This window comes from Agromyces tropicus (assembly GCF_039531345.1).
Lineage (GTDB): Bacteria > Actinomycetota > Actinomycetes > Actinomycetales > Microbacteriaceae > Agromyces > Agromyces tropicus.
The window spans coordinates 1-56416 of the sequence record NZ_BAAAPW010000004.1; the positions used below are offsets into that span (position 1 = coordinate 1).

General features: G+C 73.1%; 55 protein-coding genes and 1 pseudogene (1 of these 56 cut by a window edge). 11 read left to right on the top strand and 45 right to left on the bottom strand.

Features of this window, described 5'->3' with window-relative positions:
• Positions 1-104, top strand: a pseudogene (locus tag ABD230_RS12425) (IS481 family transposase); the annotation flags it as partial.
• Here the strand turns inward: ABD230_RS12425 and pheT are convergent.
• The 10 genes from pheT to infC all read right to left on the bottom strand — a co-directional run bounded on the left by pheT (position 101) and on the right by infC (position 9387).
• The gene (pheT, locus tag ABD230_RS12430) at positions 101-2626 is read right to left on the bottom strand and encodes a phenylalanine--tRNA ligase subunit beta (RefSeq protein ID WP_344374469.1); all 2526 of its coding nucleotides are present in this window, start codon (positions 2624-2626) and stop codon (positions 101-103) included. The pseudogene ABD230_RS12425 and the gene pheT sit on opposite strands and share 4 nt — an antisense overlap.
• Positions 2627-3667: a phenylalanine--tRNA ligase subunit alpha gene (gene pheS, locus ABD230_RS12435; protein ID WP_344374472.1), complete on the bottom strand. Its 1041-nt coding sequence runs from the start codon at positions 3665-3667 to the stop codon at positions 2627-2629.
• 59 nt (positions 3668-3726) lie between these two features.
• Positions 3727-4635 (bottom strand): amino acid ABC transporter permease, encoded by a 909-nt coding sequence (locus ABD230_RS12440; protein WP_344374478.1) that lies wholly within the window; start codon positions 4633-4635, stop codon positions 3727-3729.
• Positions 4632-5279, bottom strand: a complete 648-nt coding sequence (locus ABD230_RS12445; RefSeq protein WP_344374483.1) for an amino acid ABC transporter permease — start codon at positions 5277-5279, stop codon at positions 4632-4634. Before ABD230_RS12445 ends, ABD230_RS12440 begins: the two co-directional genes overlap by 4 nt.
• An 81-nt stretch (positions 5280-5360) precedes the next feature.
• A complete protein-coding gene (locus ABD230_RS12450; RefSeq protein ID WP_344374487.1) occupies positions 5361-6236 on the bottom strand; it encodes a glutamate ABC transporter substrate-binding protein in 876 nt (291 codons plus the stop codon).
• A gap of 55 nt (positions 6237-6291) precedes the next feature.
• A complete protein-coding gene (locus ABD230_RS12455) occupies positions 6292-7077 on the bottom strand; it encodes an amino acid ABC transporter ATP-binding protein (protein WP_344374491.1) in 786 nt (261 codons plus the stop codon).
• Positions 7078-7145: 68 nt separating this feature from the next.
• Complete coding sequence (locus tag ABD230_RS12460) at positions 7146-7946, bottom strand: TrmH family RNA methyltransferase (protein ID WP_344374492.1); 801 nt, start codon at positions 7944-7946, stop codon at positions 7146-7148.
• Positions 7947-8062: 116 nt separating this feature from the next.
• Positions 8063-8449, bottom strand: coding sequence for a 50S ribosomal protein L20 (gene rplT, locus ABD230_RS12465; protein ID WP_344374493.1), 387 nt, complete (start codon positions 8447-8449; stop codon positions 8063-8065).
• Positions 8450-8481: 32 nt separating this feature from the next.
• Positions 8482-8676 (bottom strand): 50S ribosomal protein L35, encoded by a 195-nt coding sequence (gene rpmI / locus ABD230_RS12470; RefSeq protein WP_344374496.1) that lies wholly within the window; start codon positions 8674-8676, stop codon positions 8482-8484.
• A gap of 57 nt (positions 8677-8733) precedes the next feature.
• Positions 8734-9387 carry a translation initiation factor IF-3 gene (infC, locus tag ABD230_RS12475; RefSeq protein WP_344375685.1) on the bottom strand — a complete coding sequence of 218 codons (654 nt, stop codon included), beginning with the start codon at positions 9385-9387 and terminating at the stop codon, positions 8734-8736.
• Between the two features lie 339 nt (positions 9388-9726).
• On the opposite strand from infC, the gene ABD230_RS12480 reads away from it, so the two are divergent.
• Complete coding sequence (locus ABD230_RS12480) at positions 9727-10029, top strand: DUF1844 domain-containing protein (protein ID WP_344375687.1); 303 nt, start codon at positions 9727-9729, stop codon at positions 10027-10029.
• A 10-nt stretch (positions 10030-10039) separates the two neighbouring features.
• On the opposite strand, the gene ABD230_RS12485 is transcribed toward ABD230_RS12480, so the two are convergent.
• The 9 genes from ABD230_RS12485 to ABD230_RS12525 form a co-directional block, all read right to left on the bottom strand.
• Positions 10040-10816, bottom strand: a complete 777-nt coding sequence (locus ABD230_RS12485) for a DNA-formamidopyrimidine glycosylase family protein (RefSeq protein ID WP_344374499.1) — start codon at positions 10814-10816, stop codon at positions 10040-10042.
• A 1-nt stretch (position 10817) separates the two neighbouring features.
• Positions 10818-15488, bottom strand: coding sequence for an Lhr family ATP-dependent helicase (locus tag ABD230_RS12490; RefSeq protein ID WP_344374503.1), 4671 nt, complete (start codon positions 15486-15488; stop codon positions 10818-10820).
• Positions 15489-15528: 40 nt separating this feature from the next.
• Positions 15529-16950: a pyridoxal phosphate-dependent decarboxylase family protein gene (locus ABD230_RS12495; protein ID WP_344374507.1), complete on the bottom strand. Its 1422-nt coding sequence runs from the start codon at positions 16948-16950 to the stop codon at positions 15529-15531.
• Positions 16951-17101: 151 nt separating this feature from the next.
• Complete coding sequence (locus ABD230_RS12500; RefSeq protein ID WP_344374510.1) at positions 17102-17887, bottom strand: SseB family protein; 786 nt, start codon at positions 17885-17887, stop codon at positions 17102-17104.
• Positions 17871-18617, bottom strand: coding sequence for a bifunctional 1-(5-phosphoribosyl)-5-((5-phosphoribosylamino)methylideneamino)imidazole-4-carboxamide isomerase/phosphoribosylanthranilate isomerase PriA (gene priA / locus ABD230_RS12505; protein WP_344374513.1), 747 nt, complete (start codon positions 18615-18617; stop codon positions 17871-17873). Before priA ends, ABD230_RS12500 begins: the two co-directional genes overlap by 17 nt.
• A 112-nt stretch (positions 18618-18729) precedes the next feature.
• On the bottom strand, positions 18730-19368 hold the full coding sequence (gene hisH / locus ABD230_RS12510; protein ID WP_344374516.1) for an imidazole glycerol phosphate synthase subunit HisH: 639 nt from the start codon (positions 19366-19368) through the stop codon (positions 18730-18732).
• The gene (gene hisB, locus ABD230_RS12515; RefSeq protein WP_344374520.1) at positions 19365-19979 is read right to left on the bottom strand and encodes an imidazoleglycerol-phosphate dehydratase HisB; all 615 of its coding nucleotides are present in this window, start codon (positions 19977-19979) and stop codon (positions 19365-19367) included. The genes hisH and hisB overlap by 4 nt, the downstream gene beginning before the upstream one ends.
• Positions 19980-20022: 43 nt before the next feature.
• On the bottom strand, positions 20023-21117 hold the full coding sequence (locus ABD230_RS12520; protein WP_344374523.1) for a histidinol-phosphate transaminase: 1095 nt from the start codon (positions 21115-21117) through the stop codon (positions 20023-20025).
• A gap of 56 nt (positions 21118-21173) precedes the next feature.
• Entirely contained in the window at positions 21174-21536 is a 363-nt protein-coding gene (locus ABD230_RS12525) for a LysM peptidoglycan-binding domain-containing protein (protein ID WP_344375690.1), read from the bottom strand.
• A 285-nt stretch (positions 21537-21821) separates the two neighbouring features.
• Here ABD230_RS12525 and lexA point away from each other — a divergent pair, with 285 nt between their 5' ends.
• Positions 21822-22499, top strand: a complete 678-nt coding sequence (gene lexA, locus ABD230_RS12530) for a transcriptional repressor LexA (RefSeq protein WP_344375692.1) — start codon at positions 21822-21824, stop codon at positions 22497-22499.
• A 73-nt stretch (positions 22500-22572) separates the two neighbouring features.
• Here lexA and metE read toward each other — a convergent pair whose 3' ends face one another.
• From metE to hflX, 3 genes are all read right to left on the bottom strand, one after another.
• Positions 22573-24915, bottom strand: coding sequence for a 5-methyltetrahydropteroyltriglutamate--homocysteine S-methyltransferase (gene metE, locus ABD230_RS12535; protein WP_344374529.1), 2343 nt, complete (start codon positions 24913-24915; stop codon positions 22573-22575).
• On the bottom strand, positions 24912-25949 hold the full coding sequence (locus tag ABD230_RS12540) for a methylenetetrahydrofolate reductase (protein WP_344374534.1): 1038 nt from the start codon (positions 25947-25949) through the stop codon (positions 24912-24914). Before ABD230_RS12540 ends, metE begins: the two co-directional genes overlap by 4 nt.
• 170 nt (positions 25950-26119) lie before the next feature.
• Positions 26120-27646, bottom strand: coding sequence for a GTPase HflX (gene hflX, locus ABD230_RS12545; protein WP_344374538.1), 1527 nt, complete (start codon positions 27644-27646; stop codon positions 26120-26122).
• 42 nt (positions 27647-27688) lie between these two features.
• Between hflX and ABD230_RS12550 the strand changes: the two genes are divergently transcribed.
• Positions 27689-28300: a class I SAM-dependent methyltransferase gene (locus tag ABD230_RS12550; RefSeq protein WP_344374544.1), complete on the top strand. Its 612-nt coding sequence runs from the start codon at positions 27689-27691 to the stop codon at positions 28298-28300.
• 51 nt (positions 28301-28351) lie between these two features.
• Here ABD230_RS12550 and dapF read toward each other — a convergent pair whose 3' ends face one another.
• The 10 genes from dapF to ABD230_RS12600 form a co-directional block, all read right to left on the bottom strand.
• The gene (dapF, locus tag ABD230_RS12555) at positions 28352-29233 is read right to left on the bottom strand and encodes a diaminopimelate epimerase (protein WP_344374553.1); all 882 of its coding nucleotides are present in this window, start codon (positions 29231-29233) and stop codon (positions 28352-28354) included.
• Between the two features lie 9 nt (positions 29234-29242).
• Positions 29243-30181, bottom strand: a complete 939-nt coding sequence (gene miaA / locus ABD230_RS12560; protein WP_344374557.1) for a tRNA (adenosine(37)-N6)-dimethylallyltransferase MiaA — start codon at positions 30179-30181, stop codon at positions 29243-29245.
• 1 nt (position 30182) lies between these two features.
• Entirely contained in the window at positions 30183-31766 is a 1584-nt protein-coding gene (gene miaB, locus ABD230_RS12565) for a tRNA (N6-isopentenyl adenosine(37)-C2)-methylthiotransferase MiaB (RefSeq protein WP_344375695.1), read from the bottom strand.
• Between the two features lie 43 nt (positions 31767-31809).
• Positions 31810-32556, bottom strand: a complete 747-nt coding sequence (locus tag ABD230_RS12570) for a regulatory protein RecX (protein ID WP_344374560.1) — start codon at positions 32554-32556, stop codon at positions 31810-31812.
• A 10-nt stretch (positions 32557-32566) separates the two neighbouring features.
• Positions 32567-33646, bottom strand: coding sequence for a recombinase RecA (gene recA / locus ABD230_RS12575; protein ID WP_344374563.1), 1080 nt, complete (start codon positions 33644-33646; stop codon positions 32567-32569).
• A 264-nt stretch (positions 33647-33910) separates the two neighbouring features.
• Entirely contained in the window at positions 33911-34147 is a 237-nt protein-coding gene (locus ABD230_RS12580; protein WP_344374566.1) for a DUF3046 domain-containing protein, read from the bottom strand.
• A gap of 61 nt (positions 34148-34208) precedes the next feature.
• On the bottom strand, positions 34209-34523 hold the full coding sequence (locus tag ABD230_RS12585; RefSeq protein ID WP_344374569.1) for a helix-turn-helix domain-containing protein: 315 nt from the start codon (positions 34521-34523) through the stop codon (positions 34209-34211).
• 145 nt (positions 34524-34668) lie between these two features.
• Entirely contained in the window at positions 34669-36279 is a 1611-nt protein-coding gene (locus ABD230_RS12590; RefSeq protein WP_344374572.1) for a tripartite tricarboxylate transporter permease, read from the bottom strand.
• Complete coding sequence (locus ABD230_RS12595) at positions 36272-36838, bottom strand: tripartite tricarboxylate transporter TctB family protein (protein WP_344374575.1); 567 nt, start codon at positions 36836-36838, stop codon at positions 36272-36274. Before ABD230_RS12595 ends, ABD230_RS12590 begins: the two co-directional genes overlap by 8 nt.
• Positions 36835-37899: a Bug family tripartite tricarboxylate transporter substrate binding protein gene (locus ABD230_RS12600; protein ID WP_344374578.1), complete on the bottom strand. Its 1065-nt coding sequence runs from the start codon at positions 37897-37899 to the stop codon at positions 36835-36837. The genes ABD230_RS12595 and ABD230_RS12600 overlap by 4 nt, the downstream gene beginning before the upstream one ends.
• A gap of 185 nt (positions 37900-38084) precedes the next feature.
• Between ABD230_RS12600 and ABD230_RS12605 the strand changes: the two genes are divergently transcribed.
• Together ABD230_RS12605 and ABD230_RS12610 are read left to right on the top strand one after the other, a co-directional pair.
• Complete coding sequence (locus ABD230_RS12605; RefSeq protein WP_344374582.1) at positions 38085-39719, top strand: ATP-binding protein; 1635 nt, start codon at positions 38085-38087, stop codon at positions 39717-39719.
• Positions 39716-40396 carry a response regulator gene (locus ABD230_RS12610; protein WP_344374586.1) on the top strand — a complete coding sequence of 227 codons (681 nt, stop codon included), beginning with the start codon at positions 39716-39718 and terminating at the stop codon, positions 40394-40396. The genes ABD230_RS12605 and ABD230_RS12610 overlap by 4 nt, the downstream gene beginning before the upstream one ends.
• Positions 40397-40420: 24 nt before the next feature.
• On the opposite strand, the gene ABD230_RS12615 is transcribed toward ABD230_RS12610, so the two are convergent.
• The 9 genes from ABD230_RS12615 to ABD230_RS12655 all read right to left on the bottom strand — a co-directional run bounded on the left by ABD230_RS12615 (position 40421) and on the right by ABD230_RS12655 (position 50639).
• Positions 40421-40936, bottom strand: a complete 516-nt coding sequence (locus ABD230_RS12615) for a CinA family protein (protein ID WP_344374588.1) — start codon at positions 40934-40936, stop codon at positions 40421-40423.
• The gene (gene pgsA, locus ABD230_RS12620; RefSeq protein WP_344374591.1) at positions 40933-41535 is read right to left on the bottom strand and encodes a CDP-diacylglycerol--glycerol-3-phosphate 3-phosphatidyltransferase; all 603 of its coding nucleotides are present in this window, start codon (positions 41533-41535) and stop codon (positions 40933-40935) included. The genes ABD230_RS12615 and pgsA overlap by 4 nt, the downstream gene beginning before the upstream one ends.
• An 89-nt stretch (positions 41536-41624) precedes the next feature.
• Complete coding sequence (locus ABD230_RS12625) at positions 41625-44540, bottom strand: FtsK/SpoIIIE family DNA translocase (RefSeq protein WP_344374598.1); 2916 nt, start codon at positions 44538-44540, stop codon at positions 41625-41627.
• Positions 44541-44663: 123 nt separating this feature from the next.
• The gene (locus ABD230_RS12630; protein ID WP_344374602.1) at positions 44664-45155 is read right to left on the bottom strand and encodes a GNAT family N-acetyltransferase; all 492 of its coding nucleotides are present in this window, start codon (positions 45153-45155) and stop codon (positions 44664-44666) included.
• 97 nt (positions 45156-45252) lie between these two features.
• Positions 45253-46929: a ribonuclease J gene (locus tag ABD230_RS12635; protein WP_344374604.1), complete on the bottom strand. Its 1677-nt coding sequence runs from the start codon at positions 46927-46929 to the stop codon at positions 45253-45255.
• A 110-nt stretch (positions 46930-47039) separates the two neighbouring features.
• Positions 47040-48014 carry a 4-hydroxy-tetrahydrodipicolinate synthase gene (gene dapA, locus ABD230_RS12640; RefSeq protein ID WP_344374607.1) on the bottom strand — a complete coding sequence of 325 codons (975 nt, stop codon included), beginning with the start codon at positions 48012-48014 and terminating at the stop codon, positions 47040-47042.
• A 190-nt stretch (positions 48015-48204) separates the two neighbouring features.
• Complete coding sequence (locus ABD230_RS12645; protein WP_344374609.1) at positions 48205-49074, bottom strand: DUF559 domain-containing protein; 870 nt, start codon at positions 49072-49074, stop codon at positions 48205-48207.
• A gap of 231 nt (positions 49075-49305) precedes the next feature.
• Positions 49306-49833 (bottom strand): dihydrofolate reductase, encoded by a 528-nt coding sequence (locus ABD230_RS12650; protein WP_344374613.1) that lies wholly within the window; start codon positions 49831-49833, stop codon positions 49306-49308.
• Positions 49830-50639, bottom strand: a complete 810-nt coding sequence (locus tag ABD230_RS12655; protein WP_344374616.1) for a thymidylate synthase — start codon at positions 50637-50639, stop codon at positions 49830-49832. The genes ABD230_RS12650 and ABD230_RS12655 overlap by 4 nt, the downstream gene beginning before the upstream one ends.
• 114 nt (positions 50640-50753) lie before the next feature.
• Here ABD230_RS12655 and ABD230_RS12660 point away from each other — a divergent pair, with 114 nt between their 5' ends.
• The 4 genes from ABD230_RS12660 to ABD230_RS12675 all read left to right on the top strand — a co-directional run bounded on the left by ABD230_RS12660 (position 50754) and on the right by ABD230_RS12675 (position 53148).
• Positions 50754-51233, top strand: coding sequence for a thioredoxin family protein (locus ABD230_RS12660; RefSeq protein ID WP_344374619.1), 480 nt, complete (start codon positions 50754-50756; stop codon positions 51231-51233).
• Complete coding sequence (locus tag ABD230_RS12665; RefSeq protein ID WP_425546230.1) at positions 51214-51726, top strand: DUF4395 domain-containing protein; 513 nt, start codon at positions 51214-51216, stop codon at positions 51724-51726. The genes ABD230_RS12660 and ABD230_RS12665 overlap by 20 nt, the downstream gene beginning before the upstream one ends.
• A gap of 88 nt (positions 51727-51814) precedes the next feature.
• Positions 51815-52240 carry an OsmC family peroxiredoxin gene (locus ABD230_RS12670; protein WP_344374622.1) on the top strand — a complete coding sequence of 142 codons (426 nt, stop codon included), beginning with the start codon at positions 51815-51817 and terminating at the stop codon, positions 52238-52240.
• Positions 52241-52242: 2 nt separating this feature from the next.
• Complete coding sequence (locus tag ABD230_RS12675; RefSeq protein ID WP_344374625.1) at positions 52243-53148, top strand: TIGR01777 family oxidoreductase; 906 nt, start codon at positions 52243-52245, stop codon at positions 53146-53148.
• Here ABD230_RS12675 and ABD230_RS12680 read toward each other — a convergent pair.
• Positions 53120-53563 (bottom strand): hypothetical protein, encoded by a 444-nt coding sequence (locus ABD230_RS12680; RefSeq protein WP_344374627.1) that lies wholly within the window; start codon positions 53561-53563, stop codon positions 53120-53122. The two genes, ABD230_RS12675 and ABD230_RS12680, sit on opposite strands and share 29 nt — an antisense overlap.
• On the bottom strand, positions 53560-54309 hold the full coding sequence (dapB, locus tag ABD230_RS12685) for a 4-hydroxy-tetrahydrodipicolinate reductase (protein WP_344374630.1): 750 nt from the start codon (positions 54307-54309) through the stop codon (positions 53560-53562). The genes ABD230_RS12680 and dapB overlap by 4 nt, the downstream gene beginning before the upstream one ends.
• A 59-nt stretch (positions 54310-54368) precedes the next feature.
• Between dapB and ABD230_RS12690 the strand changes: the two genes are divergently transcribed.
• Positions 54369-54869 (top strand): GNAT family N-acetyltransferase, encoded by a 501-nt coding sequence (locus tag ABD230_RS12690; RefSeq protein WP_344374634.1) that lies wholly within the window; start codon positions 54369-54371, stop codon positions 54867-54869.
• A gap of 32 nt (positions 54870-54901) precedes the next feature.
• Here the strand turns inward: ABD230_RS12690 and ABD230_RS12695 are convergent, their stop codons facing one another.
• Together ABD230_RS12695 and ABD230_RS12700 are read right to left on the bottom strand one after the other, a co-directional pair.
• A complete protein-coding gene (locus ABD230_RS12695) occupies positions 54902-55507 on the bottom strand; it encodes a histidine phosphatase family protein (protein ID WP_344374637.1) in 606 nt (201 codons plus the stop codon).
• Positions 55508-55531: 24 nt separating this feature from the next.
• A protein-coding gene (locus tag ABD230_RS12700; protein WP_344374639.1) for a M16 family metallopeptidase crosses the window boundary here: on the bottom strand, positions 55532-56416 show its 3' portion. The gene runs 501 nt beyond the window's last position; only the last 885 of its 1386 coding nucleotides appear in the window; its start codon lies off the right edge, out of view; its stop codon occupies positions 55532-55534.

The window sequence follows — 56416 nt, forward strand, 5'->3', positions numbered from 1 at the left end:
CCCTGCCCGGCTGGCTGCACTTCTACAATCAGCACAGGCGCCACTCCGCGATCGGAGCCCCGCCCATCAGCAGACTCAACAACCTGCCTGGACAGCACAACTAGTCGCGGATCGCGGCGCCGGTGCGCTCCGCGGCGAGCGACGCGCCGGCGAGCTTCGCCTCGCTGGCCTCGGCCGCGGTGAGCGTGCGGTCGGAGGCCCGGAACCGGAGCGCGAAGGTCAGGCTCTTCGCACCCTCGGGGACGCCCGCACCGCGGTAGTCGTCGACGAGGTGCAGGTGCTCGAGCAGGTCGCCCGCGCCCTCGCGCACCGCGGCCGCGACCGCGGCCGCCGGCACCTCCGCGCCCACGACGAGCGAGAGGTCCTGGGTCGCGGCCGGCAGCGTGCCGATCGGCGTCGCCTCGACCGCCTCGTCGGCGAGCGAGAGGATCGCGTCGAGGTCGACCTCGGCGACCGCGACGACGCGCGGCAGGTCGGCCTCGGTCGTGAGCTCCGGGTGCAGCTCGCCCGCGTAGCCGACGAGCCGACCGCCGACGCGGACCTCCGCGGTGCGGCCGGGGTGCATGGCGCGGTGCGACCCCTGCGCGAACTCGACCTCGGCACCCGCGGCGTGCGCGATGCGGCGGACCGCGTCGAGGGCGTCGGCGATGCCGACCGGCTCCGCGGCCACGCCGGGCTGCTTCCCGATCCGGTCGCCGACGAGCAGCACGCCCACGTGGCGGGGCTGCGCGGGGATCCCCGCGTTGAGCGCGTCGAGGACCTCCTCCGACGGGCGCTCCCAGCCGATCGGCAGCTCGGCGGAGCCGTAGGCGCGGCCGGCCTCGGGCAGGAAGACCAGGCCGAGCTCGAAGACGTCGAGGTCGGTCGATCCGCGCGACAGGTTGCGGCGCGCCACGCCGATGAGCCCGGGCAGGAGCGAGCGACGAAGGTACGGCGTCGAGGCGTCGAGCGCGTTCGCCAGCTTCACGCTCGCGACGGGCGAGCCGTCCGGGGAGCCGTACACCGCGTTGTCGGCCTCCGTCGTGAACGGGAACGCGAGCACCTCGGTGGCACCGGCCGCCGCGAGGGTGTCGGCGACGCCGCGGCGGACGCGCTGCGAGCGGGTGAGGCCACGGCCGGGCGGGGCGACGGGGAGCACCGACGGGATGCGGTCGTAGCCGAGCAGTCGCGCGACCTCCTCCGCGAGGTCCACGTTCGCGGTGAGGTCGGGGCGCCACGACGGCGGCACGACGTCGAAGCCGCCGTCGACGCGGGTCACGGCGCCGCCGATCTCGGCCAGCGCGTCGTGCACCTCGTCGGCGGTGTACTCGACGCCGATGAGCCCGGAGACGAACCCGTCCGGCAGGCGGATCGCCTCCCGCTCGGGCGCCTCGTGGATGAGCGAGCCGGACTCGTCGGCCGTGCCTCCGGCGAGGTCGACCATGAGCTGCGCGACGCGCGAGACCGCGGCGGGCGCGATCGCCGGGTCGACGCCGCGCTCGTAGCGCTTCGCGGCCTCGCTGGGGAGCTTGTGACGGCGTGCCGTGCGGGCGATCGACACCGGGTCCCAGTTCGCCGCCTCGACGAGGACGTTGCGCGTGCCCTCGTGCATCTCGGTCTCGGCGCCGCCCATGACCCCGCCCAGGCCGATCGCACCGCGGTCGTCCGTGACGACGAGGTCCTCCGGGTCGAGCGCGCGGTCCTTGCCGTCGAGCGTGGTCAGTCGCTCGCCCGCCCGGGCCCGCCGCACGAGGATCGGCCCGCGGAGCAGGTCGAGGTCGTAGCCGTGGATGGGCTGCCCGAACTCGAGCATGACGTAGTTGGTGATGTCGACGAGCAGCGAGACCGACCGGATGCCCGCGAGCTTGAGGCGTGCGACCATCCACGGCGGCGTCGGCCGCGCGGCGTCCACGTCGCGCACGACGCGCGCCGCGAAGACGCTCGAGCCCACCCGTCCGCGGATCGGGGCATCGTCGACGATCGAGATCGGGTAGGCGTCGGCGACGGCGGCCGTCGCCTGCACCTGGTCGACCGGGTCGCGGTAGACCGCCCCCGTCGCGTGCGCGTACTCGCGCGCCACCCCCCGGATCGAGAACGCGTACCCGCGGTCCGGCGTCACGTTGATCTCCACGGCGGCGTCGTCGAGGCCGAGCAGCGTGATCGCGTCGGTGCCGACGGGCGCGTCGATGCCGAGCGTCGACAGTCGCAGGATGCCGTCGTGGTCCTCGCCGAGGCCGAGCTCCTTGGCCGATGCGATCATGCCGTCGGACACGTGACCGTACGTCGTGCGTGCGGCGATCGGGAACGGTCCGGGCAGGACGGATCCGGGCAGGGTGACGACGACCTTGTCGCCGACGAAGAAGTTCCGGGCGCCGCACACGATGCCGTGCACGGCCTCGCCGCCGTCGGCCGCGGTCTCGCCGTCGGGCGCGACGCGGACCCGGCACCAGCGGATCGTCTTGCCGTTGGTCTGGGGCTCCTCGACGAACTCGAGCACCTCGCCGACGACGATCGGGCCCTGGAGGTCGAACGTGTGCACGTCCTCCTCCTCGAGCCCGACGCGCACGAGCGCGGCGTGCACGTCCTCGAGGGACGTGCCCGGGGGCACGTCGACGTACTCGGCGAGCCAGCTGAGCGGCACTCGCATTTAGACCACCATTCCGAACTGCTGGGAGAAGCGGATGTCGCCCTCGGCCATGTCGCGCATGTCCTGGACGTCGTTGCGGAGCATGAGCCCGCGCTCGATGCCCATGCCGAAGGCGAAGCCCGTGTGGACCTCGGGGTCGATGCCCGCGGCGCGGAGCACGTTGGGGTGCACCATGCCGCAGCCGCCCCACTCGATCCAGCGCGGCCCGTCCTTGAAGGTCGGGTGCCAGAAGTCGAGCTCTGCCGAGGGCTCCGTGAACGGGAAGAAGCTGGGACGCAGGCGCACCTTGGCCTCGTCGCCGAAGATCGACTTCACGAAGTGGTCGAGCGTGCCGCGGAGGTGCGCCATGGTCAGGCCTCTGTCGACGGCGAGGCCCTCGAACTGCATGAAGACGGGCAGGTGCGTCGCGTCGAATTCGTCGGTGCGGTAGACGCGGCCGGGCGCGAGCACGTAGATCGGCACCTCGCGCTCGAGCATCGAGCGCACCTGGACTGGGCTCGTGTGCGTGCGCAGCACGAGGTGGGCCTCGGGCGGGTCGACGAAGAACGTGTCCTGCATCGCGCGCGCCGGGTGGTCGGCGTCGAAGTTGAGCGCGTCGAAGTTGAACCACTCGCTCTCGACCTCGGGCCCCTCGGCGATCTCCCACCCCATGCCGGTGAAGACGTCGCAGACGCGGTCCTGCAGCAGGGCCAGCGGATGCCGCGCACCGGCCGTGAATCGCGACGGCAGGGCCGTGACGTCGACGGCCTCGGCGGCCAGCTGCGCCTCGGCCTCGGCGGCGACGATCTCGGCCTCGCGGGCCGCGAACGCCTGGTTCACGCGGCCGCGGGCGGAGCCGACGAGCTTGCCGAGGGCGGCCTTCTGGTCGTTGGGGACGGAGCGCAGCGAGGCGTTCAGCCGCGCGAGCGTCGACTTCTCGCCGGTGTGCTCGGCGCGGACGGCCTTCAGCGCGGCGGAGTCGCCCGCTGCGGCGATCGCGGCGAGGGCCGCGTCGACCGCGGCCGCGACGGCCGGTTCGGTGATCTGGAGGGGCTCGGACACGAAGAACGAGTCTAGCGGGCGAGCCCGCAGGCCCGTGGTGCGAGCGCCCCCGCGCGCGGCTAGATCGAACCCTGTCCCATCTGCCGGGACTCCGCGTTCGCCTTCGCGACGCCCATGAGCAGCTCCTCGTTCTCCTCGTCGGGATTCGGCGGCTTCTGCCCCGTGCGGCGCGCGGTGCGCCGCGCGACCCAGCGCGCGAACCACGACAGCGACAGGTTCATCGCGAGGTAGAGCACGAGCGTGACCACGAAGAACGAGAACAGGTAGTAGTTGCCGTAGAAGCTCGCGAGCTGGTTCATGTTGACGCGCAGCAGCTCGACGTAGCCGACGATGTAGCCGAGCGAGGTGTCCTTCAGGAGCACGACGAGCTGGGCGATGATGATCGGCAGCATCTGGCGGAACGCCTGCGGGAACTCGATGAGCATCTTCGACTGCATCGGCCGCATGCCGAGGCTGAGCCCGGCCTCGCGCTGCCCCCTTGGGAGGGCTGCCAGGCCTGCGCGCAGCGCCTCGCCGATGAGGGCGCCGTTGTAGAGCGTGAGGGCCGCGACCACGGCCCAGAACGAGCCGGTGTTCAGCACGAGCAGGATGAACAGCATCATCAGCAGCACCGGCATGCCGCGCACGAACTCGAGCACGATGGCGGTGGGGATGCGGATCCACGCCGTCCGGGCGCTCCGCAGCAGCGAGAACACGATGCCGAGCGCCACCGCGAAGACCGCCGCGGTCAGGGCGGCGCGGAGCGTGCCCCAGACGCCGGCGACGAAGATGTAGCGCCAGACCGTCGGGTCGGCGAAGATGTCCCACCGCGAGGGGTCGAAGTACCCGGGCAGGTCGCCGCGCGGCGCGTTCAGCGTGAAGAAGATCCAGACGAGGCCGCCGAGGATGGCGATCCCGCCCGCGATCGAGGCGATCAGGGAGTTCCGACGGGCCACCGGGCCCGGCGCGTCGAAGAGCACGTTCGTCATCGCTGCACCACCCAACGTCGTTCGAGGCGCGCCGCCAGCAACCCGAGCGGCACGGTGATGAGCAGGTAGAAGGTGGCGACGCCGAGCAGCACGGGGATCACCTGGTCGCCGCGCGCGTTCGCGACCGTGCGGCCGACCGCGAAGAGCTCCACCACGAAGAAGCCGCCGGCGACCGACGTGTTCTTGGTGAGGGCGATGAACACGTTGATCAGCGGCGGGATCGTCATCCGGAAGGCCTGCGGCAGGACAATGAGCCCGACGGTCTGCGCGAAGCCGAAGCCCACGCTGCGCGCCGCCTCGGCCTGGCCGACCGGCACGCCGTTGACGCCGGAGCGGAGCGCCTCGGCGACGAACGGCGACGTGTAGACCGAGAGCCCGATGCTCGCCGCCCAGACGTAGTCCAGGCGCGATCCGAGCTGCGGCAGCACGAACGCGCAGAAGAACAGCACGAGCGTCAGCGGCGTGTTCCGCACGAGCTCGGTGTAGATCGTCGCGAACCACCGGAGCGAGGGCACCGGCGAGATGCGCATGGCCGCGATCAGCGTGCCGATCACGAGCGCCGCGACTCCCGAGACCACCAGGAGCAGCACCGTGGTGCCGAAGCCCTCCAGGTAGAGCGGGAAGTTGTCCAGGACCGCGTCCACGCGCTTCCTTCCTGTGCAGCGGGCCGGTGCGCCGACCCGGGAGGTCCGGGCGCCTCCAGGCGCCCGGACCTCACGTGCGGATCAGTACCGGTCGACGGCCGGCGGCTCGCGGAACTCGAGCACCGTGCCCGCGGTCGCGTCCCATGCCGCCTCGTACGAGCCGTCCTCGTAGGACTGCTCGAGGACGTCGTTGATGAACGACCGGAAGTCGTCGTCGCCCTTCATGACGCCGATGCCGTAGGGCTCCGACGTGAACGGCTCGCCGACGACCTTGAACTCGCCGGGGTTCTGGTCGACCAGGCCCGCGAGGATCACGTTGTCGGTCGACACCGCGACGGCCTGGCCGCTGCGGAGCGGCTCGAGGCAGTTGCTGTAGGTGTCGGTCTCGATGACGTCCGCGCCGAGATCCTTGAGGTTCGCGGCCGGGGTCGAGCCCGTGACCGAGCACACCGGCTGGCCGACGAGGTCGTCCTCGCTCTGGATGTCCTCGTTGTCGGCGAGCACCAGGATCGACTGGCCTGCCTCGAAGTACGGACCGGCGAAGTCGACGACCTGCTTGCGCTCGTCGTTGATCGTGTACGTCGCCACGACGAAGTCGACCTGGCCGTTCTCGATGAACGGCTCGCGGTTGGCCGACACCGTCTCGACCCACTCGATGCTGTCGGGCGAGATGCCGAGCTCACCGGCGATGATCTTCGCGATCTCCACGTCGAAGCCGACGGGGACGCCGTCGGGACCGACCAGGCCGAACAGCGGCTGGTCGAACTTCGTGCCGACGGTCACGGTGCCGGCGTCGGCGAGCCGCGCCATCGTCGTGCCCTCGTCGAACGTGGGCGACTCCTCGACGCTGGGCTCCGTGCCCTCGTCGCCGGGGGTGCCCGCGTCGCCGGCGCAGCCGGCGAACAGGAGCGCGGAAGCGGCCGCCGCGGCGACCAGGGCGATTCTGCTGCGTCTCATGTCGTGCCTCATCTCTCGTCTCGTTCGGGTCTCCGCCGCTCGTGGCCGCGGAGGTCTAGTGCGCGAGGATCTTCGACAGGAAGTCCTTCGCGCGATCGCTCTTGGGGTGGTCGAAGAACTCGCTCGGCGTCGCTTCCTCGACGATCGCGCCGTCGGCCATGAAGAGCACGCGGTCGGCGGCCTTGCGCGCGAAGCCCATCTCGTGGGTCACGACGATCATCGTCATGCCCTGCTCGGCGAGGCCGACCATGACGTCGAGCACCTCGTTGATCATCTCGGGGTCGAGCGCGCTCGTCGGCTCGTCCATGAGGATCAGCTTGGGATTCATCGCGAGGGAGCGCGCGATCGCGACGCGCTGCTGCTGGCCGCCCGAGAGCTGCGCCGGCATCTTCTTCGCCTGGTCCGCGACGCCGACGCGCTCGAGGAGCTCCATGGCCTTGGCCTCGGCGTCCTTGCGCGACATCCGCTTCACCCGGATCGGGGCGATCGTGACGTTCTCGAGCACGGTCTTGTGCGCGAACAGGTTGAACGACTGGAACACCATGCCGACGTCGGCGCGGAGCTTCGCGAGCGCCGCGCCCTCGTCCGGCAGCACGTCGCCGTCGATGGAGATCGTGCCGGAGTCGATGGTCTCGAGCCGGTTGATGGCACGGCACAGGGTCGACTTTCCGGAGCCCGACGGCCCGATCACGACGACGACCTCGCCGCGGTTGACGACGGTGTTGATGTCGTTGAGCACGTGGAGGTCGCCGAAGTACTTGTCGACGTGGTCGACCACGACGAGCGGTTCGCCGCGGCGGACCGAGATGTTCGACGTGGGAGGTGCGGTGTCGGCCGGCATACCCCCAAAACTAGGGCGCGGGAATTCCCGCGGCCACCGCCCGAGCGGGGGGTTATCGTTTCGTGACTTCAGCCGCGGTGCGCGAACGCGCTCTCGTAGAGGCACACGGATGCCGCGGTCGCGAGGTTCATCGACTCCGCGTGCCCGTAGATCGGCACGGTGACGACGCGGTCCGCGAGCGCGAGCTCGTCGTCGGGCAGTCCTCGCGCCTCGTTGCCGAACAGCCACGCGGTCGGGCGCGCGAGGACCCCGTCGCGCCGCGCCTCGAGCAGGTCGTCGCCCTTGACGTCGGCGGCGATCACCGTGAGGCCCGCCTCGCGGGCACGCGCCAGCACGTCCTCGAGCTCGGCGCCGACCGCGACCGGGAGGTGGAAGATCGATCCGGTCGAGGAGCGCACGACCTTCGGGTTGTAGAGGTCGACGGCGCGGCCGGTGAAGACGACGGCGTCGGCGCCCGCGGCATCCGCCGCGCGCACGATGGTGCCGGCGTTGCCCGGGTCGCGCACCTCCTCGAGGATCGCGACGAGCTTCGGCTCGGCGGCGAAGACGTCCTTCACCGCGGTCGGGAACTGGTGGCACACCGCGACGAACCCCTGCGGCGTGACCGTGTCGGCCATCGCGTCGAGGACCTCCTCGGTGACGTACTCGACGTCGACGCCCGCGTCGATCGCCGTGTCGCCGATGTCGGCGTAGCGCTCGAGCGCCGTCGGGGTGGCGTAGAGCTCGACGACCAGCTGCGGCCGGAACGTCAGCGCCTCGGCGACGGCCTGCGGCCCCTCGAGCAGGAACATGCCCGTCTCCTGGCGCGCGGGCTTCTTCGCGAGCTTCGCGACGGAGCGCACTCGCGGCGACCTCGGGTTCTCCAGCACACCGCAAGCCTAGCGACGGATGCCGCAGGTCCGCCGCCGGACGCCCCGTGGTCCTCGCGGACGACGAACGGCCCGGCACCACTCGGGTGCCGGGCCGTTCGGGCTGCGAATCGCGATCAGGCCGCGTTCTTCGGAGCGTTCACGTCCTTCGGGAGCGCCGACTTCGCGCTCTCGACGAGGCCGGCGAACACCGCGGGCTCGTTCACGGCGAGCTCGGCGAGGATGCGACGGTCGACCTCGATGCCCGCGAGGCCGAGGCCCTGGATGAGGCGGTTGTAGGTGATGCCGTTCTGGCGGGCCGCGGCGTTGATCCGCTGGATCCAGAGGCGACGGAAGTCGCCCTTCTTCTTGCGGCGGTCGTTGTACGAGTAGACGAGCGAGTGGGTGACCTGCTCCTTCGCCTTGCGGTAGAGGCGCGACCGCTGCCCGCGGTAGCCCTCGGCGCGCTCGAGGATGACCCGACGCTTCTTGTGCGCGTTGACCGCGCGCTTGACTCTTGCCATGACTCTGTTTCTTCCTTACCGGGTCTCGTCGCTCAGCGACCGAGCAGCTTCTTGATGACCTTGGTGTCGGGCGCCGAGGCGACCTTGTCCTGGTTCAGGCGGCGGGTGCGCACCGAGGACTTGCCCTCGAGGTTGTGGCGCATCCCGGCCTGCTGCTTCTTGATCTTGCCGGTGCCGGTGACCTTGAAGCGCTTCTTGGACCCGGAGTGGGTCTTCTGCTTCGGCATCTCTCGTGTCTCTCCTTGGTTCTGCCGCCACCGGGGTGGCGGACGTGTGGTGCTGGCCTAGGCCTCGTCGGCCGCGGCCGTCTGCGGCGCGTCGCCGGCGTCATCCGCCGAGGGACGCTGCTTCGCCGCAGCACGCTGTGCATTCGCCTCGGCCTTCGCCTCGGACTTGTTCTTGAGGGGAGCGATGACCATGACCATGTTGCGGCCGTCGATCGTCGGGTTGTGCTCGACGGTGCCGAACTCGGCCACGTCCTCCGCGAAGCGCTGCAGCAGGCGGACGCCCATCTCGGGACGCGACTGCTCGCGGCCCCGGAACAGGATCATGGCCTTGACCTTGTCGCCGGACTTCAGGAAGCCGACGGCGCGCTTCATCTTCGTCTCGTAGTCGTGCTTGTCGATCTTGAGGCGGAACCGAACCTCCTTGAGGATCGTGTTCGCCTGGTTGCGCCGGGCTTCCTTCGCCTTCTGCGCAGCCTCGTACTTGTACTTGCCGTAGTCCATGATCTTGACGACCGGCGGACGGGAGTTGGGCGCGACCTCGACGAGATCGAGGTCGGCCTCCTGCGCGAGCCGCAGTGCCACCTCGATCTTCACGACGCCGACCTGCTCTCCGCTCGGGCCCACGAGGCGGACCTCGGGAACGCGGATACGGTCATTGGTACGCGGATCGCTGATGCGTGTCTCCTCTACTCGAACTGGTTTCCAGCTCATCGGGAGACGGATGCCGCCCGACGACGAGAGCGGAAATCCACGCGATGACGCCCCACGGAATCCCACCGTGGGCTCATGCGGCACCCTTGCTCCTCCCCCGCCGGAGCGGGGAAGGGGAGTGCGAACGACCCGGTAACCTTGATGAAGCGGTATGCGCGGGTGGGAGTCTCTCCACTTTCGTACCGGGGACTGGCCCCGGAGCCCGCAGTAGTCTAGCAGAGGAATCCCCCGGTGAGCGACACTTCGCCCGAGTCCACCCGTGCGCCCGAGCACGACCACGCCGAGTCCGGCCCCGGATCGACCGGCGCCGACCAGTCCGTCGCGGACGCGACGCGAGACATCGCCGAGGTCCCCGCGGTGGAGGTCATCACGACCGCGGCGGTGCACCTCATGAGCGCGGCGGCCGTGAAGGTCGGGCTCGCCGACGACCCGGACTCGCAGGTCGACCTCGACGAGGCCCGCAAGCTCATCAACGCGCTCGCGGGGCTCATCACCGCCGGCGCCCCCGAGATCAGCGACATGCACGCCCGGTCGCTCCGCGACGGCCTCCGGTCGCTGCAGCTGGCGTTCCGCGAGGCGTCGCCCATCCCCGACGCGATCGGCCAGGGGCCCGGCGAGAAGTGGACCGGTCCCGTCACCTGACCGGAGTCGCTCACCGCTGGCAGTGCGGGCACCAGTACGTCTCGCGCACCTCCACGGGGTTCCGGCCGAACCGCCCGTGCTCGATGCGCGTGCCGCACCGCCGGCACGGCTCCCCCGCGCGGCCGTAGACCCACAGCCGCCGCCCCGGCCGGGTGTCCCCCGTCGTCGTGCGCTCGATCCGGTCGCGATTGGCGACGATGACCCGGCGCGCCAGGTCGATCGTCGGCGCGAGGTCGACCTCGCCGATCGGACGGTCGGGCCGGATGCCGCGCAGGAAGCACACCTCGTTCACGAGCACGTTGCCGAGCCCAGCCAGGTTCCGCTGGTCGGCGAGTGCGACCACCGCGGGCACCTCCGGTCCGGCCGCGAGCCGCCGCGCCGCCTCCGCGGCGTCCCAGTCCGGGCCGAGCAGGTCGGGTCCGAGGTGGGCCAGCCGGTCGCCCTCCTCCGCCGCGGGGAAGACCTCGACGACCCCGAGGTCGAAGCCGACGGCCGTCAGCCCGTCGACCTCGATGACGGCGCGGGCGCGATGCGCGGGTCGTGGCCAGCGCCGGCCCGCGGGGACGATCCGCCACTCCCCCTCCATCTTGAGGTGGGTGTGCAGCACGCGGTCGCCGATGCGCATGAGCAGGTGCTTGCCGCGGCTGCCGACCGAGTGGATCGGCTCGCCGGCGAAGTCGATCGTCGCGAACGCCGGGACGCGCAGGTCGCTGCGGACGACCGTGCGGCCGGCGAGCACGTCGTCGAGCCGTCGTGCCGCCCGGTGGACGGTGTCGCCCTCGGGCACCTCAGCCCCTCGCCTCAAATCGGAGCCCCTGCGGCGTCTCGCGGAAGCCCGCGGCCCGCAGCGGCACGTCGAGCACCGACCCGTAGACACCGGCGCCGTTGACCGTCTCGACCCGGAAGCGCGCTCCCCTGGCGCGGGCGAGGGCCTCGGTGAGCGCACCGGCGCCACGGGCGAGCACCTCGTCGTCGCCCGTGAACACGAGCGCGGTCCGGCCGCCGCGCTCGAGGTAGAACGCCGCCTCGCCGTCGACGATCGCCACGACCGCACCGGCCTTGCGGGCCGGGCGATGCCCGAGTTCGGCGGTCGGCTCGGGCCATTCCAGCGCCGCGCCGAACGGGTTGGCCGGATCCGTCGCGGCGAGCGCGAACGCACCGCCGGTCGGCGCCTGCCGGAGCCGGTCGACCGCCGCGCTCGTGGCGAACTGCGCACCGCCCTGGCCGTCGACGAAGTACCCGCGACGCACCCGCCCGGTCTCCTCGAAGCCCGCGAGCGTGCGGTACGCGAGCGCGAAGCCGCCGAGGTGGTCCTCCGCGACGACGGACCCGCGGGTGACGACGCCGTACCGCTCGAGCAGCGTCTCGCCGAGCGCGTGCGCCCGCGGCGTCGCGGCGTCCGACGGGACGGGCAGCACCGACCAGCGTCCGGCAGCGCGCGGCGGCGCGGATCGCGGGGCCCTCGCACCGTCTGCGGCCGCGGCGGCCGAGGCGAGCACGCGCCGAGACACCGACCGGCCGCGCACCCGCGCGCGCGGCGTCGCGGCCTTCGTGCGATGCGCGCCGCCGCCCGCGAGCAGCCCGCGCACCGGGGCGAAGGTGTCGTTGGTGACCAGTCCCGACCAGGCGAGCCGCCAGAGCGCGTCGAGGAGCGGGGCGTCCTCGGTCGCGCCGACCGCGTCGGCGAGCTGGCGGAAGAAGAACGCCCCGCCGCCGCCGAGTGCCGCGAGCAGCTCGGTCTCGATCGCATCGAGCGGCTGGTCGACCGCGGCGGGCATCGTGAGCTTCGCGGTGTCGGCCAGGTGCAGGCTCACCCAGCCGTCGTCGCCGGCGAGCGCGCCCTGCCCGGCCCAGAGCACCTCGCCGGAGGCGGTGAGCTCGTCCAGGAACTCCGGGCGGTAGTCCGCGACGCGCGCGGGGAGCACGAGGGACTCCCACGCGGACGCGGGGATGCGTACGCCCTCGAGCTGTTCGACGACCGCCGCGACGCCATCGACGCCGCGCAGCCGGCCGCCCACGTGCTGCCAATCGGGCAGGAACCGGGCGAACTCGCGCGGCGCGACCGGCTCGACTTCCTCGCGGAGCGCGGCGAGCGACCGGCGGCGCAGTCGCCGGAGCACCTCGGGATCGCACCACTCGGAGCCGCTGCCGTGAGGCAGGAACGCGCCCTCGACGAGCCGCCGCTCCCCGGCGAGGCGGGCGAGCGCGGTGTGCGCGACCGCGATGCCGATGCCGAACCGCTCGGCGACGGCGGTCGTCGTGAACGGGCCGTGCGTGCGCGCGTAGCGCCCGACGAGGTCGCCGAGCGGGTCGCGCACGGCCTCGCCGAACACCTCGGGCAGGCCCGGCGGGATCGGCACGCCGAGCGCGTCGCGCAGTCGGCTCAGGTCTTCCACGGCGACGATCCACTCGGTGCCTGCGAACCGCACGCGCGCCGCGCGGCGGGCCGTCACGAGCGCCTCCACGGATGCCGCGGCATCCGTGGCCACGTCGACGCGCTCCGCGACCTCGGCCGACGTGAGCGGCCCGAGCTCGCGGACGAGGTCGGCCACGCCCTCCTCGCCGCGCGCCATCCGGTCAGGGTGTCGGCGCTGCAGCATCCGCTCGGTCTCGTCGACCACCGTGGGGTCGAGCAGTTCGCGGAGCTCGACGGTGCCGAGGAGCTCGGCCAGCAGGCCGGGGTCGAGGGAGAGCGCGGCGGCACGACGCTCGGCGAGCGGCGCGTCGCCCTCGTACATGAACGCGCCGACGTAGCCGAACAGCAGGCTCGCGGCGAACGGGCTCGCGGTCTCGGTCGCCACGTCGACGAAGCGCACGCGGCGGCCGCGGATGCGCTCGGCGAGCGAGCGGAGCGCGGGGAGGTCGTAGACGTCCTGCAGGCACTCGCGCACGGCCTCGAGCACGATCGGGAAGTCGGGGTAGTCGCGAGCGACCTCGAGCAGCTGCGAGGCCTTCTGCCGCTGCTGCCAGAGCGGGGAGCGGCGCCCCGGGTTCTGGCGCGGCAGCAGCAGCGCCCGTGCGGCGCACTCCCGGAAGCGCGACGCGAACAGCGCCGAGTCGCCGACGCGCTCGGTCGCGAGCTGCGCGAGCTCGTCGGGTTCGAAGTCGAAGAGCTCGCTGCCCGGCGGTTCGTCGGCCGTGTCGGGGATGCGCAGCACGATGCCGTCGTCGCTCGCGACCGCGTGCGACTCGACGCCGAGGCGCTCCTGCACGCGCGCGTCCACCGCGAGCGCCCATGGCGCGTGCACGCGCATGCCGTACGGCGAGTGCAGCACCACCCGCCAATCGCCGAGCTCGTCGCGGAAGCGCTCGACCACGAGGTGCTCGGCGTCGGGGACGATGCGCGTCGCCTCGCGCTGGTCGCTGATGAAGCGCACGAGGTTCGCGCCCGCACGGGCGTCGAGTCCCGCGGACTCCGTTCGGGCGATCGCGGCGGGCTCCTCGGCGGCGGCGAGCTCGCCGATGAACGCGCCGATCGCGGCGCCGAGCTCGGCCGGCCGGCCGATGCCGTCGCCCTTCCAGAAGGGCAGCCGCCCCGGCTCGCCGAACGCCGGCGAGACGAGCACGCGGTCGTGCGTGATCTCCTGGATGCGCCAGCTCGTCGCCCCGAGCGCGAACACGTCGCCGACCCGCGACTCGTACACCATCTCCTCGTCGAGCTCGCCCACGCGACGACCGGGGCCGGCGTCGCCGATCATGAAGACGCCGAACATGCCCCGGTCCGGGATCGTGCCGCCACTGGTCACCGCCAGGCGCTGCGCACCGCGCCGACCCGTGATGGAGCCCGCATCGCGGTCCCACACGATCCGCGGCCGGAGCTCGCCGAAGCGGTCTGACGGATAGCGGCCGGCGAGCAGGTCGAGCGTCGCGTCGAACGCCGAGCGCGGCAGCGTGGCGAACGGCGCCGCGCGCCGCACCACGTCGAACCAGTGCTCGACGTCCCACTCGTCGACGGCCGACGCGGCGACGGTGTGCTGGGCGAGCACGTCGAGCGGGTTCGCCGGGATCCGCAGCGGCTCGATCGCGCCCTCGATCATCCGCTCCGCGACGACCGCGGCGTGGAGCAGGTCGGCGCGATGCTTCGGGAAGAGCAAGCCCTTGGAGACCTCGCCGACCTGATGGCCGGCGCGGCCGATCCGCTGCAGGCCGCTGGCGACCGACGGCGGCGACTCGACCTGCATGACGAGGTCGACCGCGCCCATGTCGATGCCGAGCTCCAGGCTCGAGGTCGCGACCACGCAGCGCAGCCGCCCGGCCTTGAGATCGGCCTCGACGCTCGCGCGCTCCTCCTTGCTCACCGACCCGTGGTGCGACCTCGCGATGACCGGCTCCGCGCCGGCCGTGATGCCGGAGGCGCCGGGGAGCTCGGCGGGCGGTCGTCGCAGGACGGCGGTGCCGCCGCGGGACGGGTCGGCACCACCGCGCTCCGAGCCCGAATCCAGGGCCACCGTCGCCCGGCCGTCGGCCGCGGCGGCCGTCGGCCCCTCGCTGTGGGCGTCGCGTTCATCCTCGCCCGGGTCCTCGTCGGGCGGCGCGTTCCGCTCAGCCCACAGCTCGTTGAGCCGCGCGGTCAACCGCTCCGCGAGTCGGCGCGAGTTGGAGAAGACGATCGTGGACCGGTGCGCGAGCACCTCGTCGAGGATCGCCTCCTCGACGTGCGGCCAGACGGATCCGCCCGCCTCGCCGGAGAGGTCGCCGAGGTCATCGACCGGGACCGTGACGCGCAGGTCGAACCGCTTGCCCGACGGCGGCGCGACGATCGACACGGGACGGGAGCCGGCGAGGAACCGCGCCACCTCCTCATGCGGCCGCACGGTCGCCGAGAGGCCGATGCGCTGCGCGGGCGCCGACGTGAGCTCGTCGAGGCGCTCGAGCGAGAGCGCGAGGTGGGCGCCGCGCTTGGTGCCGGCGAGGGCGTGGATCTCGTCGACGATGACCGTCTCGACGCCCGTGAGGGTCTCGCGCGCCTGCGAGGTGAGCATCAGGAACAGCGACTCGGGTGTCGTGATGAGGATGTCGGGCGGCCGCGAGACGAGTGCCCGCCGGTCGGCCGGCGACGTGTCGCCCGACCGGACGCCCACGGTGACCTCGGGCACGTCGACCCCGAGCGCGGTCGCCGTCCGGGCGATGCCCACGAGGGGCGCGCGCAGGTTGCGTTCGACGTCGACCCCGAGCGCCTTCAGCGGCGAGAGGTAGACGACCCGCGTGCGCCGCGGCGCGGCGCGTACCACCTCGCCCGTCGCGGGGTCGGCCTCCGGGGCGGCGCCGTGGTGCAGCCGGTCGATGGCGGAGAGGAACGCCGCGAGGGTCTTGCCCGACCCGGTCGGCGCCACCACGAGGGCGTGCTCGCCCGCCGCGATGGCCTGCCACGCGGCGTCCTGCACGGGCGTCGGCTCGTGGAAGGACTCGGTGAACCACGCCCGCGTCGCGGGAGCGAACGAGTCCAGCGCCCCGGTCATCCCTCCATTCAACCCGATGCCGCCGACACCACGGCCGCCGTCACGCCCCAGCCCGGAGTTCGCCGAGCACACGGGCGACGGCGTCGACCGTGCGGCGCGCCTGCGCGGCATCCGTGCCCCAGTTGCTCACGGAGAAGCGCACGACGGCCCGGTCGTGCCAGCGCGAGGTCATCGCGAGCACCTCGCCGTCCTCCCACAGCGCCGTGCTCAGCGCCTCGGTCGCGGCGTCGTCCTCGAGTGCGATGCACACCTGGGTGAACACCACCTCGTTCAGCACCTCGACGCCCGGCAGCTCGCGCAGGCCGTCGGCGATGATCTTCGCTGATCCGGCGAGGCGGTCGATCAGCCCGGCGAGGCCCTCGCGCCCGAGGTGGCGCAGCACCGCCCACGTCGGGATGCCGCGGGCCCGCCGCGAGAGCTCGGCGACCTTCTCGTGCGGGTCGGCCCCGACGGTCGTCGCCTGGAGGTAACTCGCGTGCATGCTGAGCGCCCGTCGCATCGCCGCGACGTCGCGGACGATCGCGATGCCGCAGTCGTAGGGCACGCTGAGCGTCTTGTGCGCGTCGGTGGACCACGAGTCCGCGTCGGCGAGGCCCGCCGTCAGGTGGCGAAGGCGCGGCGACGCCGCGGCCCAGAGGCCGAACGCGCCGTCGACGTGCACCCACGCGCCCGCCTCGTGGGCCGCGCGGCACGCCTCGGCGAACGGGTCGAACGCGCCCGAGTGGATGTTGCCGGCCTGCAGCGCGACGATGACCGGACCGGTGCCGGCGGCGAGCTCCGCGGCGAGCGCGTCGACGTCGATGCGGCCCTGCTCGTCGGACGCGACCACCGTCGGCGCCCCGAGCCCGGCGTACCGCGCCGCGAGATCCATCGTGCCGTGCCGTTCCTCGCCGGCGATCCAGCGGATCCGCGGACCGCCCGCCAGCCCCTCCTGCTCGACGTCCCATCCGGCGCGGCGCAGCACCTCGTCGCGCGCGGCCGCGAGACAGGCGAACTGGGCCATGGTGGCGCCCGTGGCGAAACCGACGTCGCTGCCCGACGGCAGCCCGAGGAGGTCGAGGATCCACTCGCCCGCGATCTCCTCGACGGCGGCCGCACCCGGGGTGATCAGTCGGAGCCCGGCATTCTGGTCCCAGGCCGAGACGAGCCAGTCGGCCGCGAGCGCGACCGGCTGGGTCCCGCCGATCACCCACCCGTAGAAGCGCGGCGATCCGATGGCGATGAGGCCCGGCTCGGTCTGCTCCGCCAGCCGCGCGATGACCTCGTCGGCGGGCTCGCCGGTCTCGGGCAGTGCTCGCCCGAGCGCGTCGGCCACGTCGTCGACGCCCATCCGCGGCGGGATCGCCCGCTCCGGCAGGCTGCGCAGCCACGCCGCGGCCGCCCGGTGCGCCTGCTCCATGAGCTCGTCGTCGTAGGTCTCCACCTCGGCCGTGCGAACGGCCTCCTCGGATGTCTCGGGCATCGCCCCCACCTGCCTTCGCGCGTCCACACGCACCCCGATCCTCCACCCCGCGCGCGACGAGCGTCAACGGACGGAGGTCCCCCACCGGCCGGCCCGGACGGGCCCGCGATGCGCCCGGCGGTCAGGCGGTCGGATCTCGGGCGGTCGGATCTCAGGCGGCCGGATCCCCGGCGACGAGCTTCACCGCGAGCGAGTCGACCCCCATGGCGATGGCGTCGTCGGCCGCCCACCGCCGCGCCAGCCGCGCGGTGGTCGCATCGAGCTCCTGGCGCGTGAGCCCGGCGACCAGCCGGAGCCGCACGACCAGTTCGGGTCCGCGCAGTCGCGCATCCGGGTCGCCGGCCTCGAGGTCGACGCCGAGGACGGCGAGCTCGCCGCCGATCGAGCGTTCGAACGCCTCGCGCACCGGGTCGGACTCGAACGGCGGCCGCCACGGGCGCTGCTGCGCCACCGACCACACGGCCGGCCGGCGGAGCACGAACTCGGTCGGCGAGCCCGGGTCGAGCACGACGAGCTCGGTGCCGTCGTCGGCGGCGGCGAGCGCGACGCGCACGCCGTCCGCCGGCACGGGCCGCGCGGCCGGGTTCCACGCCGACATCGCCGCGACCGAGCCGAAGACGGGCAGCACGCGGCGCCCGTCGGGGCCCTCGACCGTGACGATGGAGAGCTCCTGGCTCTTGTCGACGGCATGGCCGTGCGCGCCCACCTCGGTCCCGCCGTCGCCGAGTTCGGCGAGCAGCGGGATCAGCAGGCGGCTGGCCCCGAACGCCGCGACGACGTCGGCCTGGCCGCCGTCGCCCGACCGGAACCGGGCGAGGGCCGCGCCGAGCGCCTCCGGCATCGTGCCGTCGTCGGCCGCGTGCGGATTGGCCTGGAACGAGCGGCCCGCCCAGGGGCGGCCCGCCGAGTCCGCGGCGGGGTCAGTGGGATGCGACATCCAGCGCCTCGGGCAGCGTGAACGCGCCCGCGTAGAGGGCCTTGCCGATGATGGCGCCCTCGAGGCCCTGCGGCACGAGCTGGCGCAGCGCCGCGACGTCGTCGAGGCTCGAGACGCCGCCCGACGCGATGACCGGCCGGCGGGTGCGCTCCATGATCTGCTCCAGGAGCTCCACGTTGGGGCCCTGCAGGGTGCCGTCCTTGGTGACGTCGGTCACGACGTAGCGCGCGGCGCCGGCATCCTCCAGGCGGTCCATGACCTGCCAGAGGTCACCGCCGTCCTTGGTCCAGCCGCGGGCCGCGAGCGTCGTGCCGCGCACGTCGAGGCCGATGGCGATGGCCTCGCCGTACTGCGCGATGACCGAGGCCGCCCACTCGGGGTTCTCGAGCGCCGCGGTGCCGAGGTTGATGCGCTTCGCGCCGATCTCGAGGGCGTTCTCGAGCGAGCGGTCGTCGCGGATGCCGCCGGAGAGCTCGACGTTGACGCCGCGGACCTGGCGGATGACCTTCTTCAGGACGCCGGCGTTGGAGCCGCGGCCGAATGCCGCGTCGAGGTCGACGAGGTGGATCCACTCGGCGCCCTGGTCGGCCCAGTCGGCGGCCGCGTCGACGGGGTCGCCGTAGTTCGTCTCGGTGCCCGCCTCACCCTGCGTCAGGCGGACCGCCTTGCCGCCCGCCACGTCGACTGCGGGAAGCAGCACCAGGCGGGGGGTCTTGTTGAACTCACTCATCACTGTCCTCGGATCGGAAGCCGCACGGTCGCGACCTCGGCACAGTCACAGCATCCTAGTCCGCACCGGACGGCCGATGACGAATCGGCGGAGCACGTCCGTCCGGCTCCGCTCACGCGAGCGAACCGATCCAGTTCGCGAGCAGCCGGATGCCGGCGTCGCCGGACTTCTCGGGGTGGAACTGCGTCGCCGACAGCGGGCCGTTCTCGACCGCGGCGAGGAACCTGCCGCCGTGTTCGGACCAGGTCAGCCGGGGCTGCGGGAACGGAGGGATCACGTCGAGGTGCCACGCCTGCGCCGCATAGGAGTGCACGAAGTAGAAGCGCTCGTCGTCGAGCCCCTCGAAGAGCACGGACCCCGTGTCGGGTCGCACCGTGTTCCACCCCATGTGCGGGAGCACGTCGCTCGGCAGCTCGGTCACGGCGCCCGGCCACTCGCCGAGGCCCTCGGTGTCGACCCCGCGCTCCACGCCGTGCTCGAACATGACCTGCATGCCCACGCAGATGCCGAGCACGGGCCGTCCGCCGGCCAGGCGGCGGTCGATCAGCTCGTCGCCGCGCACGGCCCGCAGCCCGGCCATGACCGCCGCGAACGCGCCCACACCCGGCACGACGAGGCCGTCGGCGTCCATCACCGCCCGCCGGTCCGCGGTGAGCTCGACCTCGGCGCCCGCACGCTCGAGCGCCTTCACGGCGGAGTGCACGTTGCCGGAACCGTAGTCGAGCACGGCGACGCGGGGCGAGCCGCTCACAGGGCGCCCTTCGTCGAGGGGATGCCCGTGACGAGCGGGTCGAACGCCTTCGCCTGGCGGAACGCGCGCGCGAACGCCTTGAACTCCGCCTCCGCGATGTGGTGCGGGTCGCGCCCGCCGCGGACCTCGACGTGCACCGTCAGGCCCGCGTTGAACGCGATCGCCTCGAACACGTGCCGCACCATCGACCCGGTGAAGTGCCCGCCGATGAGGTGGAACTCGAAGCCGGCGGGCTCGCCCGTGTGCACGAGGTAGGGGCGCCCGGAGATGTCGACGACGGCCTGCGCGAGCGCCTCGTCGAGCGGGACGAGTGCGTCGCCGTACCGCGAGATGCCCCGCTTGTCGCCGAGGGCCTGCCGGATGGCGGTGCCGAGCGCGATGCCGACGTCCTCGACGGTGTGGTGCACGTCGATCTCGATGTCGCCCTTCGCACGGACCGTGAGGTCGGTGAGCGAGTGCTTCGCGAATGCGGTCAGCAGGTGGTCGTAGAACGGCACCGTCGTCTCGATGTCGCTCGTGCCGGTGCCGTCGAGGTCGATCGAGAGGTCGATGCTCGATTCGCTGGTCTCGCGCTGCACGCGCGCGGTGCGTGCGAGGCGGTCGGTGCTCATGCGGCCATCCTATTCGCGGGGCTCGTCGTGGGATCCGGGCGGGTCACGGCGCCGCGGCCGCCTCGGGGGCGAACGCCGCCATCGCCTCGAGGAACGCCGTCGTCTCGGCCTCCGTGCCCGCGGTCACCCGGAGGCATCCGGGCAGCCCGATCTCGCGGATCAGGATCCCGCGCTCGAGCAGCGACGAGAACACCGCGTGGGGATCGACGACCCCGCCGAACAGCACGAAGTTCGCGCCGCTGCGGTACGGCCGGAACCCCATGGCCGCGAGCTCGCGCGAGATGCGGTCGCGCTGGCCTCGGATCTCGTCGACCATGGCGAGCATCTCGTCGGCGTGCGCGAGCGCGCCCAGCGCGGCGGCCTGGGTGAGCGCCGACAGGTGGTACGGCAGGCGGACGAGTCGCAGTGCGTCGACGACGGCCGGGTCGGCGGCGAGGTAGCCGACGCGCGCCCCCGCGAACGCGAACGCCTTGCTCATGGTGCGTGAGACGAGCAGCCTCGGGTGCCCGTCGAGGATCGTCAGCGCGCTCGGCGTGCCGGGGTCGGCGAACTCCTGGTACGCCTCGTCGACCACGACGATGCCGCGCGCCGCCTCGGCGACCGCCGCGATCGTCTCGAGCGACAACGGCGTGCCGGTGGGGTTGTTCGGCGAGCAGAGCAGGACCACGTCGGGGTCGTGCGCCTCGATCGCGGCGACCGCGGTCGCGGGCGAGAGTTCGAAGTCCGCATCGCGGTCGGCGGCGATCCAGCCGGTCCCGGTGCCGGAGGAGAGCAGGCCGTACATCGAGTACGTGGGACCGAATCCGAGCGCGGTGCGCCCGGGCCCGCCGAAGGCCTGGAGGACGTGCTGGAGCACCTCGTTCGAGCCGTTGGCGGCCCAGAGCTGCTCGGGCGTCAGTCCGTGGCCGAGGTAGCGGGCGAGCGCGGTGCGCAGTTCGGTGAACTCGCGGTCGGGGTAGCGGTTGAGGCCGACGATCGCGGCGGCGACGCGGGCGACGATGTCGTGAGCGACGTCCTCCGGGATGGGGTGCGTGTTCTCGTTGACGTTGAGCGCCACGGGGACGTGCTGCTGCGGGGCGCCGTACGGCGCCTTCCCTCGGAGGTCGTCGCGGATCGGGAGGTCGTCGAGACTCGTCACCGATCAATGCTATCCGCGCCGCCCGCCGTGTTTCGGGCCGCGGGTCACGAGCCGGGTCAGCCGCCGATCGCGGGCAGCACCAGTTCCTGCCCGGGCTGGACGACCGCGTCCTGGAGGCCGTTCAGCCGCATGATCTCGTAGATCACCTCGCGCGGGTCCGCGGACGGCGCGATGGACTCGGCGATGCCCCAGAGCGTGTCGCCGGCGCCGACCTCCACGGTCTCGAAGGCGACGGCGGGGCGACCGTCGTCGATGCCCGCCTCAGCACCGCCCGAGGACAGGGCGCCGACGAGCACGCCCACCGCGATCGGGAGCGCGGCCAGGGTCGTGACCACGGCACGCCCGCGACGGGTCAGCCTGAGCCGCGTCCGCGGCGTCGCGAAGCCGGGCATCGCCGGAGCCGCGCCGGCGGCTCCCATCACCACTGCACTCATTCCGCACCTCCCGGGATCCAGCCCCGCATCCGGCCCTCGGCCGGGAAGGCCGGATGCGAAGCTGTGTTCCGAATATATCTTCGAACGTTCGAGGCTGCAAGCACCGGATGGTGGGATTCCGGGCCCTGATTCCGCGACACACTCGAACGGATGTTTGTCGTGCGCGTGCGAGGCGGATACAGTTTCGAATGTCCGACGACAGTCGAACATCGACCACCGACATCCGGGCCGACGCGGTCCCGACGAGAGGCGAGGCACGTGAGCATCGACATCGACCAGGCACGCGGCGCGAGCGGCCGGTCGCGTCGGCGCAAGACGCTGAGCCCGAAGCAGCTCGCGATCCTCGAGGTCATCCGCGCGTCCGTCGCCGAGCGGGGCTACCCGCCGAGCATGCGCGAGATCGGCGACGCCGTCGGGCTCTCCTCGCTCTCCAGCGTCACCCACCAGCTCAACCAGCTCGAGCTCGCCGGCTACCTGCGGCGCGACCCGAACCGGCCGCGCGCGCTCGAGATCCTCATCGACGTCCCCGGCACCGAGCCGCGCACGGCCGCGGTCGAACCCGCGCCCGTCGGCGACGCCGCCATGGTGCCGCTCGTCGGCCGCATCGCCGCCGGCGTGCCGATCACCGCCGAGCAGCAGATCGAGGAGGTCTTCCCCCTCCCCCGTCAGCTCGTCGGCAAGGGCGAGCTGTTCATCCTCAAGGTCGTCGGCGACTCGATGGTCGACGCCGCGATCTGCGACGGCGACTGGGTGGTGGTGCGCTCCCAGCGCACGGCCGAGAACGGCGAGATCGTCGCGGCCATGCTCGACGGCGAGGCGACCGTGAAGGTCTTCCGCCAGCGCGACGGCCACACCTGGCTGCTCCCCCGCAACTCGGCCTTCGAGCCCATCCTCGGCGACGAGTCCGAGGTGCTCGGCAAGGTCGTCGCCGTCCTCCGCACGGTCTGAGGCCGCGCGGCCCGGCACGACGAGGGGCGGATGCCGCAGGCACGTGCCCGCGGCATCCGCCCCTCGCGTGGAGTCAGGCCGTCGCGGCCACCGCGACCTCGTCGCGGACCGCCCGGGTCGCCTCGACGATGTTCGCGAGCGACGCGACCGTCTCGTCGTAGCCGCGCGTCTTCAGGCCGCAGTCCGGGTTCACCCAGAGCCGGCCGGCCGGCACGCCCTCGACCGCGCGCTCGAGCAGCGAGCGCACCTCGTCGACGCTCGGCACGCGCGGCGAGTGGATGTCGTAGACGCCGGGACCCACGCCGTGGTCGAACCCGCTCGCCGAGAGGTCCCCGACGACCTCCATGCGGCTGCGCGCCGCCTCGATCGAGGTGACGTCGGCGTCGAGCTCCCGGATCGCGTCGATGACGACACCGAACTCCGAGTAGCAGAGGTGCGTGTGCACCTGCGTTGCCGGTGCCGCGCCGCCCGTGGCCAGCCGGAAGGCGCCGACCGACCACTCGAGGTAGGCGGGCTGGTCGGCGCGCTTCAGCGGGAGCAGCTCGCGCAGTGCGGGCTCGTCGACCTGGATGACGCGGATGCCGGCCTGCTCGAGGTCGCCGATCTCGTCGCGCAGGGCGAGCGCGACCTGGCGGGCCGTGTCGCCCAGCGGCTGGTCGTCGCGGACGAACGACCACGCGAGGATCGTGACCGGACCGGTGAGCATGCCCTTGACCGGCTTCTCCGAGAGCGACTGCGCGTAGGTCGACCACTCCACCGTCATCGGCGCCGGGCGCGAGACGTCGCCCCACAGGATCGACGGACGCGTGCAGCGGGAGCCGTACGACTGCACCCAGCCGTGCTGCGTCACCGCGAAGCCGTCGAGCAGCTCGGCGAAGTACTGCACCATGTCGTTGCGCTCGGGCTCGCCGTGGACGAGCACGTCGAGGCCCAGGTCCTCCTGCAGGCGGATGACGCGGGAGATCTCCTCGCGCATGAGCTCCCGGTACCCGGCCTCCGTGAGCTCCCCCTTCACGAGCCGCGCACGAGCGCGGCGGATGTCGGCGGTCTGCGGGAACGAGCCGATCGTCGTGGTCGGAAGGGCCGGCAGCGCGAGGTCGTCCTGCGCCGCCACGCGCGCGTCGTACGCGGCGCGCGCGAACGCGCTCGCGTCGAGCGCGGCGAGCCGGTCGCGCACCGCGGGCACGCGCACGCCGGGAGCCGCGGCACGGTCGGCGAGGGCGGCGGACGCCGCGTCCAGGTCGGCCGCCACGGTGTCGCGCCCCTCGGCGAGGCCGCGCGCGAGGACGGCGACCTGGGCGACCTTCTGGTCGGCGAAGGCGAGCCAGCTCACGAGACGGGCGTCGAGTGCGGACTCCTCGTCGACGTCGTGCGGGACGTGCAGGAGCGAGGTGGAGGTCGAGACGGCGACCGAACCCGAGAACGAGCCGAGCGCCTCCGCACGGGCGAACGCGTGCGCGAGGTCGCCGCGCCAGATGTTGTGGCCGTCGACCACGCCGGCGACGAGGGTCTTCGCGGCGAGCGCCTCCTCGGTCACCGGGTCGAGCTGCGCCGGCAGGTCGCCGCGGACCAGGTCGAGCCCGATCGCCTCGACGGGCGTCGCCGCGAGGACGGGCAGCGCCGCGTCGAGGTCACCGTACGGCGCGGCCACGAAGACCGCCGGGCGGTCGTCGGCCGCGCCCAGGGCGTCGTACGCCGCCGCGACGGCCTCGAGCACGCGGTCGCGCGGCTCGTCGAGGCTCTCGCTCACGAGCGCCGGCTCGTCGAGCTGCACCCATTCCGCACCGGCGGCGGCGAGCTCGGCCAGCAGCGTCCGGTACACGGGCAGCAGGTCGGCGAGGCGGTCCAGCGGACGGAAGCCGTCGGGCGCGTCGTCGGCCGCCTTCGAGAGCAGGAGGAACGTGACGGGTCCGACCAGCACCGGGCGCGTGACGAACCCGGCCTCGCGTGCCTCGCGCACCTGGGCGACCAGCGCGGCGGCGTTCGGGGCGAACGCGGTGTCCGGGGCGATCTCGGGCACCAGGTAGTGGTAGTTCGAGTCGAACCACTTCGTCATCTCGAGCGGGGCGTCCGCACCCTCGCCGCGCGCCACGGTGAAGTACCCGGCGAGGTCGAGCGCGCCGTTCGCGTCGAGGAGCCGCTCGAAGCGTGCGGGGATCGCGCCGACCGCGACGGCCGCGTCGAGGACCTGGTCGTAGTAGGAGAAGCTCTCCGGGATGGCGGAGCCGGTGCGGCCCAGTCCGAGCGCGGCCAGGCGGTCGCGCGTCGCCGCGCGCAGCCCGGCGGCGGTGCGCTCGAGCTCGTCGGCGTCGATCCGTCCGGCCCAGAACGCCTCCACGGCGCGCTTGAGCTCGCGACGGCGACCGATGCGCGGGTAGCCGAGGATCGTTCCGGTGGGGAAGGCGGGTGCGGTCATCGTTCTCTCGTGTTCCTCTCGGTGCCCGCATGGGCGGTGGCGGTGGCGAGGCCGAGCCGGTCCAGGACGGCGAGGACGGCCTCGTGGCGGTTGAAGGTGTACAGGTGCAGTCCGGGGGCGCCGCCGGCGAGGACGTCGCCGGCGAGTCGTGCCGCGAAGTCGACGCCGATCTCGAACTGGGCGTCGGCGTCGGGCTCGATCTCGAGGTCGATCGCGAGGCCGGCCGGCGCCGGCACGCCGGTGAGCTGCTGCAGGCGCGTGAGCCGGGCCGGCGTGGTGACCGGCATGATGCCGGGCAGGATCGGGATCGTCACGCCGCCCGCGCGGGCGCGGTCGACGAACCCCAGGTAGTCGTCGGCGTGCCAGAAGAGCTGGGTGATCGCGAGGTTGGCACCGGCGACCTCCTTGGCCAGCAGCACGTCGACGTCCTGGCTCGATCCCCGGGAGCGCGGGTGGCCGGACGGGAACGCCGCGACGGCCACGCGCTCCGGGCGCGGGCGCTCGCGGATCGCGGTGACGCCGGGCATGCCCGGGATGCGCGACTGCCCGAACGGCTCGCGCTCCTCCTGGACGCGGTGGATGAGCTGCACGAGCTCGGCCGCGCTGCGCAGGTCGCCGATCGCGTCGGCGGCGTCCTCGGAGCCGGCCGGCGGGTCGCCGCGCAGCGCGAGGAAGCTCGTGATGCCCGCGTCGAGGAACTCGCGCACGAGGCGGTTCGCCTCCGCGTGGCTCGACCCGACGCACGTCAGGTGCGCCATCGGCTCGACCCGCGTCTGCTGGAGCATGTAGCGCAGGACCGTGAGGGACCGGTCGCGGCTCGACCCGCCCGCGCCGAAGGTCACCGAGATGAAGGCGGGGTCGGCCTCGGCGAGGCGGTCGATGGTGCGGCCGAGCGCGATCGCCGCGGCATCCGTTCGCGGCGGGAAGAGCTCGAACGAGATCGGCGGCCTCGGCCGACGGGCGGCGCCGTCGGGCTCGGTTCCGGTCATGTCGCTCCAGGTGGCGGCGGTGCCGTACCGGGAGGTCGAGTGCACGGCACGCCGCGCCCGACCGGCCGTCACGGCAGGCGGGTCTCGCGGGCGGGTGCCGGGCTCGGCGGTCGCTCCAGGCGGGCGGCATCCGGCCGCTCGCCACGATCAGGTGCGACGATACGCCCGGTCGCGGCGATTCGCGCCGTTGTTACGACGAGTGACTCGGCCCCCGGCTACGCCAGTGCGGCGACGCGGAACTCGTCGAGCTGGGCGGCCTGCTCGGGCGAGGCCAGCGCGCGGATGCGCGTGCCGTCCTCGACGTAGTCCGTCGAGATCACGCGGCCGCCCTCGTGCAGCGCCGAGACGACGTCGCCACGGTCGTAGGGCACCAGGAGGTCGAGTTCGACGGCCGGGTCGGGCAGCATGCGGTCGATGGCGGCGAGCACCTCGGCGACGCCCTCGCCGGTGCGTGCGGAGGCGAACACGGCGCCGGGCTCGAGGCCCTGCAGCACCAGGCGGTCCTCGGGAGCGACGAGGTCGGCCTTGTTGAACACGATCAGCTCGGGGAGGTCGCGGGCGCCGACCTCGCCGATGACGTCGCGGACGGTCGCGATCTGCTGGGCGGGGTCGGGATGCGCCGCGTCGACGACGTGCACGATGAGGTCGGCATCGGCGACCTCCTCGAGCGTCGAGCGGAAGGCCTCGACGAGCTGGTGCGGCAGGTTGCGGACGAACCCGACCGTGTCGGCGATCGTGTACACCCGGCCGTCGGCGGTCGTGTTGCGGCGCACCGTGGCGTCCAGCGTCGCGAACAGGGCGTTCTCGACGAGCACCCCTGCACCCGTGATGCGGTTCAGCAGGCTGGACTTGCCGGCGTTGGTGTAGCCCGCGATGGCGACCGAGGGCACCGCGTTGCGCTTGCGATTCGCACGCTTGGCCTCGCGCGCGGGCTTCATGCCCGTGATCTGACGGCGCAGCTTCGCCATCCGCGAGTGGATGCGGCGGCGGTCCAGCTCGATCTTCGTCTCACCGGGACCACGGGAGCCCATGCCCGCGCCGGCGCCGCCGACCTGGCCACCGGCCTGGCGGGACATCGACTCGCCCCAGCCGCGCAGGCGCGGGAGCAGGTACTCGAGCTGCGCGAGCTCGACCTGCGCCTTGCCCTCGCGGCTCTTGGCGTGCTGGCTGAAGATGTCGAGGATGACGGCGGTGCGGTCGATCACCTTGACCTTGACCGCGTCCTCGAGCGCGCGCCGCTGGCTCGGGGCGAGCTCGGTGTCGGCGACGACGGTGTCCGCGCCGAGCGCGGCGACGAGGTGGCGCAGCTCCTCGGTCTTGCCGCGCCCGAGGTACGTCGAGGGGTCGGGGTGTGGACGACGCTGCAGCACGCCGTCGAGCACGCGCGCACCCGCCGTCTCGGCGAGGGCGGCGAGCTCGCGGAGCGAGTTCTCGGCGTCCTCGAGCGACCCCTGCGGGTAGACGCCGATGAGCACCACGTTCTCGAGGCGCAGCTGCCGGTACTCGACCTCGGTGACGTCCTCGAGCTCGGTCGAGAGGCCGCCGACGCGCCGGAGTGCGGCCCGCTCCTCGCGGTCGTACTGCTCGCCGTCGGCGCCGTCGTCGACGGTCGCCGCGAACCCGGCGCGCTGGATCGACGTGGCCGCCGACGCGCCGAACCTGGACACGCCGGCGTGGGCGTCCGCGCTGCGCAGCACGCGCGCGATCGCCTCGTCCTGGGTGTCGATTTCCGCGTCGTTCATCCGGTCAAGCCTACTTCCGTTCGTTGCGATAGGTTCCCCTGTATGCCGCAGGAGCACTACTTCTCGTCCAAGCCCGCCGACGGCGCCACGCTCCGGACGATCCCGGTGCGGCTCGCCGGCCGAGCGGTCGAGGTGCAGACCGCCGGCGGCGTCTTCAGCCCCGACCACGTCGACCTCGGCACCCGCGTGCTGTTCGAGGAGGTCCCGGAGCCGCCGTCCGTCGGGCACCTGCTCGACCTCGGGGCCGGGTGGGGACCGGTCGCGCTGACGCTCGGCCTCGAGGCACCGGATGCCACGGTCTGGGCGGTCGACGTGAACGAGCGGGCGCTCGACCTCGTGCGCCGCAACGCCCGGCGGCTCGGGCTCCCCAATGTCAACGCCGCACTGCCCGACGATGTTCCCGAGGACGTGCGGTTCGCGACGATCTGGTCGAACCCGCCGATCCGGATCGGCAAGGCCGAGCTGCACGCGCTGCTCCGGCGCTGGCTGCCCCGACTCGAGGTCGGGGCGACGGCGTGGCTGGTCGTGCAGCGCAACCTCGGGGCCGACTCCCTCCACCGCTGGATCACCGACGAGTTCGGCGAGGGATGGACGATCGGGCGCGCCGGCTCGTCCAAGGGCTTCCGGGTGCTGACGGTCACGCGCGACGCCTGACGGACCCGCGCACGTTCGCGGGCGTCGACTCGGACCACTCGGTCGATCGGCTCAGGCGAGGCTGAGCACCCCGTCGAACACGAGTTCGCCCGGCCCCGAGAGCAGCACGTGCTCGCCGTCGGGGCGCGCCTCCATGCGCACGCCGAGCGCACCGCCCGGCACCTGCACGATCCACTCGTCCGGCGCGCCCTCGCCCGCCCAGTACCGCACGGCGAGGGCGGAGGCCACGGCGCCGGTGCCGCACGAAAGGGTCTCCCCCGACCCGCGCTCGTGGACGCGCATGCGGATGCGGCCGCGACCGGCCTCCACGAGCGGCTCGGCCATGACGACGAACTCGACGTTCGCACCGGCCTGCGGCTCGGGCTCGAGCACGGGCACGAACGCGAGGTCGAGCCCGTCGAGCTCGTCGTCGTCGGCGAGGGCGACGACGACGTGCGGATTGCCCACGTCGATGCCGAGGCCCGGCCGGGCGACGGGCAGGTTCTTCGCGCGCACGAGGGGTTCGCCGCCGTCGAGCCGCCACACGCCGAGGTCGGCCTCGAACCCGCCAGGCGAGACCCGCACGCGGCGGACGCCCGCGCGCGTGCCGATCGCGACCCACTCGCCGTTCTCGGGCGCGATGAAGCCCTGGTCGATGAGGTAGCGGGTGAACACCCGGATGCCGTTGCCGCACATCTCGGAGACGCTGCCGTCGGCGTTCCAGTAGTCCATGAACCAGGTCGCCTGCGGGTCCTCGGCGAGGGCGCCCGCGCCGTCGGCCAGCCGCTCGCTGCGCACGGCGCGGATCAGGCCGTCGCCGCCGACGCCGAAGCGGCGATCGCACACCGCTGCGATCTGCGACGGGTCGAGCTCGTGCTCGCCCTCGGGGTCGCTGAACAGCACGAAGTCGTTGCCCGTGCCCTGGCCCTTGGTGAAGCGCAGATCGAACGCCATCGCCCCAGTCTAGGGAGCGCTGAGGGGCTCCTCGGCACGCGCCTGACGGGCGACCTCGGCGGCCACGGCGGCCGGGTCGAGCGCGTCGACGACGGATGCCGCGCGGTACCGCCGGAACCATCCGACCTGGCGTCGGGCGTAGGTGCGGGTGAGCGCCTGCGTCTCGGCGACGGCGTCGGCCTCGGTCATCCGCCCGTGGAGCTGGGCGAGCGCCTGCGCGTACCCGATCGCCTTGCGCGCGGTGACGCCGCGCTCGAGCCCGGCGGGGATGAGGCCGCGGACCTCGTCGAGCAGTCCGTCCGACCACATGCCGGCGGCTCGGGCGTCGAGCCTCGCGACGAGGTCGGCCCGTTCGGCGCGCAGGTGCACGATGCGGTGGGGCCGCCACGGCACCGGCTCGTCGGGCAGCCTCGCCGCCTTCGGCTCACCGGTGAGCTCGATCACCTCGAGCGCGCGCACGATCCGGCGGCCGTTCTGCGGATCGACGCTCGCGGCGGTCTCGGCGTCGAGCTCGCGCAACCGGCGGTGCAGGAGCCCGGGACCGAGCTCATCGAGGTCTCGCTCGAGCCGCGCCCGGATCGCGGCGTCGGTGCCGGGGAACCGGAGGTCGTGGATCACGCTCGAGACGTACAGCCCCGACCCGCCGGTCAGGAGGGCGACGCCGCCGCGCGCCGCGATCTCGTCCACCGATTGCCGCGCATCCCGCTGGTAGGCGGCGGCGGACGCCTCGTCCGTGACCTCGAGCACGTCGAGCAGGTGGTGCGGGACGCCCTCGCGCTCGTCGACGGGGAGCTTCGCGGTGCCGATGTCCATGCCGCGGTAGAGCTGCATCGCGTCCGCGTTCACGACCTCGGCGGGCCGCCCGGTCGCCGCGATCGCGTGGGCGAGGTCGAGCGCGAAGCGGGACTTGCCGGTGCCCGTCGCCCCGACGATCGCGATCAGCGACACGTCAGCGCTGGCCGTCGGCGGGGTCGTAGATCGGCATGGTGCCCACGCCGGGGCTCGTCAGCGGCTCGCCACCCGCGCGGAGGGCGGGCAGGCCGAGCGACACGCGACCCGCGGCGGATGCCGCGCCGGGTGCCGCGGGCACGCCGCAGCTCTCCGCCTGGGCGCGGTCCCACGCGTCGCCGGCGCGCGTGCGGCGGATGCGCAGCGGCGAGCCGTCGACGGAGTCGGCGAGGAGGTGGAACGGCGCGGCCTGCGTGATCTCGAGCGAGACGACGTCGCCGGGGCGCGGCACGTCGGAGCCCTCGGGCACCTCGAAGTGCACGAGCCGGCTGTCCTCCGCCCGGCCGCTGAGCCGGTGCGTCTCGGCATCCTTCTTGCCCTCGCCCGTGGAGACGAGCACCTCGACGGCGGTGCCGACGAGCGTCTGGTTCTCCTCCCACGAGATGCGCTCCTGCAGCGCGATGAGGCGGTCGTAGCGGTCCTGCACGACCTCCTTCGGCACCTGGTCCTCCATCGTCGCGGCCGGCGTGCCGGGGCGGATGGAGTACTGGAACGTGAAGGCCGAGGCGAAGCGCGCCGCCTCGACGACGCGCAGCGTCTCCTGGAAGTCCTCCTCGGTCTCACCGGGGAAGCCGACGATGATGTCCGTCGAGATGGCGGCGTTCGGGATCCGCGCGCGGACGCGGTCGAGGATGCCGAGGAACTTCTCGGAGCGGTACGACCGTCGCATGGCCCTGAGGATGCGGTCGGAGCCGGACTGCAGGGGCATGTGCAGCTGCGGCATGACGTTCGCCGTCTCGGCCATCGCGTCGATGACGTCGTCCGTGAACGCGGCCGGGTGCGGACTCGTGAACCGGATGCGCTCGAGCCCGTCGATGTCGCCGGCGGCGCGCAGGAGCTTGCCGAAGGCGTGCCGGTCGCCGAACTCGACGCCGTACGAGTTGACGTTCTGTCCGAGCAGCGTGACCTCGACGGCACCGTCGTCGACGAGGGCCTGCACCTCGGCGAGGATGTCGCCGGGGCGCCGGTCCTTCTCCTTCCCGCGCAGGGCGGGGACGATGCAGAACGTGCAGGTGTTGTTGCAGCCGACCGAGATCGAGACCCAGCCCGAGTAGGTGGAGTCGCGCTTGGTCGGGAGCGTCGAGGGGAACACCTCGAGCGCGTCGAGGATCTCGAGCTGCGCCTCGTCGTTGTGCCGCGCCCGCTCCAGGAGGCTCGGCAGCGAGCCCATGTTGTGCGTGCCGAACACGACGTCGACCCACGGGGCCTTCTCGAGGATGACGTTCTTGTCCTTCTGCGCGAGGCAGCCGCCGACCGCGATCTGCATGCCCGCGTGCCGGCGCTTCACGCCGGCAAGGTGGCCGAGGTTGCCGTAGAGCTTGTTGTCGGCGTTCTCGCGCACCGCGCACGTGTTGATGACGACGACGTCGGGCTCGGTGCCGTCGGCGGGCACGTAGCCGGCCGCCTCGAGCGAGCCGCTGAGCCGCTCGGAGTCGTGCACGTTCATCTGGCACCCGAAGGTGCGGACCTCGTAGGTGCGGGGCGCGGCCGGGTCTGCGGCGACGGCCTCCGCAGGCGCGGGCATCGCCTCGTGAATGGTGCTCATGATCGCACCAGTCTACGAGCCGTCAGGAGATGCCCGGATCGTCCACCGGCCCGTTGCCGCCGAGCGCGACCCCGACGGCACGGCGCACGAGCTCGCCGCCGTACCCGCGCCGCATCAGGAATGCCGAGAGCCGTCGCTCGGCGACGTGGCGATCGAGGCCGCCCAGCTGCCGGGCGCGACGTTCCGCGACCTCGAGCGCCTGCTCGAACTCGACGTCGGGGTCGAGCGCGTCGACCGCCTCGCGTGCGAGCTCGTCGTCGATGCCGCGCCGGCCGAGCTCGTGCAGGAGGGCGCCGCTCCCCCGCCCGCGGCGCAGTCCGTGGCTGTGCACGAGCTGCTCCGCGAGCCGGCGGTCGTCGAGGTAGCCGAGTCGCTCGTAGCGCTCGATCCAGTCCTCGACCTCGTCGTCGTCGAGCCCGTGCTCGACGAGGATCGCGCGCACCTCCGAGACGGACAACGACGACCGACGCAGGCGCGTGACGATGAGTCGGTCGATGCGGTCGTCGCGCTCCGCGCCGGTCTCGTCCGGCTCGGACTGCTCCGGCCCGACCTCTTTCGACTCCGGCGCCGCGCGCTCGGCGGTGGAATCGCCGAGCCGCCGCGGGCCCGTCGAACTGCCCGCGGATCGCCGCCCGGGGAGGCGCGACGGGTGGTCCGCCCGGGCGCGCGCCGCGACGTCCGCCTCGGTGGCGCCGTCGGGATGCCCCGACGGCGCCACCCACGGCAGGTAGGTGACCGGCGCGAGCCGCTCGGTGCCCTCGTCGCCCATGGCCCGCCTGCTAGGCGCCCTTGCGCTTGGCCGCGAGCGACTCGACCTTCGCGACCGGGGCCGGCGCCGAGGCGCCCGCCGCGAGGCCGATGCCGATGCCGATGCCGAGCTTCGCGAGGATCTTCTTCTCGATGTCGGCCGCGATGTCGGGGTTCTGCAGCAGGAAGTTGCGCGCGTTCTCCTTGCCCTGCCCGAGCTGGTCGCCGTCGTAGGTGTACCACGCGCCCGACTTCTTCACGATGCCCTGGTCGACGCCGTAGTCGATGAGGCTGCCCTCGCGCGAGATGCCCACCCCGAAGAGGATGTCGAACTCGGCCTGCTTGAAGGGCGGCGCCATCTTGTTCTTGACGACCTTGACGCGCGTACGGTTGCCGACCGCGTCGGACCCGTCCTTCAGGGTCTCGATGCGGCGGATGTCGAGGCGCACCGATGCGTAGAACTTCAGCGCCTTGCCGCCGGCGGTGGTCTCGGGGCTGCCGAAGAACACGCCGATCTTCTCTCGGAGCTGGTTGATGAAGATGGCCGTCGTCTTGGTCTGGTTGAGCCCGCCGGTGAGCTTGCGGAGGGCCTGCGACATGAGGCGGGCCTGGAGGCCGACGTGCGAGTCGCCCATCTCGCCCTCGATCTCGGCGCGGGGCACGAGCGCCGCGACGGAGTCGATGACGACGAGGTCGATCGAGCCGGACCGGACGAGCATGTCGGCGATCTCGAGCGCCTGCTCGCCCGTGTCGGGCTGCGACACGAGCAGGGCGTCGATGTCGACGCCGAGCTTCTTGGCGTAGTCGGGGTCGAGCGCGTGCTCCGCGTCGATGAAGGCGGCGATGCCGCCGGAGCGCTGCACGTTCGCGATCGCGTGGAGCGTGAGCGTGGTCTTTCCCGACGACTCCGGACCGTAGATCTCGATGATCCGGCCGCGCGGGAGGCCGCCGACGCCGAGCGCGACGTCGAGTGCGATCGAGCCGGTGGGGATGATCTCGACCGGGGCGCGCTCCTCGCTGCCGAGGCGCATCACCGACCCCTTGCCGAACTGGCGGTCGATCTGGGCGAGTGCGGTCTCGAGGGCCTTCTCGCGGTCTGCGGGTGATGGCATCGGTGCTCCTTCGTGGTGGTGACGGCTGCCTCTAGGCTGTCGTTTCCGCGTGCCGGGCCGTGACCCGGCACGTCTGGCGACAAGGCGTTGCGGTGTGTTCCGACTGCTCCGACCGTACGGTCGGCCACCGACATCCGTCGCCCTGCGGCCGCGGATGTGGATGGACGCGTCATCCCTCCCGTTGGTGAGGAGCCTAGCGCAGCATCCGAACGGATGTTCGATGCCTCGACCGGCGTGTCGAACGCGTCTTCGGACGCGATCCGCTCACCCTCCGGGGCGCTCCCCCGGCTGCGGCCGGCCGACGCCGTGGCGTCGCTCCTCGGGGACGTCGGTCGCCGCGCAGAGCGCGGACCACACGTCGCGCGGAGCCAGCCCCGCCGCGAGCGCCTCGCGCGCGGTGCGGTTGCCGAGCTCGACGAGCACGAGGTCGTTCACCACGACGTCCCCGTACCCCGGGCCGAACTCCTCCTCGACCGCCAGGGCGAACTCACTGCGCTTCACGAGCACCTCCGGACATGCGAACGGCCGGTCCTCGGACCGGCCGTTCGACGAACTCGCTGGATCAGCGGACCATCATGTCCGCGTCGAACTCCGCGACCAGCTCGTCGGGAAGGCTGTCGGGCACTGCCGGGGCGCTGAGCCCCTCGAGCACCGCGATGCGGTCGCCGACCTCGTGCATGATCACGGAGATGGGCGTGTCGAGCGCGTCCGCGACGGACGCGAGGATCTCGCTCGACGCCTCCTTCTGGCCGCGCTCCACCTCGCTGAGGTACCCGAGCGCGACGCTCGCCTTGCTGGCGACCTGTCGGAGCGTCCGGCCCTTCTGCAGGCGGAAGTCCCTCAGCACGTCGCCGATCTCCTGTCGAACCAGAACCATCGGAACCTCCCTCGTCTGCCTGCGACCCGTTGCCGGGGCCGGTTCGGGGAGGTCAGTCTAGCGCCTCATCCCGTTCACCGAGCCTAGCTTGCGTCACTGGAGTTTTGCTTTGAACCCGGCACCTGTAACGAGGTGTTCACGTGGCCTATTCCCGCGTCTCCGCCCGGTCACCGGCGCGGTCCGCGCCGGAGGCGCCGGATGCCACGGGAGCGTCGACCACGGCGGTCGCGCCCGTCGGGACGAGCACGGGCGACGACTCCAGCCGCGCGCGCCGCCGCTTCAGCCAGACGCCCGCCACCACGATGACGGCGAGCGTGCCGTACGCGACGATCGCGAACGGGCTGTGCACGAGGTAGAGCAGGTCGCCCTGGCTGATCGCCATCGACTTGCGCAGCTGCTCCTCCGCCATGGGGCCGAGGATGCCGCCGACGACCATCGGCGCGACCGGGTACCCGTACCGCCGCATCAGGAATCCGACGAGCCCGACGGCCATCAGCGTGAGCGTGTCGACCACGTTGAAGTGCAGCGCGTACGCACCGAGGCCCGCGAAGGCCAGGATGCCGCCGTAGAGGTAGGGCCGCGGGATGCGGAGCACCTTCACCCAGATCCCGACGAGCGGCAGGTTCAGCACGATGAGCAGCACGTTGCCGATGTAGAGGCTCGCGATGAGCGCCCAGACCAGGCCCGACTGGTTCTCGAAGAGGAGAGGACCGGGGCGGATCCCGTAGGACTGGAAGGCGGAGATGATGATCGCGGCGGTCGCGGTCGTCGGCAGGCCGAGGGTCAGCAGCGGCACCAGGACGCCGGCTGCGGCCGCGTTGTTCGCCGACTCCGGACCCGCGACGCCCTCGATCGCGCCCCGGCCGAACTCGGCCCGGGCCTCGCCCTTCGCCAGCCGCCGTTCGGCGGCATACGACAGGAACGTCGCGACATCCGCTCCGCCCGCTGGGATCGTGCCGATCGGGAACCCGATCGCGGTGCCGCGCAGCCACGGCTTCCACGAGCGCCGGAGGTCGTCGCGCGTCATCCAGCTGCGCCATCCGCGATCGACCGGGATGACGCGGACGGAACCGTGGCGGAGCCGTGAGGCCACGTACAGCGTCTCCCCCACCGCGAACAGGCCGACGGCGATGAGCACCACGTCGATGCCGTCGGCGAGGCTCGGGATCCCGAACGTGTAGCGCTGCTGGCCCGAGAGCACCTCGGTGCCGACGAGGCCGAGCACGAGCCCGAGGCCGAGCGAGACGAGCCCGCGCGGCACGCTCGAGCCGAGCAGCGCGCCGACGGTGAGGAACGCGACCACGATGAGCGCGAAGTAGTCGGCCGGGCCGAGCTGGACGGCGAGCCGCGCGATCCCCGGGGCGAGGAAGGTCAGCAGGACCGTCGCGACCGTGCCGGCGACGAACGAGCCGATCGCCGCGGTCGCGAGCGCGGCCGCGCCCCGCCCCGCCTTCGCCATCCGGTTGCCCTCGAGCGCGGTCACGATCGACGCCGACTCGCCGGGCGTGTTCAGCAGGATCGAGGTCGTGGAGCCCCCGTACATTCCCCCGTAGTAGATGCCGGCGAACAGGATGAGCGCGCCGGTCGGGTCGAGCGTGTAGGTCAGCGGCAGCAGCAGGGCCACGGTCATGGCCGGCCCGATGCCGGGCAGCACGCCGACGGCCGTGCCGATGAACACGCCGAAGAGCGCCGTGAGCAGGTACTGCGGCTGCAGCGCGGTCGTGAAGCCCTCGAGCAGGGCGGTGAGGCTATCCATGGAAGATCGGGATCCAGTTCAGGGCGGGCCCGGCGGGCAGCGAGAGGCCCAGCCAGGTGCCGAAGACGAATTGGGTGACGAGTCCGAGGGCGAGCCCGATCGCGAGCGCCGCCCAGCGGCGCTTCGCGCCGAGGATGATCGCACCGCCGCCGAAGACCACGGCCACGGCGACCGGCCATCCCGCGAGGTCGATGAGCAGGAGCTGCGACAGGAAGACGGCGACGAGCAGGGCCACGGTCACCCAGTCGGTCGGGGCGTCCGGATCGACGTCCTCGCCGTCGTCGGGACGACCGCGGCGACCCCGGAGCAGCCCGACCAGCACGGCCGCGGCGGCGAGCACGAGCAGTACGCCGACGGCGTACGGGAAGGCGCGGGGCCCGAGCACGCTCGCCGACCCCGGAGGCACGCGGATGGCACCGGCGCCGGCGATCGTGCCGACCCCGACGAGCAGCGCGACGCCCGCGAAGACGTACTCGCCGATCGCGCGGACCGGTCGCGAGGGAGGGAGGGCCCCCTCCGGCGCGTCCGCGCCGAAGGGGGTCGGGGTGGGGCTGGTCACTGCTCGACCAGGCCGATCGTCGCGAGCGTCGCCGCGACCTCGTCGATGTTGCCGTCGAGGAAGCTCGAGAACTCGTCGCCGCCGAGGTAGGCGTCCGCCCACCCCTTCTGCTCGAGCGTCTCGGTCCACGCACCGGTGTCGTGGAGGTCGGCGACCAGCGTGCGGAGCGCGTCGGCCTCGCCCTCGGAGATGCCGCCGGGCGCGAGCAGGCCGCGCCAGTTGGTGAGCTCGACGGCGTAGCCCTCCTCGCCGAGCGTCGGCGTGTCCGGCAGCAGTTCCACGCGTTCGGGCGAGGAGACGGCGAGCGCGCGGAGCTCGCCCGCCTCGATCTGCTCGACGAACTCGCCCACGCCCGAGATTCCGGCCTGCACGGTGTTCCCGAGCAGCATCGTCACGGCCTCGCCGCCGCCGGAGTTCGGGATGTAGTTCAACGTCGACGGGATCTCCGACGGGTCGACCCCGGCCTCGGTGAGCAGCATGCCGGCGAGGATGTGGTCGGCGCCGCCGGCGGAACCGCCGGTCACCGAGATCGCGGCGCCCTGCTCGACGATCGCGTCGACGAGCTGCTCGGTGGTCGTGTACGGCGAGCCGGACGGCACCACGAGGACGAGCGCCTCCTCGGTGAGGCGGGCGATGGGCGTCATGTCCTCGATGCGGACCTCCGACGCGTTCGTCTCCACGGCGCCGACCATGACGAGGCCGGTGATCATGAGCGTGGCCGGGTCGGTCTCGTTCGCGAGCGACGCGAGCCCGACGGTCCCGCCGGCGCCGCCGATGTTCTGGACGGGCGCGGACGACACGAGCCCCTCGTCGGTGAGCACCTGGGCGATCGAGCGCGCCGTCTGGTCCCATCCGCCGCCGGGGTCGGCGGGAGCGATGACGTTCACCGCGTCGATCGTCGCGGTGTCATCGCCGTCGCCCCCGGACGACGCAGCGGGCGCGGCGCAGGCGGCCAGGCCGAGCACGGCGGCGATGCCGATGCCGACGGCCGCGGTCCGGGCGACACGGGTGCGGGAGTGGAAGGGGAAGGCCGCGGGGGACGGCCGATTGGGTGATCGCAATGCTCCTCCTCGAGTTTCCCGGCGTCATCGCCGGGCCGACGATCGGTGGGTACCGACGGTAGGAGCACGCGACCCGGCGGACGAGCTTGCGGTCGTAACGGTGGTTTCGGTCGTTGCGGACGTTTCGGTCGTATCGGTCACGACGGCCCGGCCCGACCCGCTGCGGCGTGGGGCAGACTTGTCCGGTGGGCCGGTCGATGACGCTGGGGATGCAGTTGCTGCTGCTGCAGGTCGCGATCGTGCTCGTCACCGTGGTCGGCACGGGCGTGACGGCGATGCTCATCCAGGAGCACCAGCTCCGCGAGGCCTACCAGGACCGCATGATCGCGGTGGCCCAGTCGGTGGCTCGCCTCCCGGTCATCCTCGGCGCCTTCGACGACGACGATCCCTCGGCCGTGATCCAGCCCGTCGCCGAGGTGGTTCGGAACGCCTCGGACGTGACGTACGTCGTCGTGACGGATGCCGCCGGCATCCGCTACTCCCACCCGAACCCCGAGCGGATCGGCGAGCGCGTCTCGACCGACCCCGCGATCCCGCTGTCCGGGCAGGTCTACGTGGGCACGCAGACCGGGACGCTCGGCGAATCGTGGCGCGTGAAGGTGCCGATCTTCGGCGACGACGGCGAGGTCATCGGCCAGGTCTCGGTCGGGATCCTCGAGTCGGAGCTGCGCGCCGACTTCCTCGGCGGGCTCGGCGGGCTCCTCGCCGCACTCGCGGTCGCCGCGCTGGCCGGCGTCGTCGGGTCGGCGTGGATCGGCCGCGTCATCCGCCGTCGCATCTACGGCCTCGAGCCCGACGAGATCCGGGCGATGCTCGAGACCCGGCAGGCGATGCTGCACGGCATCCGCGAGGGCATCGTCGCCGTCGACGACCGCGACCGCGTGGTGCTGATGAACGACGCGGCGGCCCGGCTGCTCGGCGTCGCCGAGCCGGAGTCCGTGCTCGGGCGGCCCGTGGCCGACGTGCTCGACGCGGAGCTCGCGCACGTCGTCGCGTCCGCCGAGGAGCAGGAGACGCTCGTGCTCTCGGGCGAGCGGGTCCTGCTGGTGCACGGCGACCGCGTCCGCGTCGACGGCCGTGAGGTGGGCTCGATCGCGATCCTCCGCGACCGCACCGAGCTCGAGGCGGTGCTCCGCGAGCTGCAGGGCGCGCAGGGGCTCGCCGAAGGCCTCCGCGCGCAGTCGCACGAGTTCTCCAACACCCTCCACGTCGTGAGCGGCCTGCTCGAACTCGGCGACGTCGACGCCGCGATCGCCTACATCCAGCGCGTCGGCGGCGGCGGCGCCCTCTCGTCGCTCGCCGACCGTGGCGGCATCGGCGACGTCGAGACCGCGGCCCTCGTGCTGGCGAAGCGGTCGCGGGCGCACGAGCTCGCGATCGAGCTGGAGCTCGCGCCGCACTCCCACCTGTCGCCGATCGAGGACGCCGGGTTCCGCACCGACCTCGTGACGGTGGTGGGCAACCTGCTCGACAACGCCATGGAGGCGTGCGTGCTCGGCGGGCACGTTCGCATCGACATCCGTGACGATCGGGAGCCGGGCGTCGTGGTCGTCCGGGTCGACGACGACGGCCCCGGCGTGCCCGAGGATCGCCGGGCCGAGATCTTCGAGCCGGACGTGACGGGCAAGGGGCCCGCGGACGGCAAGGCGCGGCGCGGCATCGGGCTCACCATCGTGCGCCGGGTCGCGGCACGACTCGGCGGCGACGCCACCGTGGATCGCGCCCCGTCGGGCGGCGCCCGCTTCACGGTGCGCCTGCCCGCACCGGACGAGGGCGTCGCCGCCGGCGGGTCGGCGGCGCGCGCCGTGGAGCCCGCGTGAACCCGGTCACCGTGCTCATCGTGGACGACGATCCCGCCGTCGCGCGCGTCAATCGCGCATTCGTCGACGCCGTGCCCGGGTTCGCCGTCGTGGCCGAGGCGCACACCGGCGCCGAGGCCCTGCGCGCCGTCGCGCGGCACCGTCCCGACCTCGTCCTGCTCGACGTGTACCTGCCGGATCTCGGCGGGCTCGACGTGCTTCGGCGGATCCGTGCGGCCGGCGACGAGGTCGAGGTCGTCGCCGTGACCGCGGCGCGCGACCTCGAGACGGTCCGACGCGCTCGGCTCCTCGGCGTGCGTCACTACCTCGTGAAGCCGTTCTCGCGCACGAGCCTCGTGAAGCGACTCGACGAGGTGCGTCGCGGGCTCATCGCCGATCGGGCGGGACCGGCCGGCGAGCTCGACCAGGGCGCCGTCGACCGGCTCCTCGGCTCGGCACTCGACGCGCAGGTGCTGCCCAAGGGGCTGTCGGCGATCACGCTCGAGCGCGTCGAGGCCGACCTGTCCTCGCGCGAGGACGACGCGTCGGCGGCCGAGATCGCGGAGGCGCTCGGCATGGCGCGCGTGAGCGCGCGCCGCTACCTCGAGCACCTCGTGGCCGTCGGGGCCGCCCAGGTCGCGCCGCGGTACGGCGGCGCGGGGCGCCCGGAGCACCGATACCGGATGGCTCGCCACTGACATCGTGACGCGCTGCGGTCGCCGTCAGCCGATCTCGCCGCCGCCCGCCGCGGCGTCGAGCGCGTCCAGCTCGGCCGCGGCCTCGGCGAGGGCGCGCTCGACCGCGGCGCGGCGCACCGTCGGCCGGTCCCCCGGCACGCGGAGCTCGACCGAGCGGATGCCGCGCGGCGACGCCACGCCGACGTACGCCAGGCCCGGCGGGTGCCCGCCCTGCGGGTCCGGGCCCGCGACGCCCGTCGTGGCGAGTCCGAGGTCGGCGGGTCGTCCGTCGACCGCGCAGACGGCGCGGATCCGATCCGCGAGCTCCTCGGCGACCTCCGGATCGACCGGCCCTCGCGCCTCGAGCAGGTGCGCGTCGACGCCGACGAGCGCGCGCTTCAGCTCGGTCGCGTAGGCGACGACCCCGCCGAGGAACACGTCGGACGCGCCGGGCACGTCGACGATCGCGGCGGACAGCAGGCCGCCCGTGAGCGACTCGGCGCACGCCACCGTGCGACGCGCGGCCCGGAGCCGTGCGACGAGTTCCGCCGGGTCGCTCACCGAGACTCGGCCCGGTGCTCGCGGGCGAGCCGGATCGCGTCGCGCACGTAGAGCAGCCCGGACCAGACCGTGAGCACGAGGGCGGCCGCCATGAACGCCCAGTTGACCCAGTAGATCCAGTCGCCGAGGAACGTCCACAGCGGCGTGAGGAAAAGCGAGATCGCGATGGCCTGCGTGAACGTCTTCGCCTTGCCGCCCGACGACGCGGGCACGACCGTGCCGCGCTGCAGCTCGACGAGGCGCCACACCGTGATGCCGACCTCGCGGACGACGATGAGGATGGTCACCCACCACCAGAGCTCGCCGAGGATCGACAGGCACACGAGCGCACCGCTCGTGAGGAGCTTGTCGGCGATCGGGTCGAGGATCTTGCCAAGGTCGGTCACGAGGCCTCGTGAGCGCGCGATCTGGCCGTCGACCCAGTCGGTCGAGATCGCCACGACGAAGATCACCGCCGCCCACCAGCGCATCGGACCGTCGGCACCGCCGTCGGCGAGCAGCAGCCAGAAGAAGATCGGCGCCATGACGATCCGGACGATCGTGATCGCGTTCGGCAGGTTCCAGTTCGACGTGCGATCACGGCCATCGGGAGCGGTCATGGCCCCAGCCTAGCTGCGGCGTCGGGGCCGACCGGAGCCGATGGTCCCGACGACCCGGCGCGCCGCCGTCGCGGCATCGCCGTGCTCGCTCAGTCCCGGCCGGTGAGGCCCCAGGCGTCCTCGTCGGAGCCGTCTTCGACCTCCTCGAGGCCCTCCGCGATGCGTCCGACGGGATCGTCGTAGCGGTCGTCTCCCGCTCCGCCGGTCGGCGCGTCGGCGGTGGCCGGCTGGGCGGCGGGCGCGGATGCCGCAGGCGCGGCCGGTGCGGTGGGCCCGGGTGCCGGCGCGGTCGGTGCCGGCTCCTCGCCGCGCAGCTTCGCCAGCACGCCGGGCAGCTGCTCGGGCGTCACGAGCACGTCGCGCGCCTTCGACCCCTCGGAGGGCCCGACGATCTCGCGCGACTCGAGGAGGTCCATGAGGCGCCCGGCCTTCGCGAACCCGACCCGCAGCTTGCGCTGGAGCATCGACGTCGAGCCGAACTGGGTCGAGACGACGAGCTCGGCGGCCGCGAGCAGCAGCTCGAGGTCGTCGCCGATGTCGGAGTCGATCTCCTTCTTCTCGACCGCCGCCTCGACGTCCTTGCGGTACTCGGGGCGGGCCTGGCGCGTGACGTGCTTCACGACGCGGTCGATCTCGTGCTCGGTGACCCACGCGCCCTGCACGCGGATCGGCTTGGACGCGCCCATCGGCAGGAACAGCGCGTCGCCCTGCCCGATCAGCTTGTCCGCGCCGGGCTGGTCGAGGATGACGCGCGAGTCCGTGACGCTCGTGACGGCGAAGGCGAGGCGAGACGGCACGTTCGCCTTGATGAGTCCGGTCACGACGTCGACGGACGGCCGCTGCGTCGCCAGCACCAGGTGGATGCCGGACGCGCGCGCGAGCTGCGTGATGCGGACGATCGAGTCCTCGACGTCGCGTGGGGCGACCATCATGAGGTCGGCGAGCTCGTCGACCACGACCAGCAGGTACGGATACGGCTTGAGCGTGCGCTCACTGCCCGCCGGCAGCTTGATCTCGTCGTCGACGACGGCCTGGTTGAAGTCGTCGATGTGGCGGAACCCGAACGACGCGAGGTCGTCGTACCGCATGTCCATCTCCTTGACGACCCACTGCAGCGCCTCGGCCGCCTTCTTCGGGTTCGTGATGATGGGGGTGATCAGGTGCGGCACGCCCGCGTACGGGGCGAGCTCGACGCGCTTCGGGTCGATCAGCACCATCCGCACCTCGGCGGGCTTCGCCCGCATCAGCAGGCTGGTGATCATCGAGTTCACGAAGCTCGACTTGCCCGAGCCGGTGGAGCCGGCGACGAGCAGGTGCGGCATCTTCGCGAGGTTCGCGACGACGTAGCCGCCGCCCACGTCCTTGCCGACCCCGATCGTCATCGGGTGCTTGGCGTTCACCGCCGCGCCCGAGCGGAGCACGTCGCCGAGCGTGACCGTCTCGCGGTCGGCGTTCGGGATCTCGACGCCGATCGCGGACTTGCCGGGGATCGGCGAGAGGATGCGGACCTCGTTCGACGCGACCGCATAGGCCAGGTTCTTCGACAGTGCGGTCACACGCTCGACCTTCACGCCCGGCCCGAGCTCGATCTCGTACTGCGTGACCGTCGGTCCGCGCGAGAACCCGGTGACCTTCGCGTCGACGCCGAACTGCTCGAGCACGCCCGTGATCTGCCGGACGACCTCGTCGTTGACCGCCGATCGGGTCTTCGCCGGCGCGCCGGCCGCCAGCGTCGACGCGGCGGGGAGATGGTACGGCCGATCGGGCACGTCCTCCGCGGGCGTCGCCTCGGGCGGGGGCGCCGCCGGGGCCGGCGAACCCCCGGTCGCGGCCGCGCCGGGCGCCGCGGCGCCCGCCGGCGCGATGACCTCGGTGGCCGCGGCGTCGTCGCCGCGCAGCCCCGTGCCGCCGGCCTGCACGTCGCCCGTGAACTGCTGCAGCGCCGACTCCGCGCGCTCGAGGTCGTCGATGACGCCGGCGCCGTACGGGTCGGCGGGACGCACTCCCTCGAGCGGCGACTCGAAGCTGCCCGCCGCGGACCCCTCGCCGAAGACCTCGGTGATGCCGTCGGCCCCGGCGCCCGCGAACTCCGGGTCCTCCTCGCGGTTCGAGGCGTTGCGCCGCCACCACGGCAGCAGTCCGCCGGACGGCGCCTCCTCGTCGTCGTCGACGCCGTCGAGCTCGACCTGACGGCTCCGTTCGGCCTTCGCGCGGCGCTTGGACTTCGCCTCCGACTTCGCCGAGGACGCGTCCGTGGCCTCCGCCTCGCCCTCGATCGCCCCGAACAGCCACTCGTAGAGCTCGCGGAAGCGCTGCGGGATCCGGTTCGGCGGCGTCTTCGTCAGGATCAGCAGCGACAGGAGCGCGAGCACCACGAGCACGATGCCGGCGCCCAGGTCGGTGATGAGGAAGATCAGGGGCTGCGCCAGCATCCAGCCCAGGATGCCGCCGGCCTGTGCGAGCACGGGCATGCCCTCGCTCGGCGTCGGCCGGCCGCCGAAGAGGTGGCACAGCCCGGAGACCGTGATGAGGAGCATGCCGAGGCCGATGCCGATGCGCGTGTTGTCGTGCACCGAGCTCGGGTGGCGGAACAGCCACACGGCGAACATCAGCATGACGACGGGCAGCGCGAACGCGACGCGGCCGAACAGGCCGCCGAACGTGTACGCGTCGAGTGCACGGGCCACGTCGTCGTTGATGAAGAACCACTCGACGATCGCGCCCGCGACCGCGAGCAGGACGAGGAAGAACGGCAGGCCGTCGCGCCGCTCCTCCTTCGCGAGGGTCTCGGGGCCGAGCGCCCGCGCGGCGCCGCCGGTCAGGTGCGCGAGCCCCATCCAGGCCCGGACGAGCAGCCCGGGCTGGTCGGACTTCGCGGACGCGGACCGCGTCGATCGCGTCGACGATCGCTGCGCCGGCAGCTTCTTCGTGGGCGCGGTGCGCGTCGACGAGCCGCGCCCGGACGCGCGCGGGGCGCGCCCGTTCGACTTGGTGCTCGTAGCCATGCGTTCCACGTTACGGCCCGCCGCCGACGGCGCGCTGCATCGCGGGCGAGTGTCGGGCCAAGAGCACGTCGCCGCGGGAGCCGCCGCGACGGGTCGCCCGGCCGGTTCCGGACCGGATGGGCCTCACCTGAGGCGACGGACCATGGTGTCGCGCCCGCCCGCCGTGGCCACGATCGCGAAGCCCTCCGAACGGTACAGGTCGTGCGCGAAGTTGCCGTGCTCGACCGAGAGCGCGAGCCGCGCGTACCCGCCCGAGCGCGCGTCCTCCGCGAGCGCGCGGAGCAGCGCCCGGCCGACCCCCTGCGCCCGCCACAGCGGCCGCACCCCGATGATGAGCTCGGGCACCCCGGCCGCCACGAAGCCCGCCGATGGGCGGTCGGCGGCGAACAGCCGATACCACGCCGCCCCGACGGGGCGCCCCTCCGGGTCGAGCGCGACCACGCCGCGATCGGCGGGCCGCTGCCATCCGGTGAGGTAGGCGGTATGCGTGGCGTCCGCGAGGATGACCGGCCGCGGACGCGTCGCGCCCGCCCGCCAGTTGGCCGCCTCGACGAGCATGTCGGCGAGGAAGCCGCCGTCCGCGGGGCCCGCGGCCCGGATGGAGAAGGCCACCATGCACGGAGGGTACGCGCCGGCTGTTACCGGGATGTTTCGGGCGACGGATGCCGCGGCATCCGTCGCCCGTCCGCCGCGCGCTCGCGGCGGGCCCGTGCTACGCCTCGATGACGAGCGGCACGAGCATCGGCCGGCGCCGCAGGCGGCGGTTCACCCAGCTGCCCACGGTGCGGCGCACCGTCTGCTGCAGCGCGTGCGGGTCGCGCACGCCGTGGTGGGCGGCATCCGCCAGCGCGGCGACGATCTTCGGCTTCACGTCCTCGAACACCGCGTCGTCCTCGGCGAAGCCGCGCGCGTGGATCTCGGGGCCGACGATGACGCGGCCGGTGGAGGCGTCCACCACGACGATGATCGAGATGAAGCCCTCCTCGCCGAGGATGCGGCGGTCCTTGAGGTCGGCGTCCGTGATCTCGCCGACCGTCGAGCCGTCGACGTAGACGAAGCCGAGGTCGAGCTGGCCCGCCACGCGCACCTCGCCGTCGCGCAGGTCGAGCACGGTGCCGTTCTCGGCGATGAAGGTCCGGTCCGCGGGGATGCCCGTGTCGCGCGCGAGGCGCGCGTTCGCGACCAGGTGCCGGTACTCGCCGTGCACCGGCAGCACGTTGCGCGGCTGCAGGATGTTGTAGCAGTAGAGCAGTTCGCCGGCGGCGGCGTGGCCCGACACGTGCACCTTCGCGTTGCCCTTGTGCACGACGTTCGCGCCGAGCTTCGTGAGCCCGTCGATCACGCGGTACACCGCGTTCTCGTTGCCCGGGATCAGGCTCGACGCGAGGATCACCGTGTCGCCCTCGCCGACCTCGATCTGGTGGTCCCGGTTCGCCATGCGGCTGAGCACCGCCATCGGCTCGCCCTGCGACCCCGTCGACATGTAGACGATCCGGTCGTCGGGGATGTCGCCGGCCTTCTTGTAGTCGACGAGCACGCCCTCGGGCACGTTGAGGTAGCCGAGGTCGGCCGCGATCGTCATGTTGCGCACCATGGAGCGCCCGAGCAGCGCGACGCGCCGGCCGTTCTGGTGCGCCGCGTCCAGCACCTGCTGTACGCGGTGCACGTGGCTCGAGAAGCTCGCGACGATGACCCGCCGCGGCGAGCGCGCGATGACCTCGTCGAGCACGGGACCGATCGAGCGCTCCAGCGGCGTGAACCCCGGCACGTCGGCGTTCGTCGAGTCCACGAGGAAGAGGTCGACGCCCTGCTCGCCGAGGCGGGCGAACTCGCGCAGGTCGGTCAGGCGGCCGTCGAGCGGCAGCTGGTCCATCTTGAAGTCGCCCGTGGCGAGGACGGTCCCGGCGTCGGTGCGGATGGCGACGGCCAGCGCGTCCGGGATGGAGTGGTTGACCGCGACGAACTCGAGGTCGAACGGCCCGAGTCGCTCCTGCTGCCCCTCCTTCACCGTGAGGGTGTACGGCGCGATGCGGTGCTCCTTGAGCTTCGCCTCGACGAGCGCGAGGGTCAGCTGCGATCCCACGAGGGGGATGTCGGCGCGCAGCTTCAGCAGGTACGGCACGGCGCCGATGTGGTCTTCGTGCCCGTGCGTGAGCACGACGGCCACGACGTCGTCGAGCCGGTCCCTGAGGAAGCCGAAGTCGGGCAGGATCAGGTCGACGCCCGGCTGGTGCTCCTCGGGGAAGAGCACGCCGCAGTCGACGATCAGCAGCTTGCCGTCGATCTCGAACAGCGTCATGTTGCGGCCGACCTCGCCGAGGCCGCCGATGGGGATGACCCGCAGCGTGCCCGGTTCGAGCGGCTCGGGGTCGATGATGTCGTCGGGCATGGGCCCTCCTCACGTTCCGGTGTTCAGTTCGGTGCGACCCTCGCGGTCGCGGATGTCTCGGGGGCCGGGGCTCGCGCCCGCGCTCGGCGGCGCACCTCCCGGCCGTGCGGTCAGCGCGTGGTGCCGGCCACCTTCGGCAGCGCGCCGCCGGCGGCGGCGTTGCGGTCGGGGCGGAAGTTGCGGAAGTCGGCGCCGGGCACGCCCTGCACGAGGTCGAGCTCGTCCTCGATGAGCGCGGCCTCCCACTCCTCGGGCCCGACGAGCGGCAGTCGGACGCGCGGGCTGCCGATGCGGCCCAGGCCGTGCAGGATGTACTTCGCCGCGACGGTGCCGGGCACGTGCGTCATGACGGCGCGCACGAGCGGCTCGAGGCGCATGTGCTCGGCCGTGGCGGCCTTCAGGTCGCCGCGGTTCACCGCGTCGACGATGGTGCGGTACGGCGCGGGCGCGATGTTCGCGGTCACGCCGATGAGGCCCGTGGCGCCGATCGAGAGGTGCGGCAGCACGTTCGCGTCGTCGCCGGAGAAGTACATGAGGTCGGTCTGGTTCAGCACGCGGCTGACCTCGCTGAAGTCGCCCTTGGCGTCCTTGATGGCGAGGATGTTCGGGTGCTTGGCGAGCCGCAGGATCGTCTCGTACTTGATCGGCACGCCCGTGCGGCCGGGGATGTCGTAGAGGATGACCGGCAGGTCGGTGGCATCCGCGACGAGCCGAAAGTGCGTGAGGATGCCGGCCTGGGTCGGCTTGTTGTAGTACGGCGTGACGATCATGATGCCGTCGGCGCCGGCCCGCTCGCTGTGCGTGTACAGCTCGATCGCGTGCGCGGTCTCGTTCGAGCCGCCGCCCGTGATGATCTTGGCCCGGCCGGCCGCGACGTCTTTCCCGACCTCGACGAGCCGGATCTTCTCCGGGTCGGTGAGCGTCGAGGTCTCCCCCGTGGTCCCGGTCACGACGATGCCGTCGGCCCCGGCGCTGATGACGTCGTCGATGTGCTTCTCGACGGCGGGCCAATCGACTTCGCCGTCCGCCGTCATGGGCGTGACGAGCGCGACGAGCACCTGGCCGAAGGGATTGACTGCACTCACGCCCTACAGGCTATCGGCTCGCGCCCCGCGGGGCCGCCCCGTGACGCCCGCTCCCCTCCGTCTGCGGTCCGAACAACCTCTCCGGCGGATATACGACCCGGCGCGCCGAAGTGGAGTGCCGATCGGCGGCGTGGCGGATCGTATATCCGCCGTTCGGAGCATCAGCGCGCGGTCGGGAACCTCGGTGCGATCAACCGATGCGGAGCCGTTCGGCCCACGCGTCGAGGTGGAGGCGACGGCCGAGCTTCGCAACGATCGCCTGCTCGACCAGGTCCCACTGATGCACGACGAGGTCGTAGTCGAAGCGGATCGTGTCGAACCCGTGAGCCGCCGCCACGGCATCGCGGACCCGGTCCTTGTGCCGGTCCCGACGTTCGTCGTGGCCCGCTCGCCCGTCGACCTCGATGATGAGTCGGTCCCCGATGACGAAATCCACACGGCCGACGCCCGGAATCTCGACCTGCGGACGCGCCACGATCCCGAGACGATGCAGCCGAACCCGAAGCAGCGACTCGAGGCCGCTCGCCGCGTCGGTGCGCGCGAAGTCGACGAGCCATCTCGCCGACTCGGTGATCCGCACACGGAGGTCCGCCCGGGCCGACTGCGTGAGCACACCGCGGTGCAGCGCCGACTCCACCGTCGCGAAGAACGCGTCGTCACCCAGGCAGGTGCGGATCTGCAGGAGGGCATCGACGAGGTCGACGCTGGTGCGCGCCGGACCGAGGTCGTTCCAGTGCTGCACGCAGGCACAGCCGGCATGGGGTCGCGCGTGACCGTGCGGCGGAAGCGAGACGTGCACGATGTGGTCCAGGGGAAGGACCCACAAGCCGTGCGCCCGTGCCACGGAGACGCAGCCCAGCACCCCGCCGTGGCGGAGGGCCGCCATCACCGGAGCGGGAAGCGACGGGCAGGCGAAGACCCCTGGTCGCACCCGGACGACCTCGCCCACGGCGACGGCGCGCCGGATCGTCCTGGCATCGGCACCACGCGCCCGGAGTTCCGCGCGTCGCGCGACCTGCCCGAGCTCCGCGCAGAGCTGCCCGACCACGCCATCCGCCATCGCGCCATCGTGCCTCGGCGCCGCCGGCCGCCCGGGCCGGTCGCCGACGAGGCTCCGACGCGGCCCCGGCCGCCGGTTGTGGAGGATGACTCGCGCGTCCCGATCGGCGGATATACGATCCGCCACGCCGTCGAGGCCGCCACGCGGCCGGCGTGGTGGATCGTATCTCCGCCGACTTGTGCGGAGCCGGGCGGAGCGGGGCGGGGCGGGGCGGGCCGACGGGGGGCCGGCTCAGCGCGCCAGGGTGAGGAAACGGTAGCGGATGCCGGTGCGGGAGGCGTGCCATCCGTCGGCCGGTTCCGCGGCGGCGACGCGCCAGCCGGTGCGGTCGGGCGCGTAGGTGTCGCCGGCGACGTCGAGGTCGAGTTCGGTGACGACGAGGCGGTCGGCGAGGCCGATCGTGTGCGCGAAGAGGTCGGCGCCGCCGATGACCCAGATCCGGTCGTCGGCGTCGGAGGCCGCGAGGGCGAGCGCCTCATCGACCGAGCCCGCGCGCACGGCGCCGTCGGCCTGCCAGCCGGCCTGCCGCGTCACCACGATGTTCGCCCGTCCCGGCAGGGGCCGGAACCGCGGCGGCAGCGAGTCCCACGTGCGGCGGCCCATCACGACGGGGGCGCCGTCGGTCGTGCGCTTGAAGTGCGCGAGGTCCTCGGGGACGTGCCACGGCATGCCGCCGCCGGCGCCGATCACGCCGCCGTGCGCCTCGGCCCAGATGAGTCCGATGCCGGGCACGGCGTCGACGTCCGGCTCCGCGCTCATACGGCGACGGCCGCGCGGATCGCCGGGTGGTGCTCGTAGCCGACGACCTCGAAGTCCTCGAAGCGGTAGCCGTCGATCGAGTCCGGGCGGCGCGCGATGCGCAGCGCCGGGTACGGGAACGGCTCGCGCGAGAGCTGTTCCACGACCTGCTCGACGTGGTTGTCGTAGACGTGGCAGTCGCCGCCGGTCCAGACGAAGTCGCCGACCTCGAGCCCGGCCTGCTGCGCCACGAGGTGGGTGAGCAGGGCGTAGGAGGCGATGTTGAAGGGCACGCCGAGGAACATGTCGGCGCTGCGCTGGTAGAGCTGGCACGAGAGTCGGCCGTCGGCGACGTGGAACTGGAAGAGCGCGTGGCAGGGCGCGAGCGCCATGTCGGGGATGTCGGCCGGGTTCCACGCCGAGACGACGAGGCGGCGGGAATCGGGGTTCGTGCGGATCTGCTCGATCACCTGCGCGATCTGGTCGACGTGCCCGCCCGACGGGATCGGCCAGCTGCGCCACTGCACGCCGTAGACGGGGCCGAGCTCGCCCGAGGCATCCGCCCACTCGTCCCAGATGGTGACGCCGCGCTCCTGGAGCCACCGCACGTTCGAGTCGCCGCGGAGGAACCACAGCAGCTCGTAGGCGATGGACTTGAAGTGCACGCGCTTCGTCGTGATGAGCGGGAAGCCCTGCGCGAGGTCGAACCGGACCTGGCGTCCGAAGACGCTGCGCGTCCCGGTGCCGGTCCGGTCGGACTTCGGCGTGCCGTGCTCGAGCACGTCGCGGAGGAGGTCTTCGTACGGGGTGGGGATCGCGCTGGCCACGGCGTCAAGGCTACGCCGCCCCGACGACGTCGCGGGCAGGCGCGCGCGACGGCATCCCGTCACCCGGCGTCACACGACGTGACGCCGCGTGCGCCCGGTCGTAGCCTGCCGGACATGGAGCTCGCGCCGGTCCTCGTCGTCGGCCTCGGCCTGCCCGCCGTCGCGCTCCTCCTCGGCCTCGCCTGGCGCGCCCGCGACGGCCGCGTCCGGCGGGTCGCGTCGGCCGCCGCCACGACGTCGACGGATGCCGCGGCCGTCCGCGACGCGGACGCGCTCGGGCTGCCCGCCGCCGCGTTCGGCGCGGACGCGACGCTCGTCCAGTTCTCGACCGAGTTCTGCAGCCGCTGCCCCGCCACCGCGCGGGCGCTCGGCGGCCTCGCCGACGAGTACGACGGCGTCCGCCACGTCGACGTCGACCTCACCCACCGTCGTGGGCTCGCGGACGCGTTCCGCGTGACCCAGACCCCGACCGTGCTCGTGCTCGGTGCGGACGGCCGCGCCGTCGCGCGCATCGCCGGGGCCCCGCGCCTCGACGAGGTGCGGGAGGTCATCGACTCGATCACCGGGAGGTCCCGTGTCCCCCACCACGCCTGACCCCGGCGCCGCGCCGACGGGCCCCGCTCCCGGGGGCGCCACCGCGCCGCCTGCCGGCATCGACCCCCGCGGACCGCGGTTCTCGGCGGCGATCACGTCGGTCATCCTGCTCGTGACGGTGCTCCTCGGCGTCGGCGGCCTCGCGACCGCGGCGCTCGTGCTGCTCGCAGCCCAGGCGATCCTGTTCGCGTGGGGTGCGTTCGCGGGCGTCGCACGGCATCCGTTCGGCGCCATCTACCGCGCGCTCGTGCGCCCGCGCCTCGCGCCGCCCGCCGAGCTCGAGGACCCGCGTCCGCCGACGTTCGCCCAGCTGGTCGGACTGGTCGTGAGCGGCACCGGCGTCGTGCTCGGACTGCTCGGCGTGGCCGCCGCGGTGCCCGTCGCGGCCGCGTTCGCGTTCGTCGCGGCGTTCCTCAACGCGGCGTTCGCGTACTGCCTCGGATGCCGCATCTACCTGCTGCTCGTCCGCGCCCGGGTCATCCGCCCGGCCTGATCAGCCGCCGGGACACGGCTGGGGATGCGACTGCCGCCCGCGGCATCCGGTCGATAGGCTGGGACCCCGGCTCGAGGAGGAGGACCCATTGGCACTGACGAGCGAATCGACCACGGTCTGGACGGGAAGCCTCTTCGAGGGCTCGGGCACCACGCGCCTCGACTCGTCGAAGGTCGCCGAGTTCCCCGTCAACTGGAAGGCGCGCGCCGAGGGCGAGGCCGGCACGACCAACCCGGAGGAACTGCTGGGCGCGGCGCACTCGGCGTGCTTCTCGATGGCGCTGTCGAACATCCTCACGAGCGCCGGGCACGAGCCCGAGAGCATCCAGACCACGGCGGCCGTGACGTTCCAGCCCGGTGAGGGCGTGACCGGCAGCCACCTGCTCGTGAGCGCCCGCGTGCCCGGCATCACCGAGGCCGAGTTCGAGGCCTTCGCCGAGGACGCGAAGGAGAACTGCCCGATCTCCAAGGCACTGACGGGCACGACGATCACGATCGAGGCGGAGCTCGCGTAGCGGTGCGGGTCCTCGTCGCCGGCGCCTCCGGCTTCATCGGCTCCGCCGTCCGGGATCGCCTGGCCGGCGACGGCCACGAGGTCCTGCGACTGGTCCGCCGCCGGGCGCAGAACGACGACGAGGTCTCGTGGTCGCCGGGGTCCGGCATCATCGACTTCACCGTCATGGACCGCGTCGACGCGGTGCTGAACCTGTCCGGCGCCTCGCTGCAGCGGTTGCCGTGGACGCGTCGCTACCGCGACGAGATCCTGGAGTCGCGCGTCCACGCGACGCGCACCCTGGCGGACGCCATGCGCAAGGCACGGACGCCGCCGAAGGCCTTCCTCAGCGCGTCGGCGGTCGGCATCTACGGCGATCGCCCGGGCGAACTGCTCACCGAGCACTCCTCGGCGGGTGACGGCTTCCTCGCCGACGTCGTCAGCCGCTGGGAGGCGGCCGCGCAGCTCGCGCCGCACGAGACCCGCACGGTGATGCTGCGCACCGGCATCGTGGTCGGCCGCGGCGGCGTCATGCAGCGGCTGCGGCTGCTGACCTCGCTCGGCGTCTCCGGACGCCTCGGCACGGGCGGGCAGCACTGGCCGTGGATCGCGCTCGACGACGAGGTCGGGGCGATCGCGCACCTGCTCGGGTCGCACGTGTCCGGACCGGTGAACCTGGTCGGGCCGACGCCCGCGACCGCCGACCGGATCATGGGGGCGCTCGCCGAGCGCATGCACCGTCCGTACGCGATCCCCGTGCCGGAGCGGCTCCTCGAGGCGGCCCTCGGGCGCGCGGCCGACGACCTGCTGCTCTCGAGCCAGAAGGTCCGGCCGCAGCGGCTCATCGACGACGGCTACCGGTTCCGGTACCCGACGGTCGAGGCCGCGCTCGACGCGACGCTCAACCCCGAGCCCGCTCCAGCTCGATAGCGCGCCGGACGGCTCGTCGGGCGCGGCGACGATCGCCGGCGGCGTCGTACGCGAGCCCGAGGCGGAGCCAGGCCCGCCAGGACTCGGGCTCGGCCTCGACGGCGGCCCGGAACTCGGGGAAGGCGGCGTCCGCGGCCGCGCGCTCCGGGCGCCCGCTCGCGCGCAGCGGGAGGCCGAGGTCGAGCGCGTCCTCCGATTCCAGCTGCCGCACGAGCCGCTGCGAGCGGATGCCGAACGCGAGCTCGCGCCAGATCGCCCACGCGGCGATGACGGGAAGCACGATGAGCGCGACGCCCATCGCGACGGCGACCGGTTCGCCCGTCGCGACGAACTGCACGGCGCGCCAGCCGACGAGCGCCAGGTAGATCGCGAGGATCACCGCCATGACGGCGGCGGCGAGCTTCGCGCCGCTCATCGCGCGTCGGGCAACTCGAGCCCGAGCAGGGCGTCGAGCCCGACGGTCACGCCCTCGGCGGAGGATGCGCGACGGAGCGCCAGCAGGATGCCCGATTCGTACGCGCTCGCGGCGATGGTCGTGTGGACCACCTGCAGCGTCTCCCCCGCGCCGCCGAGCACGACCCGCTGGTCGGCGAGGATGCCGTCCATGCGGAGGCTGTGGATCGGCACGCCCGACACGAGTTGGCCGCGAGCCCGCTGGTCGGCGTGCGGGGCGGAGACCGGACCCATCTCGCCGCGCGACGCGGCGATGAGCTCGGCGGTGCGCACCGCGGTGCCGGACGGCGAGTCGACCTTGCCGGCGTGGTGCGCCTCGACGATCTCGATCGAGTCGAAGTGGCGCGCGGCGAATGCGGCGAACGCCGAGCCGAGCACGCTGCCGACGGAGAAGTTCGGGACGAAGAGGATGCCGCGCGAGGAGTCGGATTCGCGCAGGCGCACCTCGACCTCGGCGATGCGCTCGCGCGACCAGCCGGACGTGCCGACGACGACCGCGGCACCCGCGGCGATGGCCGCGTCGACGATCGCCCCGCTCGCGGCCGGATGGGTCACGTCGAGGACGACGTCGGCGCCCGCGAGCTCGTCGAGGCTCGAGGACGAGTCGAGTCCGGCATGGAGCTCGAGGTCCTCCGCCTCGTCGATCAGTCGGGTCGCGAGGCGCCCCATCTTCCCCGTCGCGCCCGCGACCGCCACCGTGATCGTCACGACGTTCACCCTAGCAACCGGGCGCGGGCGGGATCCGCGCCCGGTCGTAGGCTGGGCGCATGCTCCGCTTCCGCGACGCCGCCGTGACCGATCCCGACGCACATCGGCTGCTCGGGGACTACTTCGCCGAGCGCGCGGCGGGCTTCCCGCCGGAGCAGGGCGCGTATCGGCCGACCTGGCCGGATGCCGCGCAGTTCACGCCGCCGGCGGGCGTCTTCCTCGTCGTGGAGGACGAGTCCGGGGCGGCGGTCGGGTGCGGGGGCGTGCGCCGGATCCCGGCCGCGGCCGACGGCACCGTGCGCTACGAGGTGAAGCACCTCTGGCTCGCACCGGCCGCCCGCGGACGCGGCGGCGGACGGGCCCTGCTGGGCGAACTCGAGCGGCGCGCCGTCGACTTCGGCGCCGGCGAGCTGGTGCTCGACACGAACGCGAGCCTCGAGGCCGCGGGCGGGCTGTACGCAGCGACCGGGTACGTCGGGATCGAGCCGTACAACGAGAACCCCAACGCGACGAACTGGTACGGCAAGCGCGTCGCACCCGCCGAGCCCGCCGCGGGCTGAGGGGGGCCGTCGGCCGCCGGGCCGCGCGGCGCTCAGAGCGCGTAGGGCTCGGGCAGTCCCGTCCGCAGCTCGGGCGGCAGGTGGGCGAGGTCGTTGTGGACGACGAGCGACCACGGTCGTCCCGGCGCGCGCTGGGTGAGCACCGTCAGGCCGCAGTTGGCCTGGTTGATGGTCGCCCACCGCCACTCGGGCGCCCCGAGCACCTCGCGGACGAACCAGCCGATCACGAAGTTGTGCGTGATGAGGAGGTCGTGCCGGTCCTCCCGGTGGGACCGGAGGAACTCCGCGTTCGCGTCGGCCATCTGCGCCCGACCGGCCTCGAAGTCGAGTTCGGTGAACGAGCCGAAGAACGGCGCGTACGCGGCGGGCGTCTCGTCGGCGGGACCGGACGGCACGCAGTCGAACAGGAGGGCGGAGGGCTCCGGTTTCAGCGCGGGCAGCTTCGCGGCGATGATCTCGGCGGTCTCGGCGGCGCGCTCGAGCGGCGAGTGGTAGGCCGCGTCGAACGGGATGCCGCCGAGACGCTCGGCGAGCAGCTCGGCCTGGCGGCGGCCGCGCGGCGACAGCGGGCCGTCGGGCAGGCCGTGTTCGGCGTCGAGCTGCTCGCCGTGACGGACGAGGTAGAGGTGGTGGGGCACGTCGGGTCCTGTGGTCGGACGTCGCTATGCGACGTCGGGTCGGGCTTCGGGCTGGTCGACGACGGACCGGAAGGCCCGGTCGCCGACCGGGCCGACCGCGACGAGCGAGAACGGCCGTCCGGCCAGTTCCGCGGCGAGCGCCCGGACGTCGTCGGCGGTGACGCGTCCGACGCGGCGCAGCGCCTCGTCGAGGTCGGCGAATTCCCCCAGTGCGAGCTCGGCGCGGCCGAGTCGCGACATCCGCGTGTCGGAGTCCTCGAGCGCGAGCGCCGAGGCGCCGCCGAGGTAGCCGATCGCGCGGCTGAGCTCGTCGTCGGTCACGCCGTGGTGGGCGAGCCGCTCGAGCTCGGTGCGCATGAGCGCGGCGACGGTCGCCGCGTTCTTCGGTGCGCAGCCGGCGTACATCCCGAACACGCCGGCGTCGGAGTAGCCGGGCGCGAACGAGTACACCGCGTACGCGAGCCCCCGCCGCTCGCGGATCTGCTGGAACAGCCGCGACGACATACCCGCACCGAACACGGTGTTGAGCACGCTCAGCGCGGCGCGACGCTCATCGGTGGCGACGAGGCCGGGAACCCCCATGACGAGGTGCGCCTGCTCGCCCGGACGCTCCACGACCGTCAGTGGCGCGCGTCCGTCGAGGAGCGACAGCTCCGTGGACCGGCGCTCGACCGGGTCGGCGGCCTCGTCGAGGTCCCAGCCCGCGGCGGCGAGCGCCGCGGTGAGCCCCGCGACGAGCTCGTCGTGGTCGACGGCGCCGGCGGCCGTCACGACGAGGTCGCGCGCCCGATAGCTCTGGCGGTAGTGCTCGCGCACGCCGTCGCGCGTCGCGGCGCGGATCGTGTCGGGGTCGCCGCCGATCGGGCGCGCGAGCGGGTGCGAGCCGAGCACGGCTTCGAAGAACCGCTC

What these genes read in the sequence shown, in the direction of transcription:
- pheT (WP_344374469.1), bottom strand. Translation starts at nt 2,626, where the DNA reads ATGCGAGTGCCGCTCAGCTGGCTCGCCGAGTACGTCGACGTGCCCCCG.
- ABD230_RS12440 (WP_344374478.1), bottom strand. Translation starts at nt 4,635, where the DNA reads ATGACGAACGTGCTCTTCGACGCGCCGGGCCCGGTGGCCCGTCGGAAC.
- ABD230_RS12450 (WP_344374487.1), bottom strand. Translation starts at nt 6,236, where the DNA reads ATGAGACGCAGCAGAATCGCCCTGGTCGCCGCGGCGGCCGCTTCCGCG.
- ABD230_RS12455 (WP_344374491.1), bottom strand. Translation starts at nt 7,077, where the DNA reads ATGCCGGCCGACACCGCACCTCCCACGTCGAACATCTCGGTCCGCCGC.
- rplT (WP_344374493.1), bottom strand. Translation starts at nt 8,449, where the DNA reads ATGGCAAGAGTCAAGCGCGCGGTCAACGCGCACAAGAAGCGTCGGGTC.
- rpmI (WP_344374496.1), bottom strand. Translation starts at nt 8,676, where the DNA reads ATGCCGAAGCAGAAGACCCACTCCGGGTCCAAGAAGCGCTTCAAGGTC.
- infC (WP_344375685.1), bottom strand. Translation starts at nt 9,387, where the DNA reads ATGAGCTGGAAACCAGTTCGAGTAGAGGAGACACGCATCAGCGATCCG.
- ABD230_RS12490 (WP_344374503.1), bottom strand. Translation starts at nt 15,488, where the DNA reads ATGACCGGGGCGCTGGACTCGTTCGCTCCCGCGACGCGGGCGTGGTTC.
- ABD230_RS12495 (WP_344374507.1), bottom strand. Translation starts at nt 16,950, where the DNA reads ATGCCCGAGACATCCGAGGAGGCCGTTCGCACGGCCGAGGTGGAGACC.
- ABD230_RS12500 (WP_344374510.1), bottom strand. Translation starts at nt 17,887, where the DNA reads ATGTCGCATCCCACTGACCCCGCCGCGGACTCGGCGGGCCGCCCCTGG.
- priA (WP_344374513.1), bottom strand. Translation starts at nt 18,617, where the DNA reads ATGAGTGAGTTCAACAAGACCCCCCGCCTGGTGCTGCTTCCCGCAGTC.
- hisB (WP_344374520.1), bottom strand. Translation starts at nt 19,979, where the DNA reads ATGAGCACCGACCGCCTCGCACGCACCGCGCGCGTGCAGCGCGAGACC.
- ABD230_RS12525 (WP_344375690.1), bottom strand. Translation starts at nt 21,536, where the DNA reads ATGGGAGCCGCCGGCGCGGCTCCGGCGATGCCCGGCTTCGCGACGCCG.
- metE (WP_344374529.1), bottom strand. Translation starts at nt 24,915, where the DNA reads ATGACCGCACCCGCCTTCCCCACCGGAACGATCCTCGGCTACCCGCGC.
- hflX (WP_344374538.1), bottom strand. Translation starts at nt 27,646, where the DNA reads ATGAACGACGCGGAAATCGACACCCAGGACGAGGCGATCGCGCGCGTG.
- ABD230_RS12550 (WP_344374544.1), top strand. Translation starts at nt 27,689, where the DNA reads ATGCCGCAGGAGCACTACTTCTCGTCCAAGCCCGCCGACGGCGCCACG.
- dapF (WP_344374553.1), bottom strand. Translation starts at nt 29,233, where the DNA reads ATGGCGTTCGATCTGCGCTTCACCAAGGGCCAGGGCACGGGCAACGAC.
- miaB (WP_344375695.1), bottom strand. Translation starts at nt 31,766, where the DNA reads ATGCCCGCGCCTGCGGAGGCCGTCGCCGCAGACCCGGCCGCGCCCCGC.
- ABD230_RS12570 (WP_344374560.1), bottom strand. Translation starts at nt 32,556, where the DNA reads ATGGGCGACGAGGGCACCGAGCGGCTCGCGCCGGTCACCTACCTGCCG.
- recA (WP_344374563.1), bottom strand. Translation starts at nt 33,646, where the DNA reads ATGCCATCACCCGCAGACCGCGAGAAGGCCCTCGAGACCGCACTCGCC.
- ABD230_RS12585 (WP_344374569.1), bottom strand. Translation starts at nt 34,523, where the DNA reads ATGGTTCTGGTTCGACAGGAGATCGGCGACGTGCTGAGGGACTTCCGC.
- ABD230_RS12590 (WP_344374572.1), bottom strand. Translation starts at nt 36,279, where the DNA reads ATGGATAGCCTCACCGCCCTGCTCGAGGGCTTCACGACCGCGCTGCAG.
- pgsA (WP_344374591.1), bottom strand. Translation starts at nt 41,535, where the DNA reads ATGACCGCTCCCGATGGCCGTGATCGCACGTCGAACTGGAACCTGCCG.
- ABD230_RS12625 (WP_344374598.1), bottom strand. Translation starts at nt 44,540, where the DNA reads ATGGCTACGAGCACCAAGTCGAACGGGCGCGCCCCGCGCGCGTCCGGG.
- ABD230_RS12630 (WP_344374602.1), bottom strand. Translation starts at nt 45,155, where the DNA reads ATGGTGGCCTTCTCCATCCGGGCCGCGGGCCCCGCGGACGGCGGCTTC.
- ABD230_RS12635 (WP_344374604.1), bottom strand. Translation starts at nt 46,929, where the DNA reads ATGCCCGACGACATCATCGACCCCGAGCCGCTCGAACCGGGCACGCTG.
- ABD230_RS12645 (WP_344374609.1), bottom strand. Translation starts at nt 49,074, where the DNA reads ATGGCGGATGGCGTGGTCGGGCAGCTCTGCGCGGAGCTCGGGCAGGTC.
- ABD230_RS12650 (WP_344374613.1), bottom strand. Translation starts at nt 49,833, where the DNA reads ATGAGCGCGGAGCCGGACGTCGACGCCGTGCCCGGCATCGGACTCATC.
- ABD230_RS12660 (WP_344374619.1), top strand. Translation starts at nt 50,754, where the DNA reads ATGGAGCTCGCGCCGGTCCTCGTCGTCGGCCTCGGCCTGCCCGCCGTC.
- ABD230_RS12680 (WP_344374627.1), bottom strand. Translation starts at nt 53,563, where the DNA reads ATGAGCGGCGCGAAGCTCGCCGCCGCCGTCATGGCGGTGATCCTCGCG.
- ABD230_RS12690 (WP_344374634.1), top strand. Translation starts at nt 54,369, where the DNA reads ATGCTCCGCTTCCGCGACGCCGCCGTGACCGATCCCGACGCACATCGG.